Below are 57,671 nucleotides of genomic sequence, written 5' to 3'. Positions count from 1 at the left end.
CCTACGTCGGTATCAGCAAGCGCGCCATCGCCAAAAGCAAGAAAGACGCCAATCGTGAACACTCGTTCTGGCGCTTGCTGTCGAACTTTGCCAGCCCGAAAGTCGCACCGATCTCCATCGCCCTGGCCCTGGTCGCCTTTGGCGGCGGCCTCTGGTACAGCCAGAACCTGAAGATCGGCGACCTCGATCAGGGCGCACCGGAACTGCGCCCCGATTCGCGCTACAACAAAGACAACAACTTCATCATCAGCAACTATTCCACCAGCTCCGATGTGTTGGTGGTGATGGTCAAGACCGCTGCCGAAGGTTGCTCGCGCTATGAAGCGATGGCGCCCATCGACCAGTTGATGTGGAAGATGCAGAACACCGAGGGCGTGCAGTCGGCGATCTCGTTGGTCACCGTGTCCAAGCAGATGATCAAGGGCATGAACGAAGGCAACCTGAAATGGGAAACCCTGTCGCGCAACCCTGATGTATTGAACAGCTCGATCTCCCGTGCCGATGGCCTGTACAACAACAATTGTTCCCTGGCGCCGGTGCTGGTGTTCCTCAACGACCACAAGGCCGAAACCCTCGATCGCGCTGTGCATGCGGTGCAGGAATTTGCCAAGGAGAACAACAAGGACGGCCTGGAATTCATCCTCGCCGCCGGTAACGCCGGGATTGAAGCAGCGACCAACGAGGTGATCAAGGAGTCGGAACTGACCATTCTGATCCTGGTGTACCTGTGCGTGGCGACCATGTGCATGATCACCTTCCGCTCGTGGGCAGCGACCCTGTGCATCGTGTTGCCGCTGGTGCTGACGTCGGTATTGGGCAACGCGTTGATGGCGTTCATGGGCATCGGCGTCAAGGTCGCGACTTTGCCGGTGGTGGCCCTGGGTGTGGGGATTGGCGTGGATTACGGCATCTATATCTACAGCCGCCTGGAAAGCTTCCTGCGTGCCGGTTTGCCACTGCAAGAGGCGTATTACCAGACGCTCAAGTCCACCGGTAAAGCGGTGCTGTTCACCGGCTTGTGCCTGGCGATCGGCGTGTGTACCTGGATCTTCTCGGCGATCAAGTTCCAGGCCGACATGGGCCTGATGCTGACCTTCATGTTGCTGTGGAATATGTTCGGTGCGCTGTGGCTGTTGCCGGCACTGGCGCGGTTCCTGATCAAGCCCGAGAAGCTGGCGGGGCAGAAGGGCAACTCGTTGTTTGCCCACTGAGGCAAGAAAAGGCGGGTTGACTGAAACACAGCGGGGGAAGCCAAGGGGCTTCCCCCGCTGCGTTTCAGGTCACAGTTTCAGGAACAGTTTCTCGTCCAGTGGCGGCTTGATTTTGGCGCGCACGATGCTGTCGATGCGCTTGTCATCCTTTCCGGCCTGGGCCACCAGGTCCTTTTGCGTGAGGTAGCGTTGCTCGGGCAACTTGAGGTGCGCGACGCTGTAGTCTGCACGCGGGGTGTCCAGGGTCGGGTAATGGAAGTGCGCATACCAGAGAACGGTCGGGCTGTTTTTCTCCCGCACGGCGTATTCGGTGAGGAAGTCCTTGCCCTTGAGGGGCTTGCCCCGGGCAACCAGGCCGATATCGACACGCCCGTGCAGCCACAGGTAGTCGATGTTTTCCGGGCGGGGTGCCTGGCGCAGGTAACCGTCGCAGCGATGCATGATTGCGCGTTGGCGCATGTCGTTGGCGGCGCTACGCCATTGCGCGAGTAAGGGCGCCGTTTCACGGTTGTCGCCATGGCTGGCCTCGGCCTGCTGAGCGATGCGATCAAGGTTCCGGGCCTGGTTTTCCAGCATGTCGCTCCAGTCGCTGGGGTTGATGCTTTCACGGCGGGCGGGGTCATCCAGCTTCTTTTTCTGGTACTGGATGCTGCTTTCGATCTCGGCCTGCCCATCCATCAGCTTTTGCGCGTCGCTGGTGTAGGTTGCGAGCGGCTTGACCACCGCCGCGGGTGCTGGTGCCGGCCTGACCGGTTCATTGCGCACTATCTGCACCCATTCGCCCTCGGTGGCGTGCCAGCTGTAGCTGCTGACCGGCTGACCGGTCCGTGGGTTGAGCACGTCGATAATCTGCCCGTCCTGGCCAGGGGCGGTCGGTCGCAACGTGCCGACCAGGGTTTGTTTGTCGCGGGTCTTGAACACTTTTTTGTTTTGCGACCTGCGTGGGCGGTCATTACGCGTCATCACGGTCGGCGCGAGGTGTTGTTCTTCGCGGATCAGGTCGGCCAATTCTGCTTGTGCCTCGGATATCACCTGGCTGAGGGCTTCGGCGAATCGGTCCTTGTAAAACTCTCTGAGACGCTTGGAGCCCATATCCTGCAGCGCCTGGAAGTTGCTCAGTTCGGCCTTGTATTGGTCAATCAGGCTGCTGAGCACGGCAATGCGCTCGTCCGCCGTGTAGCCCTCATGCTCTTGCAACTCGATGTGGGAGGTCGCGATGCTGTTGAGGTCGGCACGGTTGAACCGCTCAACCAGGTAGTGTTCTTGCGGCGATTCGTTGAGGGTGCTGCGATCAATGCTGAGCTCGCGCAAGGTGCTCATGCGCTCCAAACGGGCATACAGCGCCTGGTGTTCCGGCGGTTGTTCGGTGCTCTTGATAAACGCTTCGGCCTGTTTCTTGCCGTAGGTCGAGTCGTTTTTCCACTCGTCCAGCAGTTTGGAGTAGGCCTCGGACACGCGTATGAGGTGATCGATGTTTTCGACGCGTTCACCCAGGTCTTGAATCATCTGCCCATAGGCGCCCGGTGCATTGATGCGGGTTCTTTCGATGAGATCACTCAGCGGTTCTCCAGTGCTGGCATGGGTGAGTTCCTCGCCGAGGTAGAGGTAGTCACTGGTGAGCGAACGCAGGGGTTCGGCGATTTCACGGTATTCCTCGGAGCGCTTTTCCTTGAAAACGTTGAAGTCCATGGCGGGTGTTTCGGGTGTCAGCGCCTTGATGGCGTTTTTGCGCTGGTGGTGAAGTTGCTCCAGTTGCTGCTCGTAAAAACTGAACCGTGTGCGTTGTAACGCACGCAGTTGCATGTTGCGGTTCAGCTCTGCCTGGTATCGGTCGTTGAATTCAGCGCCACGTTCGCTGTTGTTGGCCAAGCCCCACAGGGTCTGCAACTTTTTGTTGGACTGGTGCAAGGACCGTTCGGTCTCGACCAGATGATCATCGGCGGTTTGCGCGGCAACGGCGATGGGCTGTGCTGCGACCATTTCATCCGCATACTTGGCCAGCATGGCGTTGGTCACCTCGACATTCTTGTCTACGGTGGCTTTCACTCGGGCGCCGGAACGGGGCATGCCGCCTTTCAGTTTTGGGCGCGTATCAAATTGCCAATGACCTTGGCTATCGAGGGTCAACGGTGGCCCGGTACGGGCCTTGTCCTGCTCATCGATGACAAACAGGCCGTCGAGATCCCTAGCCACCCGGTACCAGTGGTTGTCGATGTGGGCGTGCAGTTTGTCTTCGAGAGAGTACAAGCCTTTCAACGGGCCGCTGGCGATGGGCGTCGTGTGCCCGGCGGGTGCGGGCACGCTGAAGCTTTGAATATGCGCACGCTGGGTCGGGCTGAGTGTGTTCGGGCTGGAAAAGGCAAAGTCGAAGGGCCCTGAAACGGCCGCAAGCGAGGAACTGGCAGTTTCCTGGCGCAGGGTTGCGGGACGACCGATGCCGGCCTCGTTGTCGCGACGCAGGGGCACGCTGACTTCCGGGCGCTCGGCAAAAGGGATAGCGCCGAGGTCGCGCGGCTTGACCCCGCTTGCCGTGGTATGGCTCAACAATGTCGCCACATTCACCAGCAGATCCACCATGGCAGCAGCGGGGTCGGGGTTGGCGGTATCACTGGCTTGCTGGATATCGTTTTCCACGCTGGCCAGTTGCACCAACCAGCCGGCCATGGCACCGGGGCCCTGCAATACCGGCAACAGCGTATTGAACAGCAGCCAGCCCAGCTCTTTATGGGACGCCCAACGGCTCTCGGCGTCGGAGGTGGATTGGTTCTTGGCGAGATTGACCAGGCTGTGGGCGTTGGCGTTGAACAGGTGCTTCATCAAGTCGCCACGGTTCAAGTCATGCGCCAGCGTGGTGGCCGCGCTGTAGCCGTCGGTGGCCAGTGTGGTCGGCTTTGGTGTCTCGGGGGCATCGAATTCGTTGAACACGCTGTAGTGGGCGATGTGCGGCGTATGAAAACCGCCGTTGCCATACACCGCGCGGGCCTTGGCGTCCGGCAGCCAGGCGAGGATGCTTTGTTGCAAGTCACCGGGCTGTTGGATCGCCGCCAGCAAGGCCGTGCGGTTGGCAAATTCCTGCAGAGGAGGCGCGAGCTGGGGCCGGTAGAGGATGTGCGGGCCTTTGCCGACGTCCTTCGGTTCGATCAGGAACATGTTTTCGACCACATCGGGTGTTGCCCCAGGTTTGCGCAGGAACGCCAGCGGGCGCACGGTTATGTCCACGCCGTCAACCTGTCGGCTGCCGGCGCCTGGGCGGGTCACGGTTTCGACAAACCGCACGCCTTGCGCGCTAAGGCCGGCCTGACCCTTGAGCTTGAGCTCTGTGGCCTGCATGGCAAGCTGGATGGGTACTTGCTCGATGAACAACGCCAGGCGTTCCCGGGATTGTGCGGTGTCGCCCAACAGGTGCTGTTGGAGCAAGGCGGGATAGTGCTTGCCGATATCGACGTCGCTGATCAGGTCCTTGAGCTGTTGGGCCAACTGCGGATCTTTGACCGGCTCGCCGCGCAGACGAATGTCCATGTCGCCCTTGGGCAGTCCGGCGAGGTTCTCCAGGGCCATCTGCACCAGGCTCATCTTGACCGGCTCGATATAGCCGCCGGCAAGGGTGCCGACCGCTACCTTGAAGGTTATTTCCAGGTCCTTCGCACGATAGCCCTTGGCTGCCAGCCCGGCGTCGAGTTGTTGCTCGGCATAGGTGCGGATATCCGGTATGTCCGTGAGGAATGTACGCCCGTGATTGCGCTGCACGCTGCTGGCCAGGGCCAGGGTACGGCGCTGATAGGCAAAGCGTTCGGCCTCGCTGGCGTGGGTGAGCCAGGCCGGCATGTTGCGGGCCATGGGCTCAAGCGTGGCGGCAGGGCTCAGGGCGCCGTTGAACGACGGGGCTGTGGCGCTGGCCTGGGCAAACAGCTGCTCCAGGGCCTCGACGCTGCTGCTGGCCGGCAGTTGGATGGCCTCCAGGTTTTGCAGTTGCCCATTGAGGAGTAGGGCAGCCTGGGTTTCAAACACCGAGTCCTTGAGTTCCACCCGCGTCCAATCCAGGCGGTCGAACGTAAACCGTTCGCCGAGCTGGCGCGACCATGCGCTGGCAAACGCTTCCAGGGAGTCATAGGGCGTGACCACGCCGGCTGCGGATGTGTGAAGGATGACCTGGCGGCCGTCGACTTCGCCGGTGATCAGCAGGTCCGGGCTGAGGACCTGGGCAGTGGTATCGCCTCGGTTCAAGGTGGAATTCAGCGCGTACACCTTCGCCGTTGAGGCACCGAGTGCGCTTGCGCGTTCAGTGGCATCGGGGTAACGCGTGACTTGATCCAGGGTCTGGCGTTGCGCAGCGTCCAGGCCGGGTTGCTGGAGCCCGGCGATGCGCAGGGTGTTGTGCAGGGTGTCGCCGAGCCAGGACCAATGACTGCTGCGTTCGCCGGCGTTGGCAGTTGGGGCAAAGGCATCCTGCCTCCAATAGGCGCTCAGCGCGTCGGCAAATGCGCCTTTCACGTTGGGGCGCAGGGCACGTATGGCGAGTTCCACCGCTTGCCTATCCAGCGGCAGTGTCGGCTGGTTGGCGGCATCCTTGACGCTGAGGAAGGTGTAGTGCGTGGTGTCGATCCACTTGCAGGGCGCGCCGAAGCGGTCGGAGAAATCCAGCTCGGCCCCCGTTGCCAGGTGTTCAAGGGCCAGGTCCAGCAAGGGCGTCAGTGCATATTGCGTTGCGCCGGCCTGGCTTGGGACGGCCAGGGATGTGTTGGCGATATCGATATTCAAGGTGGGGTGCTGGGTCTTGAGGGCTTCGGCGAGCATCGCGGCGACCACTGAGCGCAGGCTTGGGCGGCTGGCGAAATGCGTGGCAACCTGGCTTTCGAGCGTGGCGGCCGCCCCTGGCTGGGGCGACGGGCTCAACTGTCGCTGGAGGCTGGTGGGCGCCGTACTCATGCGGGGCACAGGCACGCGTCGGGTGCCGGGCGCTTTGTCCTCGGCGGCGGAGGGCGTCACGGCGGGCGGCGGTGAATCGACGGGCAGGGTGAGGGTGTAAGTGTTGGACGTGTTTCTTACCGATAGCATGCAAGCGCTTCCTTTGCTTGTGGGACAAAACGTATGCCGGGAAAAATACCTGTGCAGCCGCCCGCCGATATCGGCAATGCGTTATCAACTGTTTCGCGGCGTGCCGGTGATCACGCCGTACGCCGTGATTGGCGCGGGCTCGGCCTGTCTGTTTCGGCGTGTTTGTCGCTGCCCGCCCATCGAAAGCGGCGCTCCACCGCCGTTGCTGGGCTATCATTGGCGCTTTCCCGTAGATGATTGACTGCCATGACTGCCGACACCCTGACCACCGTCCTTGCCACCAGCGACATGCTTGAAATCGATGGGCTGCACGCGTTCGACTTCAGCCTTGATGCCCAGAAATTGCTGATCACCGCCATGGACGGCCGTGCTGAAAAACGCTGGAGTTTCAGCCTGGAACAGGTGCAGGCCGCGACGTTTGACGAGGCCCTGCAAAGCTGGACCCTCGTCGGCGATTCGGGCGAGCATCGCCTGATCTGCCTGAGCGCGTTCACCGGCAACAATGACGACGAGGACGACACCGATGATGTTGCGTAAATTCTGGCCCCTGCTGATGGCGGGCAGCGTGGGTGCGATGTCGGTGCAGGCCGCGCCGGCCGACACCTATGAACTGTTGGTGGGCAGCTACACCGCTGGCACCAGCGAAGGCATCTACCGCCTGCAGTTCGACAGCCGCACCGGCAAGTTCCAAGGCCCGCCGGTATTGGCCGCCAAGGCTGCCAACCCATCGTGGCTGACCGTTTCCAAGGATCAGAAACAGCTGTTTGTAGTGAATGAGAACGGCCCGGGGCAGAAAGATCCGGTCGGGCGCGTGAGCAGCTACAGCATTGCCCCCGGCGATCATCAACTGACCCTGATCAACCAGGTGCAAAGCCTTGGCAACGAGCCGACGCACTCCAGCCTGTCCGCCGATGGCCGTTATCTGTTGGTCGCCAACTATTCTGTCCTGGAAGATCCGGGCGGTAGCCTGGCGATCCTGCCGGTGGATGCCAGCGGCAAGCTGTCGCCTCCGGTGCAGTTGAGCGGGCACCCGGCCAGCCGCGTGAACCCGGAGCGCCAGGCGTCCAACCATGTGCATTCGGTGGTGTCGTCGCCGGATGGCAAGTACGTGTTTGTGCAGGACCTGGGTGCAGACAAAGTGTTTGTCTACCGCTACGCGCCCGAGGCCAACCACGAGCTGCCGCTGACCCCGGCAAACCCAGCGTCGGTGCAGTTGCCACCGGGCAGCGGCCCACGGCATTTGCTGTTCAGCGCCGATGGCAAGCACGCCTGGCTGACCACCGAGATGAGCGCCCAGGTTGCGGTGTTCGATTACCACGACGGCACGCTCAGCCAGACCCAACTGGTGGATTTCGCCGCTGGCCAGCCGGTGTCTGACAAGGCTGGCGCTGCGCTGCACGTGTCCAGCGATGGCAAGTTCCTGTATGTGAGCAACCGTGGCACGGCGAATCAGTTGCTGGTGTTCAGTATCGATCCGGCCACCGCGCACCTCAAGGAGCTGCAACGCCGCTCCGTGGAGGGCGACCACCCGCGGGAGTTCAGCCTGGACCCGAGCGGCAAGTTCTTGCTGATCGCCAACCAGAAAAGCAACGAAATCGTGGTGCTCGAACGAGACCCTAAGACCGGCCTGCTCGGCAAAACCGTGCAAAAAATGCCGATCGATGCGCCTAGTGATTTGAAATTCCTGGTGCGTCAATAAGCCACAGGCCCCGCACTGCGGGGCCTGAGCCTTTCTATTAATTGCAGTGATAACGGCTACTGTTTCAAAGCATTTCTAAGGTTCAACCCTCGGGCGTAAGTTTGGTTCCAAGGCCTTCCCGGCCACCCAACCAAACGAACACAAGGGTTACCGCCATGAATTTCAATCTCTTCTCGATCATCGCCGCTTCCGCCGTTTCCGCCACCGTGGCCCTGCCGGCTGCCGCCAGCGTGGAACTCACCGGCAAAAAATCCAGCACCAGCGCCTACACCCAGAAATACCTGCAACAGAGCGCGAACTTCTATGCCGCCCTGGATCACAAAGCCCAGCACTGATTCAGAAGCTTATGAGGTCAAATGTGGGAGCTGGCTTGCCTGCGATAGCATCAACTCGCTACCACTGATTCACCGAGGTGTCTGCATCGCAGGCAAGCCAGCTCCCACAGGACCATTCACACATTTGGATTGTGTTGCTTTCAAGCCTTTGCCATGACTGCAACAAAGAGCGGCGAATCCAGGAAACGCTGCAACCAACCCTGCAACCGTTTATACGATGTACCGGCAAACCACACTCGATCCACATGGGCAAACTGGCGCACAAACGGTGCCAGTGCAGCATCCGCCAGGGTCAGGTGGTTGGCCAGCAGGTAATCCCGCTCGGCCAACAACCCCTCCAACTTCTGCAAGAACACTTCGCCCTCGGCCCGATAATCTTCCATCGACTGTTCCGGGTAACGTTCGGCGTACTTGTATCGATTCAAGTGATGCTTGAAGCCCTGATCGTTCTCTGCAATCAACCCCAGGACTGCCGGATCACCCTGCAGCAACCAGTCGTCAGGATCGTTCTGGGCCAGTGCCCATTGCATGATCTCCAGGCTCTCTTCAATCACCCGCCCGTCAACGCTCAACACCGGCACCGTGCCCTTGGGCGATAGCGCCAGCATCTCGGCCGGCTTGGCCTTGAGGCTGACCTCGACGATACGCACCGGCACGCCGGCGTAACGCAATGCCAACCGCGCGCGCATCGCGTAGGGACAGCGGCGAAACGAATACAGCAGCGCTTCGCTCACTTGACCTCCAGGGTGCTCAAGCCGTTGCCCTGGCGCTTGACCTGGATCTGCACCGGGATGCGTTCGTGCATTTCCTGCACGTGGGAGATCACCGCCACCTTGCGGCCCTGGGCCTGCAAGCCGTCCAACGCGTCCATGGCCAGTTGCAGGGATTCGGGATCGAGGCTGCCGAAACCTTCGTCGATAAACAGCGACTCGATCTTCAACGTACTCGATGCCATCGACGCCAGGCCCAAGGCAAGTGCCAGCGACACGAGGAAGGTCTCGCCGCCAGACAGCGAGTGCACCGAGCGCAGTTCATCGCCCATTTCCGTGTCCAGCACCAGCAGGCCCAGCATGCTGCCACCGCGCTTGAGGCGGTAGCGGCGCACCAGTTGGCGCAGTTGCACGTTGGCGTGGTGCACCAGCAGGTCGAGGTTGTAGGCCTGGGCGATCTTGCGGAACTTGTCGCCGCTGGCCGAACCGATCAACGCTTCCAGACGCGCCCAACGCTGCCATTCTTCATAGGCTTTGGCGGTGGTGAGTGCCAGGGTGTGGTTGGCGTCCTGGCGGCGCTGGTCTTCGGACTGACGCGCGCGCAGTTCGGCAACAGCTTTCTCGCCATCGGCCAATTGCTGGTGCAACGCGGCCAGGGTGCTGGCCAATGCCTCGGCGTCGAGGTTGCCGTTATGCAAGGCCTGGTGCTGGGCCAGCAGGTGTTCGCGTTCTTGCAGCAGGACCTGGGCTTGTTCGACGGCTTTTTCGCTGTGCTGCAGCTGTTGGCGCAGCGCGCTGACCTGCGTCTCATCAAAGGCCAGCAGACGGTTGAGGCCGCTGTCGTCCAACTCGGGATGCAGGGCACGCCATTCGCTGATGCGGGTGTCGAGGTGCTGTTGCTCGGCGTGCAGCGCGGTTTGGCGTTCCTGTTGGACCTTGAGGTCGGCGGCCAGTTGCACCAACCCATTGCGGGTGTCCTGCAATTGCTGGCTGGCATCGGTCTCGCTTTGGCGCGACTGGGTCACGGCCTGGTCCAGGTGCTGCTGCCAGTGTTCGGCGCTGGCGTGTTCGCCCAGCAGGGCGCTGAGAGTTGCCTGGGCGGCCTGTTGCTGGGAGGCCAGTTCGCTGACCTGCACCCGCAAGCCATCGAGCTGCTGCTGGCGATGTTGCTGGTGGGTCTGTTGTTTCTCGATGGCCTGTTGGCGTTCCTGTTGCTCGGCCAGTTCATCGCGTTGATGGCCCAGTTGTTCAAGACGCTGGCTGACCTGTTGGTCCAGTTGCATGAAGGTGGCCGCAGGCTCCTTGCGCAAACCGTCGAGGGTGTCGGCGGGCAACAGGCTGGCGAACGCGTTGAGCTCTTCGTCCAGGCGCTCGCGGTCGCTGGACAACTCCCGTTGCTGGTCCACCAGCAATTGCCGGGCCTGGTGGCTGGCGTCCTGGGCGGCTTGCAGTTGTTGCTGCAAACGCCCGGCGTTTTGTTGCAGGTTGAGCAGGGCGCCTTGGCGTTGTTCGTCCTGGCTGATGCTTTGGCTCAATTGGCCGAGCTGCTGAGCCAGCCAGTCGCTGCGCTTGGTTGCATCCTGGTTGAACAGTGACGCGGCTAACGGATGGGCATCCAGGCTGGGGGCCAGGGCTTGCTGTTGCGTGGCCAGATGCTCCTGCTGTTGCAGGAATTCTTTCTGCTGGGCGATCAAGCCGCCAACTTCGCCGCGCAGCTCGTTGAGCTTTTCCTTGAGGGTGTCGACGGCTTTCTGCGCCGCCGCCTCTTCGTTGTCGTCATGGCGGCCGAGGCTTTGCAGCAGGGCTTCGGGCTGGTGATACGGATGTTCATGGCTGCCGCACACCGGGCAGGGCTGGTCATCCTGCAACTGTTCGCGTAACTCCTCGACACTGGCACTGCGGGCCAGGCGTTGGCGTTCCAGCAGTTGCTTGGTCACCGCCAGGGTTTGTTCGGCAACGGTCAGTTCGGCCTTGGTTTGCAGGCCTGTTTGGTTCAGTTGTTCGCGTTGCTGCTGCGCATCGGCCAGTTTTTGCGTGAGTGCGGTCGACTGTTGATCCAGCTGTCGTTGGTTGTCCCATAGGCGCGTAAGGTCTTCAAACGCCCGTTGTTGCTTGCGATTGTCTTGCAGCAGGCTGGCAAGCAACTGGATTTGCTCGGCCACGGCATGGGGTTCGGCGCCGGCTTCCTGGTACAGCAGGTCGAGGGCTTCGCGCTGCTGGGTGAAGCGTTCGGCGGCGGTGGTGGCGCGTTCTTCCAGCTGGGGCAGCTCGGCCTGGCCTTTGTTCAGGCGATTACCGATCAGCATCAGGTGTTGCAGGCGCTCGCGGTAAACGGTCCAGGCATCGCTCAACGGGGCGAGGGCGGCGCTGCGTTCAAGGCCGGTGGCCAGGCGTTGCAGGCGTTCGGCGACCTGGGTTTGTTTTTCCAACAAACCTGTAAGCAGGGCCTGGCCTTCGGTGCAGGCCGTTTCGTGTTGCTGCTTGTCGTCCACCCGCTTGGCCAGGTCCTTGGTCAAGTGGGCGAGGGTGCTTTGTGCTTCGAATGCCTGGCGCAGCAAGGGCACGGCGTCGCCCTGGTTTTTCAGGGCGTCGGCGAGGGCGGTGTGCGCTGTTGCCTGCTGTTGCTGGGCCTGTTCCTGGCGGGCATTGAGCGTGGCCTGCTGTTCGATATGGTGCTGGATCTGCGCGGCCAGCGGCGACAGCAGATTGCCCAGTTCAGCCTGGCGCGCGAAGTGATGACGTTGCGGCGCCAACTGGTCCAGACGGCTCAGGTCCTGGCGCTGTTGGCCTTGGCTGGCCCAATCGGCCTGGGCGCGCTGGAGTTGTTCGGTCGCGCTGAGTTGGCGCTCCTGCCATTCGCGCAACTCCTTGAGCCAGGCTTGTTGCGCCTCCAGTTGCTTGAGTTGGGCTTGCTGGGTCTTGAGCTGTTGTTGCGCGTCATCGAATTGCTGATCCAATTCAGCGCGCGCCTCGGCGGCCAGGGGCACAACGCCAGTGGCCTGGTCTTGCAACTGGCGGTGGGCGTCCTTGGCTTCCTTGGCCTTGTCGAACGCACGGCGCCCGAGCTGGGTGTACAGCGCTGTGTCGGTGAGTTTTTCCAGCAATTCGCTGCGTTCGTTGTCGTTGGCCTTGAGGAATGCACTGAATTCGCTCTGGGCCAGCAATACCGCGCGGGTGAACTGTTCGAAGTTGAGGCCCAGGGCCAGTTCCAACTGGGTCTTGTATTCGGTCTTCTGACTGGCCAGCAACTGGTCGCTGTCCAGGTCGATCAGGCTTTGGCGGCTGTTTTGCAACTTGCCGCTGGCCTTGTCGCGGGCACGGTTGGCTTCCCAGCGCGCGCGGTAGCGCCGGCCGTTGACGCCGACGAAATCCACTTCGGCATAACCGCCACCGGTGCCGCGTCGCAGCAGGGTGCGCGGGTCGCCGATGGAAATATCGCTGTCGGCGTCGGGCATTTTCGCCTGGCCGGTGTCGCCCAGGCGCGGCACGGCGCCAAACAACGCCAGGCACAGCGCATCGAGCAGGGTGCTTTTACCGGCGCCGGTCGGCCCGGTAATGGCGAACAAACCGGCACTGGCCAGCGGCTCGGCGGTAAAGTCGATTTCAAACGGGCCGGCCAGGGAGGCCAGGTTTTTCAGGCGGATGGCGAGGATTTTCATGCTTGTTCCTCCGCGTGTTGCACTTCGTGGAGCAGCACGGCGAAGTCCTTCAAGGTCTGTTCATCCACTTCACTGCCGTAACTGTCCTGCCAGGCGCGGCTGAACAGTTCCTGGGGGGTGAGTTGGTCGAGTTCGATCAGGCGCGCTTCGCCTTCTTCCTCACGCGCGCCGTTGCCGGCGTATTCGGCAGCGATGCGCACCAGGCGCACGGCCTTGCCTTGCAGGGCGGTTTCGATTTGCTGGCGCAGGTCCGGCTGGGGCTCGTCGAGGCGCACGCGCACTTCCAGCCAGGGGTGGCGCTGGGTTTCGGCGAGCAGGTCGATGTCGGGCAGCTCGGCCAATGTCTTGAGGATATCGGCCAGGGGCGCGGCCTCCAGGCGTTGCAGGTCGACCGAGCGGGGGATCAGCAGCGGTTCGACGCTCACCAGGGCTTGACCCTGGAAGGTCACGTCGAGGATCTGGTGCTTGTAGTTGATTTCGGAGAACGACAGCGGAATCGGCGAGCCGCTGTAGCGGATGCGTTCCTCACCGTTGACCTTTTGCGGCTTGTGCAAATGGCCGAGGGCAACGTAGCCGACACTTCTATCGAACAGGTTGGCCGGCAGCGCCTCGGCATTACCGATGATCAGGCTGCGCTCGGAGTCTTCCGACACCGAACCACCGGCCATGTGCGCATGGCTGATGGCGATCAGCGCTTGGCCTTTTTTGCGCTTGGCGTTGGCGGCCGCGATCAGCTGTTCATGTACTTGGCCAATGCCGCGCAGATAATCGTCACCCAGCTGTGCGCCGGTGACTTCCGCCGGGCGCAGAAACGGCAGCGCCAGGCACCAGGCGGCGATCTTGCCCTTGGCATCCGGCAGCGGGATCAGCAGGCGTTCGGCATCCAGTTGGCCGTCATCCAGCCACAGCACGCGACCGAGGGCATGGGTGCGCAGGCGCCGCATCAACGGCGCGGGCAATTCGATGCGCGAGCCGGAGTCGTGGTTGCCGGCGATCATCACGATGGTGAGGTTGGGGTTTTGTTCGTGGGCGCTGATGATGAAGTCATACAGGCGCTCCTGGGCCTTGAGCGGCGGGTTGACCGTGTCGAAGATATCACCGGCGATCAGCAGCGCATCCGGGTGCTGGGTTTTCAGTTGGCCGAGCAGCCAGTCGAGGAAACAGGCGTGTTCGTAATCGCGTTCCTGGCCATGCAGGTTTTGCCCAAGGTGCCAGTCGGAGGTGTGGAACAGACGCAAGGCGAACTCCCTGGAGAAGATGAAAAGGAGGGGAGTTTACCCGGAATGTGAACTTGTCGCCCCTGTGGTAGCTGGCTTGTGTGGGAGCTGGCTTGCCTGCGATGCAGGCGCCTCGGTTTGTCAGCGATACCGAAGTGATGCTATCGCAGGCAAGCCAGCTCCCACAGGGGATTGTGGTGTTTTTGGGGGGAGCGTGATTACTTGGGATACAGCGGCGGCAGGCTGGTGGTGTCGGTGGTTGGGTCGGCTTCGCGTTCGGCCATTGGGATGGCTTTTACGGCGCGCCACAGTTCTTCGCCCAGCCAATACTGGCCGCTTTCGCTGTAGAGCGCGCCGTTCAAACCATCCAACGCATCGGACAGCGGGATAAACCGCGCAGCCATCTCGGCCAGGGTTTCCGGTTGCTGCCGCGCCCAGGCGTCGAGGGCCTGGCGCGTCGCCTGGGGGTCGTTGGCCTGGGTGGCGCGCTTGAGGTCGTCGAGCAGGGTGCGTGGGCTCGGGCCGGTTTGTGCGGCGCGCAGCACGGCGGGTTGCCGGCGTGCACGCCACCATAGGCCGAAGCCCAACAGGGTAGTGCAGGCGAGGATCAGGGTGCTCAGTTGCCACAACCACAGGCGGCTGTCGTCCGGCGCGGTGATGACGGTGGGTGTGGCAGGCGTATCCACCACCAGGCTTGGGTTGTTGGCCACCTGCAAGGTGCGCGCCGGCAGGCTGGTGCGTTCCAAGTGGTCTTCGTGGGTGTTCCACCACACCACTTCCACCGCCGGCAGTTCCAGTGGGCCGACGCGGTTGGGCACCAGGGCTTCGCGGTCTTCGCGGCTGCCGATCAGGCCACGGTCATTGGTCTGGTTGGCGAGCACCGGTTGGTCCGGGTAGCGGCGCAGGCCGTTGATCTCGCTGCTGGGCAGGGCCGGCAGTTGCGCGCTGGACAGGCCCTCGGCCTTGACTGTGAGGCTGCGGGTCAGGGAGTCGCCGATCTGCACATGCTCCGGCTCGGGGTTCCAGCTTTCGTCGAGGGTCAGGCTGCGCGCGGGCAGCCACGGTGTGTCGGCGGGGTACAGCTCCGGCTTGGGCTTGACTGTCAGTGGCAGCGGCGCGGAGCTGACGTGGATCAACTTACCGGGCTTGGTGCCTTGCAGGGTGTTTTCCTGGGGCGGGCGTGATTCCACCAGTGTGGCGCTGAAGGTCTGCGCCGGAATGTCCAGCACGCCGCTGTGTTGCGGGTAGATCGCATAGCGGGTTTCGATCACGCCGTGGCGAATGCTGTTGATGACTTTTTCGTAGGTGCGCGACTCGCCCAATTGCTCGACGCGAGCGTCGGCAATGCGCAATGGCGTGAGGCTGCTGTCGTCATACAGCGACACCGAGTGGTACACGCGCACCGTCAGCAGGGCCTGGGCCTGCACATACACGCTGCTTTGGTCGAGGTTGGCTTCGACAAACACCGGCGCCAGTTCGGCATTGGTGTTCTGGCTGGCGGTCTCGACCACTTGCAGGCTGATGGGCTGGGTCGAATATTCGCCCACTTGCAGCGGCGGGATCACCACGGTGCCGTTTTCCTTGGGCAGCAGGGTGATGATCCAGCGCGTGGTGGCGTGGTTATCGCCGCCCAGAGTGGTGAGTTGGTTGAGCTGGCGGGTGCCGCTTACTTCGAACTGCGCCTCCAGGGGCGACAGGTCGGGTTTGCCGAACTGGGTGACGTCGCTGGATTCCACCGTCAGTTCCACCGTTTCCCCGGAGTTGAGGCGGCTGCGGTCAACGCTGGCAACCAGGTTCGCCGCCTGGGCGTGGCCTGCCGATAACGCGAGCAGAAGCAGTAGGGTGGGGCGGCGGCTCATCGAGTCTTGTCCTGATGTTGTTGCTGTTCGTACCAGAATTTGCGGCGAAGCAGCTCGCCAGGGTTGTCGGGGATCTCCCGCAACCATTGTTCCAGGGCCTGGCGGTGTTCACCGTCGAGGCTGGCGTCGTTGGGGCGCAGCGGCGGGGTGGTGGTTTGCTCATCCCCCAGTTCGCTGCCCGGCACTTCGTTGCCACCGGGGTGGGGCGTGGCGCCGGTCTGTGTATCGCCGGTGCCGGCTTCGCCCTGGCCTTGGGACGATTGCTCGCCTCCCGTAGCGTTTTGTCCGCTGGCGCCCGGTTGCGCAGTTTGGCCGGGTTGGGTGGTTTCGTCATCTTCGTTTTTGGCCGGTTTTTCGGGCTCCGGCTGCGTTTGCTCCTGCATCAGGGATTCCAGCAGGGCTTTGTTTTTCAGCGCCGGTTGCAGGTCGGGTTGGGCTTCCAGGGCCTGTTCGTAGGCGTCGATCGCCGCTTCCAGTTCACCGGATCTGGCCAGCGCATTGCCTCGATTGTAGTGGGAGTAGGCGTCATTGCCTTCGGCAAAGCGTTTGATGGCTTCGGCGTAGTTGCCGGCTTCGTACAGCGCCACGCCTTGCCATTGCGGGTCTTGAAAGTGTTCGGCGGCTTCGGCGGGGCGTTTTTGCTTGAGCAGGTACTGGCCTTGCTGGTCGGGGCGCAGCCACAGGTCTTGCCACTCAAAGGCATAGCTGGGTTGTGGCGCGACCAGAAGCAACAGCGGCAGGCAGAATAACCAGCCGCGCCGCCCGGCACAGGCGGCCAGCAGCAGCAATGGCAGCAGCAGCCAGTAACCCTGGTCGGCCCAGGTGTCGAGGTGCAGGCGTTGGCCGTCGTCGCGCAATGCTTGCGGCGGGTCGAGCACGCCAAGCTGGCGCAGGTCTTTATCATCCAGGCGCGCGGCACGGTAGCGGCCGCCCATTTCGTTGGCGAAGGCCTTGAGGGTCGGGCTGTCGAGGCGCGGTACGAGGATCGCGCCCTGTTCGTCCTTGAGGAATTCGCCGCTTTCCTGGGTCACGGGCGTGCCTTCGCGGCTGCCGATGCCGAGGATCGACAGGCTCGGCGCCTGCGCGCTTTGCAGCAGCAGGCGAATGCCCTGGCGCTCCTGTTTGGACAGCGACGAGCCGATCAGCAGCAAGCGCCCTTGGCCGAGACCGCCACGCTTGAGCAGGTCGAGGGCTTTTTCCACCGCGAGGTCGGCTCGATGGCCCGCCTCGGGCATGATCGACGGGCGCAAGGCTTCCAGCAGGTTGCGGCTGGTGGCCAGGTCGTCGGACAGCGGCACCAGCGTGTGGGCGCTGCCGGCATACACGACGATGGCGGTCTGCGCGTCGCTGCGTGCCTGCAACAAGTCGTAGAGCTTGCGTCGCGCCTGTTCGAGGCGGTTGGGCGGGCTGTCGGTGGCGAGCATTTCCGGGGTCAGTTCCAGCAACACCACCAACGGATCGGAGGGTTTCTGGCTGGACTGTTCAACCCGCTGCCAGCTCGGCCCCAGCAGTGCCAGCACGGCCAACAGCCAGGCGATACCGAGCACCACCCACGGCGATTTGCTTTCGCGGCCGTTGCCACCACTGAGCAAGACGGCATGGAAGGCCGGCGGCAGGATCATCTGCCAGCGCCCGGCGCGTTTCTGCCGATGCCACAGTTGCCACAGCAGCCAGCCGAGCAACGGCAGCAGCAACAGCCACCAGGGACGGAACCAATGCGGCCACAGGTCGATCATCGCCGCCTCCGCAAACGCAGGCGTTGCAGGCGCTTGCGCCATTCGGGGTGCTGTTGCAGGAAAATCCCCTTGCTCGAAAGTTTGTTGAACAGCCGTTGCAGGGCATTGTTCGGCCAGCGTTCCTGGACCACCAGCAACAGGCTCAGGATCAACGCCAGGGCCAGCGGCCCGCTATACAGCGCCTGCGCGGGACGGGCCTGGGTCGGTTGTTGTTCGACCGGTTCGAGCTGGTCGAGGGTGTCCTTGATGGTTTGCAACTCTTCACCGTCGCGGGCGCGGAAGTATTGCCCGCCGGTGGCTTGGGCGATGGCCTTGAGCGCCGGCTCGTCGAGGTCCAGGCTCGGGTTGACGCCGAGGATGCCCAGGGAACCGGTTTGCTCGGGGTCGGCGCCAATGCCGATGGGGTAGATCTTCACGCCTTCTTCGGCGGCCAGGCGCGCGGCGGTGAGCGGGTCGATCTGCCCGGCGTTGTTGGCGCCGTCGGTCACCAGGATCAGCACGCGGCTTTGTGCCGGGCGCTGGCGCAAGCGTTTGAGGGCCAGGCCGATGGCATCGCCGATGGCGGTGTTTTTGCCGGCGATGCCGATGCGCGCTTCATCCAGCCAGGTGCGCACGGTGCGGCGGTCGAAGGTCAGCGGCGCTTGCAGGTAGGCCTGGCTGCCGAACAGGATCAGGCCGACGCGGTCGCCTTCGCGTTCTTCAAGGAAGTCGCCAAGCAGGTGTTTGACCAGGCTCAGGCGGCTGATGTCGTCGTCTTGCCAGTGCATATCGGGGAAATCCATGGAGCCGGACACGTCCACCGCCACCAGCAGGTCGCGGCCACTGGCGGCAATCGGCAGCGGTTCGCCAAGCCATTCCGGGCGGGCGGCGGCGCTCAGCAACAACAGCCACAGGACCACGAACGGCGCTTGCTGGCGCCAGCCCGGCAGGTTGACGCGGGCGCGGCGGCGGGCGAGGCTTTCGAGGTCGCTGAGGTAACTGACTTTCAATGCAGGCTCGCCGCTGTCGGCCACTGGCAGCACCAGGCGCATCAGCCAGGGCAATGGCAGCAGGGCGAAGATCCACGGCCAGGCGAACTCAAACATGTTTGCGAATCCAGGTGTCGACGGCCTGGGTCAGGCCGGCAATGGCCTTGTCGTCCAGTTTGCATTCGGGTTTATAGGCGCCTTCCACCAGCACCATCCAACGCGTAAGACCGGCAGCGGGGCAGCGGTTGTCGAGAAACGCCAGCCATTTGCGGCCGTTGAGGGTGTGGCTCTGGCTGTAGGGGTAGTCGTTGCGGCACAGGCGCTTGAGCAGGCCGTTGAGTTGTTGCAGCCAGGCACCGGCCGGGGCGCCGTCGTAGGGTTTGGGCATCAGCGCCAGTTCCGCCAGGGCGGCAATGCGCAACGGGTCCAGCGGTTGTTCGGCGCGGGCCACGGGGCGCCGCGCCGGCAGGAATCGACGCAGCGACCACAGTCCCCAGCCAAGCAGCGGGATCAGCAGCAACAACAGCCACCAGCCCGGCGCAGGCGGCCAGAAACCGATGGCCGGCGGGGCAATCAGCGGTTGCAGTTGGTCGAGGCTGCTCATTGCTTTTTCACCGGACGTTGCGGGTTGAGGTATTCACGCAGTTGCTCGACCATTTCGCTCTGGGTGCTCAAGGGCATCAGCAGCACCCGCAGTTTTTGCGCGAGCAATTCCCAGCGGGCGATGCGCGCCTCGGCCTGGGCTTTGTAGGCCTGGCGCAAGTCGTAGTTCAGCGTATCCAGCTCCAACAGCGCGCCGCGTTGGGCAAAACGCAGCAGCCCGGCGGCGGGCAGCGCGTGGTCCAGTGGGTCGGAGATCGGCAACAGCAGCAGGTCGCAATGCCGCGACAACAGGCTCAGTTGCTGCTCGGCACCTTCGGTGAGGGCGCGCTCGTCGCAGATCACAATCACCAGGCTGCCGGGGCGCAAGACTTCACGGCCACGACGCAGGGCCATGCCCAGCGCATCAGCTTCGGGATGGCTTTCGGTGTTCAGGCTCTGGTTGACGCGCACCAGGCGGTTGAGCAGTTGCAACAGGCTTTGCTTGCTGCGCCGGGGTTTGATTTCGTAGTGCTCGTTGTCGCCGAAGACCAGCCCGCCGACGCGGTCGTTGTGCCCCAGCGCGGCCCAGCCAATCAGGCTCGCCGCCTGGGCGGCCAGTACCGACTTGAACATCTGCCCCGAGCCGAAAAACAGCCGGCAGCTTTGCTCGACCATGATGAAGATCGGCCGCTCGCGCTCTTCATGGAACAACTTGGTGTGCGGCTCCTGGGTGCGCGCCGTGACGCGCCAGTCGATGGTGCGCACATCGTCGCCGGCCTGGTACACGCGCACCTGGTCGAAGTCGACGCCGCGCCCGCGCAGTTTGGAGTGGTGCAGGCCGATCAGCGGGCTGCGCTGGCTGGGCGTGGAAAACAGCTGCACTTCGCGTACGCGATGGCGCATCTCGATCAATTCGCTGAGGGTGACGCGGATGCCATCGCTTGCGTTCATGGGGTTCAAGCGACGGCAACGACGTCGAGAATGCGTTGCACCACGCGGTCCTGGTCAATGCCCGCAGCTTCGGCTTCGAACGACAAGATGATGCGATGGCGCAACACGTCGAACAGCACCGCCTGGATATCTTCCGGGCTCACGAAGTCCCGCCCGGCCAGCCAGGCATGGGCGCGGGCGCAGCGGTCGAGGGCGATGGAACCGCGGGGGCTGGCGCCGTAGGCGATCCATTCGGCCATCTCCGGGTCGAACTTGGCCGGGGTGCGCGTGGCCATGACCAGTTGCACCAGGTATTCCTCCACCGCGTCGGCCATGTACAGGCCGAGGATTTCCTTGCGGGCGGCGAAGATGGCTTGCTGGCTGACCCGGCGCTCGGGCTTGGTTTCACCGTTGAGCGCTTCGCCGCGGGCCTGTTGCAGGATGCGCCGTTCGACGGCGGCGTCGGGGAAGCCGATTTTCACGTGCATCAGGAAGCGGTCGAGCTGGGCTTCGGGTAGCGGGTAGGTGCCTTCCTGCTCGATGGGGTTTTGCGTGGCCATCACCAAAAACAGCGGCGACAGCTCGTAGGTGCTGCGCCCGACGCTGACCTGGCGCTCGGCCATGGCTTCGAGCAAGGCCGATTGCACCTTGGCCGGGGCGCGGTTGATTTCGTCCGCCAGCACCAGGTTGTGGAAGATCGGCCCTTGCTGGAACACGAAACTGCCGGTTTCCGGGCGATAGATCTCGGTGCCGGTAATGTCGGCGGGCAGCAGGTCGGGAGTGAACTGGATGCGATGGAACTGCGCCTCGATACCTTCGGCCAACTCCTTGATGGCCTTGGTCTTGGCCAGGCCCGGTGCGCCTTCTACCAGCATATGGCCGTCGGCGAGGAGGGCGATCAGCAGGCGATCGATGAGTTTTTCCTGGCCGAGAATCTGCGTAGAAAGAAAGGTTCGCAGCGCGAGCAGCGCTTCACGATGTTCCATCGATGACGGTTCCTGGAGAGGTGCGCCCTGGGGTCGAGTCAAAACGCCGGGCTAGGGAGGCTTACTTTAATGCATCGCGGGGTGTGGCGACTAACGACGTAATGGGTATTTTTGGCAAAACTTGTAGGAAATTTGTGTGGCGTGCGCAAGATAATGTGGGAGCTGTCGAGCTTTAGCGAGGCTGCGATGCAGGCGCTGCGGTACGACAGATTCACCGCAGTGATGCCTTCGCAGCCTCTCTAAAGCTCGACAGCTCCCACATTGGCTCTCTTGCACAGCTTAAATCCGGGTGAAGGTGCCGGTGCCTTTGAGGATGTTTTGCAGGGTTTCTTCCACTTCGGCCATGTCTGACGCAGCAGTCGCGTGGGTGATCTGCAGTTGGTCCTTGCCGCCCAGCGCGTCGGCGTCGCCGGCAGCCAGTTCCACCAGCAGGGTCGTGTCGCTCAGGGTGACCTTCAGTCCGTCCAGGGTCGATGGCTCGTAGTCCCAGGTCAGTTCCACTTCGTCTTCATCCGGGTAGCGGGTGAGCATGAACATTTCGCCATTGGTGCCGTGGCAGCAGAGCATGGCCATGTTGTCTTCTTCGTCATCGCAGGGAGTGGCGATCAGGTGAGCGGTGGTCATTTGCATGGGAAATCCTGTCAGGAAAGGCGTTACTTGCCGAAGAAAGTCGCTAATTCTGCCATTGCCAGCGCCACTGTGTGGTTTTTAGTCGCAACTGCGGTGTTGGCCGTCCCTGGCTTACGGCTTCAGGGCTTCAGAATGAAACCTCTGATGATTCGCGAAACGGGGGAAAAAGCCCGGCCCATGCCATCGCTGAGTATCGGCTTGGCGGTATTGAGTAGGCCTTTCAGGATTCGATCATCCGCGCCAGGGCGGGCATTGAGCTTGTCGTCTATGCCAATGGCGGTTTGTGTGACACCGAGGGCCACACTGGCCAAGGTCAATGCTATTCCGGCGGGAGCAAATGCAATGCCCAGGGGGGTAAGCAACAGCAAGCCGTAGGAGGCTGCCCTCACGCCTGCCATGATCTGGTTTTTCGTTACATCACTATTGAGCACAAACTGTTGGTGGGTCGCACTTTTGGTGGCCTTTTCCGTACGGTATTGCAGTTCCTCAAAAGGATCGGTGTTGACGAATTTGCCGTCGAACAGCCCACCTTCCTTCCAAAAGCCAAGTTCTTCTTGTGACTCTTTTGAAACCAGACTCTCTTTCAGCCGTTTGGACGTGACATCCATTCGTGCATCCAGGCCCACCCATTTTCCGTAATTGGGACGGTCCTCCGGACGGAAGTTGAACTTTAAAGCCTCGGCTTTGGCCGGGTCTTCCAGTTGCTTGCCCAGCCATCGGTTCATTTCCTCCGGCGAATTGAACCCCTTTAACGGAGGTGTGTACCCGGGGATGTACAGAAGTGTGCGGTGTGTTGTCTTGTCACGCGTGTAAAACATCCTTGATTCGAACCCATTGAACGTGAGGAATTTTGTTTCCAGGTTCGGATCGCTGACATAGGGCTGTTTCAGGTCGTCAGGCGTTGCGCTGAGGTAGGTTTTGTCGGGTGGCAGGCCTGCGACGCGCATGGCGATTTTTCGATCATCTTCGGTCAGTGATCCGTCATGGTGCTGTTCATGGGCCGCCTTCATGTACGCCGTCTTGGCCGCGCCGGCAAATTGGGTGCGGGTTTGGGGGCTCCAATATGTGTCCAGGTAGTTGTCGTAGGGCTTTTTATAGGCGTTGTCCCATACCATCTGCTTGAAGGCTTCAGGGTCCATGTGCATTTGGTTACTGACGTCATAGGTGTTGGGGGAGCCTGGATAGGGCTCCGTGTAAATTCCCTGGAACCAGGTGGTGTGCATTGCGTCTGGCGCTGGGAATGTACCATCGGCGCTCGGGGTCTCGTTGTGCCGAGACTTTTGATCTATCTCAAACGGTGGCGCGCCATCGTAATAGTTTTTTAAAGGGCTGCGATGGCCTGTGGTGAATGGCAAGCCATAGTCCTGGATATTGCGTCGCGCTGCCTCGGTCAGGGATATTTTCTGGACGATGTAACCTTTGTAGGGGGGCGCGGTACGGTGGTCATAGACGATTGTCACTAGAAACGTCTTATCGGGATCGATAGTAAACCCGAACTTTTCTTCGATATGTGCCTGCACCTGTTCCGAAGTGATTTCGTTTGGCGATTTGGGTGGCACGAAGTCGGTTATGGACTTCTCCAGTTTTTTATTGTGCTGCAATGGCGCTTTAAAGTAGGCCGGTGAAGCCCCCTCTGGCGTGAGCACTGCTTTTGCATGCGAGGCTTCAACCAAGGTATTCGGCCGTTCAGGGCGCTTGTAGGAACGGTCTGTGTTTTTGTCTGGCGTTGAACTGTCGGCGAGTAAGGGAAGCGCCGTTGTTGAAGGGGCGGAAGGCAGTGTAGTGATACTCATATAGACCTCATGCAGCGTAAGTAGAGATCTTCCTTGATGCGGGATAACCGCCCCATGAGTGATTTTTTTAGGCGCGTTGGTTCCCACATTTTTTCTGCATCGTCGTTTCTCGGGTTGCGCTTAGTGCAACCTCGACCTGCCTCCAGTTGACCGAATATGTCGCAGTGCAGCAAGCACCCGTCTTCCCACACTCGTTAAGCTGCGCAACGGATGTGCATCAGCCAGGCGCCCGACCTGCCCGTTGTACCGTCACTCGGCAGGGTGTACATCTTGTGGACGTTGTATGTGACCTGATCGTCTTGTCCAGCTTCACCCACCTGTCGCTTTGATTCGCTATGGTTAACCTGCGAACAGAGCCGGCGGTCTCCCCGCAAGGGGATAACACGCGACGCTTTCATCAATAACAAGCCCAAGCGGAGTACCACAGATGGCGTTCTTCACCGCAGCCAGCAAGGCCGACTTCCAGCATCAACTGCAAGCGGCACTGGCGCAGCACATCAGTGAACAGGCACTGCCACAAGTGGCGCTGTTCGCTGAACAATTCTTCGGCATCATTTCTCTGGACGAACTGACCCAGCGTCGCCTTTCCGACCTGGCCGGTTGCACCCTCTCTGCGTGGCGCCTGCTTGAGCGCTTTGACCACACCCAACCGCAAGTGCGGGTGTACAACCCCGATTACGAGCGTCATGGCTGGCAATCGACCCACACAGCGGTCGAAGTGCTGCACCATGACCTGCCATTTCTGGTGGACTCGGTCCGCACCGAGTTGAACCGTCGCGGCTACAGCATTCACACCCTGCAAACCACCGTGCTCAGCGTGCGTCGTGGTAGCAAGGGCGAGTTGCTGGAAATCCTGCCAAAAGGCACCCAGGGCGAAGGCATCCAGCAAGAATCGCTGATGTACCTGGAAATCGACCGCTGCGCCAATGCCGCCGAACTCAACGTGCTGAGCAAAGAGCTTGAGCAGGTGTTGGGCGAAGTGCGCGTGGCCGTGGCTGATTTCGAACCGATGAAAGCCAAGGTCCAGGACCTGCTGGCCGGTATCGACGCCAGCCAGTTCAGCATCGACGGCGAAGAAAAGGCCGAGATCAAGAGCTTCCTGGAATGGCTGGTGGGCAACCACTTCACCTTCCTCGGCTATGAAGAGTTTGTGGTACGTGACGAGGCGGACGGGGGTCATATCGAATATGACACCGGCTCTTTCCTCGGTCTGACCAAGTTGCTGCGTGCCGGCCTCACCGCCGAAGACACGCGCATCGAAGACTACGCCGTGGCTTACCTGCGTGAGCCGAGCGTGCTGTCGTTCGCCAAGGCCGCGCACCCGAGTCGTGTACACCGTCCGGCGTATCCGGACTACGTGTCGATTCGCGAAATCAGCGCCGACGGCAAAGTCATCAAGGAACACCGCTTCATGGGCCTCTACACCTCTTCGGTGTACGGCGAAAGCGTGCGGGTGATCCCGTATATCCGTCGCAAGGTGGCCGAGATCGAACGCCGTTCGGGCTTCCAGGCCAAGGCGCACCTGGGCAAGGAACTGGCGCAAGTCGTTGAAGTGCTGCCCCGCGACGATCTGTTCCAGACCCCGGTGGACGAGTTGTTCAGCACCGTGATGTCCATCGTGCAGATCCAGGAGCGCAACAAGATCCGCGTGTTCCTGCGCAAAGACCCGTACGGTCGTTTCTGCTACTGCCTGGCCTACGTGCCGCGTGACATCTATTCCACCGAAGTGCGCCAGAAGATCCAGCAAGTGCTGATGGATCGCCTGAAAGCCTCGGACTGCGAATTCTGGACCTTCTTCTCCGAGTCCGTGCTGGCTCGTGTGCAGCTGATCCTGCGGGTTGACCCGAAGAACCGCCTCGACATCGACCCGCTGCAACTGGAAAAAGAAGTGGTGCAGGCCTGCCGCAGCTGGCAGGACGACTACGCCAGCCTGGTGGTGGAAAGCTTCGGCGAAGCCCAGGGCACCAACGTGCTGGCGGACTTCCCGAAAGGTTTTCCGGCCGGCTACCGCGAGCGTTTCGCCGCGCATTCGGCCGTGGTCGACATGCAGCACCTCAACAGCCTGACCGAAGCCAACCCGCTGGTGATGAGCTTCTATCAGCCGCTGGGCCAGGTCTCCGGCCAGCGTGAGCTGCATTGCAAGCTCTACCATGCCGACACCCCGCTGGCGCTGTCCGACGTGTTGCCGATCCTGGAAAACCTCGGCCTGCGCGTACTGGGCGAGTTCCCGTATCGCCTGCGCCACGCCAATGGCCGCGAGTTCTGGATCCATGACTTTGCGTTCATCGCCGCCGAAGGCGTGAACCTGGACATCCAGCAGCTCAACGACACCCTGCAAGACGCCTTCGTGCACATCGTGCACGGCGACGCCGAGAACGATGCGTTCAACCGCCTGGTACTCACCGCCGGCCTGCCATGGCGCGACGTGGCGCTGCTGCGTGCCTACGCCCGCTACCTCAAGCAGATCCGCCTGGGCTTCGACCTCGGTTACATCGCCAGCACCCTGAACAACCACACCGACATCGCCCGCGAGTTGACCCGGTTGTTCAAGACCCGCTTCTACCTGGCGCGCAAACTCACTGCCGAAGACCTGGAAGACAAGCAGCAACGCCTGGAACAAGCGATCCTCAGCGCCCTGGACGACGTCCAGGTGCTCAACGAAGACCGCATCCTGCGTCGCTACCTGGACCTGATCAAGGCCACCCTGCGCACCAACTTCTACCAGACCGACGCCAACGGCCAGAACAAGTCGTACTTCAGCTTCAAGTTCGACCCGCGTGCGATTCCCGAGCTGCCCAAGCCGGTGCCGAAGTTTGAAATCTTCGTCTACTCGCCGCGCGTTGAAGGCGTGCACCTGCGCTTCGGCAACGTCGCTCGCGGCGGCCTGCGCTGGTCCGACCGTGAAGAAGACTTCCGTACCGAAGTGCTTGGCCTGGTAAAAGCCCAGCAAGTGAAGAACTCGGTCATCGTGCCAGTGGGTGCGAAGGGCGGCTTCCTGCCGCGTCGCCTGCCATTGGGCGGCAGCCGTGACGAGATCGCGGCCGAGGGCATCGCCTGCTACCGCATCTTCATCTCCGGCCTGTTGGACATCACCGACAACCTGAAAGACGGCGCCTTGGTGCCACCGGCCAACGTCGTGCGTCATGACGACGATGACCCGTACCTGGTAGTCGCAGCGGACAAAGGTACGGCGACCTTCTCCGACATCGCCAACGGCATTGCCATCGACTACGGCTTCTGGCTGGGCGATGCGTTTGCTTCCGGTGGTTCGGCCGGTTACGACCACAAGAAAATGGGCATCACCGCCAAGGGCGCGTGGGTCGGTGTGCAGCGTCACTTCCGTGAGCGCGGCATCAACGTGCAGGAAGACAGCATCACCGTGGTGGGCGTCGGCGACATGGCTGGCGACGTGTTCGGTAACGGCTTGTTGATGTCCGACAAGCTGCAGCTGGTCGCGGCCTTCAACCACCTGCACATCTTCATCGATCCAAACCCGAATCCGGCCACCAGCTTTGTCGAGCGCCAGCGCATGTTCGAGCTGCCGCGTTCGGCCTGGACCGACTACGACACCAGCATCATGTCCGAAGGCGGCGGTATCTTCTCGCGCAGCGCGAAGAGCATTGCCATCTCGCCACAGATGAAAGAACGCTTCGATATCGCGGCCGACAAGCTGACCCCGACCGAGCTGCTGAACGCCTTGCTCAAGGCGCCGGTGGACCTGTTGTGGAATGGCGGTATCGGTACCTACGTCAAGGCCAGCACTGAAAGCCATGCCGACGTGGGCGACAAGGCCAACGACGCCCTGCGCGTCAACGGCAACGAGCTGCGCTGCAAGGTGGTGGGCGAGGGCGGTAACCTCGGCATGACCCAACTGGGTCGTGTGGAATTCGGCCTCAATGGCGGCGGTTCCAACACCGACTTCATCGACAATGCCGGTGGTGTGGACTGCTCCGACCACGAAGTGAACATCAAGATCCTGCTCAACGAAGTGGTGCAGGCCGGTGACATGACCGACAAGCAACGCAACCAGTTGCTGGCGAGCATGACCGACGAAGTCGGCAGCCTGGTGTTGGGCAACAACTACAAGCAGACCCAGGCCCTGTCCCTGGCTGCGCGCCGTGCCTACGAGCGTGCCGCCGAGTACAAGCGCCTGATGAGCGACCTGGAAGGCCGTGGCAAGCTGGACCGCGCCATCGAGTACCTGCCGACCGAGGAGCAGCTCGTCGAGCGCGCCGCGACCGGCAAGGGCTTGACCCGTCCGGAGCTGTCGGTGCTGATCTCGTACAGCAAGATCGACCTCAAGGAAGCGCTGCTCAAGTCCCTGGTACCGGATGACGACTACCTGACCCGTGACATGGAGACCGCGTTCCCACCGAGCCTGGTGGCCAAGTTCGGCGAAGCCATGCGTCGCCACCGCTTGAAGCGCGAGATCGTCAGCACCCAGATCGCCAACGACCTGGTCAACCACATGGGCATCACCTTCGTTCAGCGACTCAAAGAGTCGACCGGCATGAGCCCGGCGAACGTGGCGGGTGCGTATGTGATCGTGCGTGACATCTTCCACCTCCCGCACTGGTTCCGTCAGATCGAAGCCCTGGACCACCAGGTTTCTGCCGACGTGCAACTGGAGCTGATGGATGAGCTGATGCGCCTGGGCCGCCGTGCGACGCGCTGGTTCCTGCGCAGCCGTCGCAACGAGCAGGACGCTGGCCGTGACACCGCGCACTTCGGTCCACACCTGGCAGCACTGGGCCTCAAGCTCGACGAACTGCTGGAAGGCCCGACCCGCGAAGGCTGGCAGAACCGCTACGGCAAATACACCGAAGCCGGTGTGCCGGAGTTGTTGGCCCGCATGGTTGCAGGCACTACTCACCTGTACACCTTGCTGCCGATCATCGAAGCCGCTGACGTCACCGGGCATGACGCCGCCGAAGTGGCCAAGGCCTACTTCGCCGTTGGCAGCGCCCTGGACTTGCCGTGGTACCTGCAGCAGATCAGCGATCTGCCCGTGGCCAACAACTGGCAGGCCCAGGCCCGCGAAGCGTTCCGCGACGATGTGGACTGGCAGCAACGAGCGATCACCATTTCGGTCCTGCAAATGGCCGACGCGCCAGAAGACATGGAAGCCCGCGTGGCCCTGTGGCTTGAGCAGCACAAGGACATGGCTGATCGTTGGGTGGCGATGATGGTAGAAATTCGTGCTGCGGTCGGCACGGACTACGCCATGTACGCGGTGGCCAACCGTGAGTTGCTGGACCTGGCGTTGAGTGGTCAGTCGGTGTTGTAACCGGGTTGATCTGACGCTGCAAACAAAAGCCCCCGTATCGTGAGATACGGGGGCTTTTTTATTTGAATTGGAATGCAATCACTGTGGGAGCTGGCTTGCCTGCGATGGCGGTGTATCAGTTGATGAATTATTGGCTGACCCACCGCTATCGCAGGCAAGCCAGCTCCCACATTTGGATGTGCTTATCCCTTGGGATTAGTGGTGTTTGAGTAATTTGGATTCTAGGTGGTCCAGGTGCTGGGTCATCAGGCTCACGGCGGCGGTGGCGTCGCGTTGCTCCAGCGCATCCACAATCGCTACATGTTCCTGCCACGCGCAATAAGTGCAGGCTTTCGCCTCGTACTGGGCAATGACCAATGACGTCAGCGGCACCAGGCTGTTGAGGAACTGTGCCAGCGGCGCGTTGCGCGCCATGGCGGCCAATTGTAGGTGGAACTCCCCGGACAAACGAATCGCCGGCCCACGCTGGTCGCGCTCGATGCACTCGCGTTCGCGGGCAATCAGCTCGCGCAGCTGGCGCAGTTGCGTCGGCGTGGCGTGCACGCAGGCCAATTGCACTACGGTGATTTCGGTGAGGCGCCGCGCCTCGAGGATCTGCCGGGTTTGCTGGGCATCCGGCGCGGCGACCTGGGCGCGCTGGTTGGGGCGCAGGATGATCACTTGCTGGTGCGACAGCTTTGCCAGCACTCGGAGGATCACGCTGCGGCTGACGCCAAAGGTCTCGCCCAGGCTCTCTTCGGTGAAACGGCTGGCCGGCGCAATGCGTTGTTCGAGGATGGCGTCGAACAGGCGCGGGTAGATGTCGTCCACCGAAGGCTTTTTACCGGCGATCAAGCGCAGGGCAGGGAAGATAGGGTCGCGTTGCAACGCGTAAGCGGTCATGGCCAGTCTCCAATAAATCAGCTGCCCAGATGGTCATCCGGGATGTTCAAGCGAATGCCCATGCGCAGGCCTTCCTGCAGGATGTGCCGACGCATCTCGGCACTGGCCAGGGCGCTGTTCTTGTTGCGGATGGCGCGCACCACCGCTTCGTTTTCGCGCAGGCGTTCGGCCAGGTGCTCCGGCGAGTTGCGCAGCACCTGGGCGCTCTGCTTGAGGGCGTTGCTGGTTTGCTGCACCACGTTCTGGAAGATCGGGTTGGAGGTCAGGGCGAACAGTTCTTCGTGGAAGCCGATGTAGGCGTTCATGCCGGCTTCGGCGTCTTCGGCGTCGAGGGCTTCGCGCATGTCCATCAGGGTCAGGCGCAGTTGGCCGACTTCCTTGCTGCTGATGGATTGGGCGACGAGACCGACGATGAAGGGTTCGAGGGTGTAGCGCAGTTGCAGGATATCTTCCAGGCTCGCGTCGGCCACTGCGTCACTGGACTGGGGTTCGCTGACGCTGGTCTCCAGCACCACCACGCCTTTGCCGGGCATGGAGCGCACCAGGCCGAGGGTTTCCAGGACGATCACCGCTTCACGCAGGCTGGGGCGGCTGATACCCATCTGTTCGGCCAGCTCGCGTTGGCCGGGGAGCATTTCACCACGGCGCCACTGGCCACGCGCCAAGGCGGCGCGGAGTTTTTCTACCACTGAATTGACGACGGTTGAGGTGCTGATCACGTCTACCTCTCCTAAATGTTGCAAATACGCTAATGAATCCAGTGAAGGTCTATTGTGGGAGCTGGCTTGCCTGCGATAGCGGTGGGTCAGCCAAGACATCTGTTACTGATACACCGCCATCGCAGGCAAGCCAGCTCCCACATTTGAATTGTGTCGCCTGGTCAGAACTCCTGATGCGCCGGCAACACCGGTTTTTTGGCCTGGAAGGCATACCCTTGCTGCCCTTCAAGCACCTTGTTCGCTCGCTGCAGGTCGATGTCTTTCTCCCAACGGGCAATCGCCACGGTGGCGACGCAGTTGCCGATCAGGTTGGTCAGTGCGCGGCCGATGCCCATGAACCAATCCACCGCCAGCACCAGCACCAGGCCCACCACCGGAATCGCCGGGATCGCCGTGAGGGTCGCCGCCAGGATCACCAGCGCCGAGCCCGGAATGCCGTGGGCACCTTTGGAGGTGATCAGCGACACCAGCAGAATCGTCATCAGGTCGGTCATCGACAGCGGCGTGCCGGTGGCGTTGGCGATAAACACGATGGCCAGGGTCAGGTAGATCGAGAAACCGTCGAGGTTGAACGAATAGCCTGTTGGAATCACCAGGCCGACGGTGGAACTGCCGATGCCCAGGTGCTCCAGTTTACGCATGATCTGTGGCAGCACGGCGTCGGAGGAGGCGGTGCCCATCACGATCAGCAGTTCTTCGCGCAGGTACTTGAGCAGCGGCAGCATGCGCAGGCCCGACAGGCGCATCACCAGGCCGAGGATCAGGCCGACGAAGGCGAAGCAGGTCAGGTAGAACAGGCCCACCAGGCTGCCCAGGTGTTGCAGCGAGTCCAGGCCGTAGGTGCTGGTGGTGAAGGCAATCGCACCAAATACACCGATCGGCGCCAGGCGCACGATCATGCCCATGATGCGGAAGATCACATGGCTCAGCTCGTTGATCAGGCGCGAGATGCCCGACGCCGCTTCGCCTACCAGGTTCAGCGCGCTGCCGAACAGCACCGAGAACAGCAGCACTTGCAGCACGTTGTTCTCGGCGAAGGCACCGATCACCGAGTTGGGGATCAGGTCCATCAGGAACTGGCTGGTGCCGCGAATGTGCTGGCCCTTGTCGGCCAGTTCATTGAGGCCGGCGGACGACAATTGCTCCAGGTGGATATTGGCGCCTTGGCCAATACCGGTGCTGAAGGCCATCACCAGGCCGATCACCAGGGCGACGGTGGTGAGTATTTCAAAGTAGATCACCGACTTGAGGCCGATGCGCCCGACTTTCTTCAAGTCGCCGGCGCCAGAGATGCCGCTGACCACCACGCAGAATACGATCAGGCCGATCAGCATTTTGATCAGCTTGATAAAGCCGTCACCGAGGGGTTTGAGTTGTGTGGAGAATTCGGGAAGGGCCAGGCCGCAAACAACGCCTAGCATCAGGCCGATCACGACTTGCAGGAAAATCGAACGCGAGCACCATCTGAGCATGGGAGGGATCTCTATTCGGTGCCCTGGTGGTTCCAGGGCTTAATTGTTGTGGTCTTACCGGTAAGTCCAGTGCGCGGCCAGTCTACGCTCGGCTTTTTTGAAACCACAAGTAAAAATTCGGTGGTTGATCGGACCCGGTCTGACCAGTTGGTCGGCGAGGGCGGTGCTTGAGCGGTTGGTGGGCTGGAAAATTTTTCGCTTATCATCCGCCGCACGACACACGAGGTGATGGATGGATAGACCAGGACTGACCACCGACGCCACCGGGCAGACCTACTGCACCTGGCGTACGTCGGCACCGCAATACCCGCATTACCACGACCACGAGTGGGGCGTGCCGGTGGCGGATGACGTTCAGCTGTACGAGAAGATCTGCCTGGAAGGCTTCCAGGCGGGCATGGCGTGGATCACCATCCTGCGCAAGCGCGAGCAGTTTCGGGTGGCGTTCGAGGGCTTTGATTTTCGCCGGGTGGCGCAGTATGGCGAGGCCGATATTGAGCGGCTGATGCAGGACGTGGGCATCGTGCGCAATCGGGCGAAGATTGTGTCGGCGATCAACAATGCACGCAGGGCGTGTGAGCTGGTGGATGAGACGGGGTCGTTGGCGCGCTGGTTGTGGGCGTTTGAGCCGGCGGTTGATGAGCGTCCAAAGGTCGTGGACATGGCTTATTGGACGGAGAATCCCACGTCGCCGGCGTCAGTGCGGTTGTCGAAAGCGCTGAAGAAACGCGGCTGGACCTACGTAGGGCCGACCACGATGTATGCGCTGATGCAGGCGATGGGGATGGTCAATGATCATCTGGAAGGCTGTCTGTGCCGGCCTCGCATCGAAGAGCTACGGCGCCAGTTCAAGCGCCCCTGAACCTGCTGAAAAAACACAATTCAACCTGTGGGAGCTGGCTTGCCTGCGATAGCGGTGGGTCAACCAACACATCTGGTACTGATACACCGCTATCGCAGGCAAGCCAGCTCCCACAGGGTTTTGTGGTGTTGCGGGTTACTGCGGCAGGGGAGTCAGTACCTCGGCTTTATCATCCATGACCATCACCACCAGCAACTTGGCCGGCTTGGTCTGGCTGGCATTGCTCGATTCAAAATGCCGCGACCCCGCCGGCTCATAAAACGATTCACCGACCTTGTAGGTGACTGCCTTCTCATCATTCACCCGCGAGGTGATTTCGCCTTCCAGCACGTAGGCCACGGCGGTACCGGTGTGGCTATGGGGTACGGTGGCTTGCCCGGGCGCATAGTCCACGGTGAGCATGAGGGTTTTCTTGCCGGACACATTGGTCAGCGCGTGTTCTTGCAGGACCTTGATCGATTCCTGGTTGTACACCGGTTCGTGGGCAAATACGGCGAAGGAGGCGAGCATCAGGGAGGCAGCGAGCAGGCGTTTCATGGCGAAGTTTCCGAGTAGTTCGAGACCTGTTCACCCTACGCCGCGTGGCCGGGGTCACCAATAACCAATCCGCCGGTAAATCCCCTAGCCAATCTGTTGCAGGATGTCGCGCACCCGGTCCAGGGCCGGGTCGATGTCCAGCGTCTCGATGGCGCCAAAACCGATGATCAGCCCCGGGCGCAGCGGCGCGTCATGGAAAAACACGTCCAGTGGGTACAATCCGACTTCCACCTGGCGCGCCAGCTGAATCAGCAGCGGGATATCCACCGCGACCTTGCACAACGCCGCCATGTGGAACCCGGCCACAGTGGGCACCGCTTCGAACCAGGGTGATAAATCCCCCGCCAGACGTTGCAGGATGCGCTCACGGCGCCCGGCGTACACGGTGTGGCAGCGGCGGATGTGCTTGAGCAGGTAACCTTCGCTGATGAACTTGGCCAACGCCCATTGCGGCAAGGTGGAGCTGTGCTGGTCGGTCAATTGCTTGGCCTTGAGCACGGCGCCCTGGATCGCCGGTGGCAGCACCGCGTAGCCCAGGCGCAGCTCGGGCAGCAGGGTTTTGGAGAAGGTGCCGACGTAGGTCACCACGCCACGGTTGTCCATGCTTTGCAGGGAGTCGGTGGGGCGGCCTTCGTAGCGAAATTCGCTGTCGTAGTCGTCTTCGATGATGATCGCCCCCAGCGCGAAGGCCCGCGCCAGCAAGGCTTCGCGGCGAGGCAGGCTCATGGGCATGCCGAGGGGGAATTGGTGGGACGGCGTCACGTAGATCAGGCGCGTGCCGTCGGGGATGTTATCGACCTGAATACCCTGTTCGTCCACCGGCACACTGGCGACGCTGGCCCCCATTGCCACGAACAGCTGGCGCGCGGGGCTGTAGCCGGGGTCTTCCATGGCGACAATGCTGCCGGGTTCCAGGACCACGCGGGCGATCAGGTCGAGCGCCTGTTGCGCGCCGTTGGTGACCACGATGTCGCTGTCACGGCATTTGACGCCCCGCGAGAACGCGATATGCCCGGCGATGGCACTGCGCAGGGCGGGCAAGCCTTCGGGTTGGCTGTAGAAGCCGCTGTTCTGCGCAATGCGTCGCAACGCATCTTGGGTGCAGCGCCGCCATTCATCCTGGGGGAACTGGTTACGGCTGGTGGCGCCACCGATGAATTCATAGCGCAAGGTACTGTCGCGGGTAGGGTGGCGCATGGGTGAGGGCAGCGACGCCCACTTTGCCAGGTTGGCGGCGCAGGCCAGGTCGGTGGCCGATTGTTGGCGTTCCGCCTGCGGCGCATGGGCGTTGACGAAGGTGCCGCGGCCGGTCTTGCCCACCAGCAGGCCTTCGTAGGTCAGGGTGGCGTACGTGTCGGACACGGTCTTGCGCGACACGCCCAACTGCTCGGCCAGCAAGCGGCTGGGCGGCAATTGCGCACCGGCGGCCAGGCGCCCGGAGCTGATGGCCTCGCGCAGTTGCTGGTACAGCTGTTCGGCCAGATCCTTGCGGCCGTTGATCACGACGTGCAGTTCCATGTTGTATCCCAAGGCTTCAGTCTGCGCCAAGACTACGCGCTGGCGCGGTGGGCGCAAAATGGTCTGCGCATAAACCGGCCGATTGGCTATAGGGCATACGTCGCCGGGGTTCTAGGCTGGGGTGTCATTTCAGAGAAGCACCCCATGGAACCCCGCCTGGATTACTACACGGCTTCACCGCAAGCGCTCAAGGCCATGTTGATGCTGGAGGCGAACACCTTTGGCCTGTCGATCGAACAGCCGTTGCTGGAGTTGATCAAGATCCGCGTTTCGCAACTCAACCACTGTGGCTTCTGCACCGACATGCACTCGATGGCGGCACGCCAGCGCGGCGAGACCGAGCGGCGTTTGTTTGCGTTGTGTGTGTGGCGCGATTCACCGTTTTTCACGGCGCGGGAGAAGGCCGCATTGGCTTGGAGCGAGTCGGTGGCGACGCTGCCCACGTCACAGGTGTCGGATGAACTCTTTGCCGCCGTGCGGGTGGAATTCAGCGAAGAGGAACTGGTGGACCTGACCATGGCGGTGTCCAGCATCAGTGGCTGGAACCGCCTGGCGGTAAGCTTTCGCCAGCAACCGCCGAATGCTTGATTGGGTGGAATACAGTTTGATCGTTCCCACGCTCTGCGTGGGAATGCATCCCTGGACGCTCTGCGTCCGTTCTTGAAGGCAAGACGCAGAGCGTCACCGGCGGCGTTCCCACGCAGAGCGTGGGAACGATCTAATGCTTGATCAGGACAGGAACCCACCATCCACATTCAGCGAGACGCCGGTGGTGTAGCTCGACGCATCGCTGGCCAGATACAGCACCGCGCCCGCCATTTCGCTCGGGTCGGCCACGCGCTTGAGTGGGATCTGTGCCAGCGCGGTTTTCAGGATGGCGTCGTTTTTCACCAGTGCCGAGGCGAACTTGGTATCGGTCAAGCCCGGCAGCAGGGCGTTGCAGCGAATGCCGAACGCAGCGCATTCCTTGGCGAACACCTTGGTCATGTTGATCACGGCGGCCTTGGTCACCGAGTAGATGCCCTGGAACACGCCCGGGGAGATGCCGTTGATCGAGGCCACGTTGATGATGCTGCCACCGCCGTTCTCGCGCATCAGCTTGCCGGCTTCCACCGACATGAAGAAGTAGCCGCGAATGTTCACGTCCACGGTCTTCTGGAACGCGCCGAGGTCGGTGTCCAGTACGTTGCAGAACTGCGGGTTGGTCGCGGCGTTGTTGACCAGGATGTCCAGGCGGCCGAACTGTTCGCGAATCCCGGCGAACACCTGGGCAATCTGCTCCATTTCACCGATGTGGCAGGCAATGGCCGTGGCCTTGCCGCCGTCGGCGATGATTGCGTCAGCCACGTGCTGGCAACCGTCCAGTTTGCGGCTGGAGACAATCACGTGGGCGCCTTGCTGGGCCAGCAACTTGGCGATGGCTTCACCGATGCCACGGCTCGCGCCAGAAACAAAGGCAATCTTGCCGTCGAGGTCGAACAGGTTGGTCTTGGACATGGGGGTTCCTTAGAGGGCTGATTTAGCGATCACATTCAGGCTCATCTGCTCCAGCAGCTTGTTCATGTGGATGAACTGCGCAAAGCGTTTGTCCTGGGTCTGGCCATGGAAGAAGCGGTAGTAGATCTGCTGCACGATGCCGGCCAGGCGGAACAGGCCGTAGGTGTAGTAGAAATCGAAATTATCGATCTGGATGCCCGCGCGTTCGGCGTAGTAGTCGACGAACTGACGGCGGGTGAGCATGCCGGGGGCGTTGCTTGGCTGACGGCGCATCAGTTGCACCGGTGCCGGGTCGGCGGCTTCAATCCAGTAGGCGAGTGTGTTGCCCAGGTCCATCAGCGGGTCGCCGAGGGTGGTCAACTCCCAGTCCAGAACGCCGATGATCTGCATCGGGTTGTGCGGGTCGAGGATCACGTTATCGAAGCGGTAATCGTTGTGCACGATGCTCGATGTCGGGTGGTCGGCCGGCATCTTCTCGTTGAGCCAGGCGCGCACGGCTTCCCAGCGTGGGGCGTCGGGGGTCAGGGCTTTTTCGTAGCGATCGCTCCAGCCGCTGATCTGCCGTGCCACATAACCTTCGGGTTTGCCCAGGTCGGCCAGGCCGCACGCGGTGTAGTCCACCTGGTGCAGTTCGACGAACTTGTCGATAAAGCTCTTGCACAGGGCCTCGGTCTTGGTGGCGTCCAGGCCCAGTTCGGCCGGCAGGTCAGAGCGCAGGATGATGCCGTTGACACGCTCCATCACGTAGAACTCGGCGCCGATCACCGACTCGTCGGTGCAATGCACGTAAGCCTTCGGGCAGTACGGAAAACCGTCCTTGAGCTGGTTCAGAATGCGGAATTCGCGGCCCATGTCGTGGGCGGACTTGGCCTTGTGGCCAAAGGGCGGGCGGCGCAGGACGAATTCCTGGCCAGGGTATTCCAGCAGGTAGGTCAGGTTCGACGCACCGCCCGGGAACTGGCTGATGGTCGGCGTGCCGCTCAGGCCGGGGATATGGGCCTTGAGGTAGGGATCGATCAGGCTGGCATCAAGTTCTTCGCCTGCTCGGATCTGGGTCGATTGGTCGTTCAGCGCCATGCTTATCCCTTCTGCTTATTCTAAAGGCCTCGGACTATTTCCTAATCTAATGCGCACCACCGCCCAGCGACAAGGTCGGGGCGGCTTAATAGGTTAGCGTGTTGGATGATGATCAGCGTGCCTGATCGGTCATTTTACGGGCGGGGGCAACGCGACGGGCGTGAGTACCGGGCGACCGGCGAAGTACTCCAGCAAGTTGTCGGCCACGCGCTGCACGGTGTCGTGGGCGGCTTCCGGCGACAGGCCGGCGACATGGGAAGTGAGCACGGTGTTGCTCAGGCGCTTGAGGGCGTCGGGCACCTGGGGCTCGTCGTCGAATACGTCTAGGGCTGCGCCGCCGATGCGGCGCTGTTCAAGGGCTGTCACCAGGTCCGCGGTGACGACCACGCTGCCGCGTCCGATGTTGACCAGGAAGCCATTGGGCCCCAGGGCATCGAGGGCGTGGCGATCGATCAAGTGGCGGGTGCTTGCACCGCCGGGCGTGGCCAGGATCAGGAAGTCCGAGGTGCGCGCTAGCTCCACGGCTGTTGCGCAGTAGGTGTAGTCCACGTCATCGCGGGGCTGGCGGTTGTGGTAGCTGATCTCCATGCCGAAACCCAGCGCCGCACGTTTGGCGATCTCCAGGCCTACGGCACCCAGCCCGAGAATGCCCAACTGCTTGCCGCCCAGGGACGGGCGCATGACCTTGGGCCATTCGTTGCGCCGTACGGCGGCGTCGGTCTGGGGAATGCCGCGCACCAGCGACAGCAGCAGTGCCATGGCGTGGTCGGCGACCGAAGGTGCGTTGACACCGGCGCCGTTGGTGACGACGATCCCGCGATTGCTTGCGGCTTGCAGGTCCACATGTTCGTAGCCGGCGCCGATCACGCAGATGATCTCCAGCAGGGGCAGGGCGGCGATCTCTTCCGCGTACAAACCCAGGGGGCCACGGGTCAGCACCGCTTTGATCTGGCCGCCGTGGGTCTGGATCGCCTGGGCGCGCTCGGCGGGCGTTGGCGCCAGAATCACATGAAAGTCATTGCTCTCGATGATTTGCAGGTATTCATTGATGGTTTCAACCAGAACCAGAACAGTGATGGACATCGGGAGGCTCTTCCTGAAGGGTTTGAGGGGGGAGTATGCGGGATTTGTAAGACGGGTCGGCTTATCGGCTCAGAAAATTTTTCACTGCTGAAGCGAGTCGATTGTGGCGAGCAAGCTTGCTTGCGCTGGGGTGCGAAGCGCCCCCTGAAGAGCCGGGGACTGCTGTGCAGTCCAGCGGGAGCAAGCTCCCTCGCCACAATGGTTTCTGTTTTACAGGAGCTGCATTGTCAGAAGCTGATTTCAGCCGCGCTAACCCGCTTCACAAACGCCCCCGCCAACGTCGCATTGTGATGCTCGATGATCGCCTTTGCGTCGAGCGTTGGAGTGTCCATGCAAGTATGGCCATCTTCGGGCAGCACCACCGAAAACCCCAGCTCAACGGCCACGCGGCAAGTCGTGTCGATGCAGAACTGGGTTTTCATACCCACAATCACCAACTCATTGACCTGCGCCGCATTCAGTTGCTGAGCCAGGTCAGTCCCCAGAAAACAGCTCGGCCGGGTTTTATTGAACAGGTGGTCGCGGGCTTCATCCACGTCCAGGCCGTGCCACAGCTGCCAGAGCGGGCTGCCCTCAGCGATGGGCGAACCCTGCGGGCCGGTGTGGCGGGCGACGAAGATCGGCGCGTTGGCGTTGCGGGCGCGTTGAATCAGTTGGTTGATGGTGGCGAGTACGCGTTCGCGCTCAAAAGGCTTCTCCGGGCCATCGTAGAGGCCGGTTTGCATGTCGATGATCAGCAGGGCGTCAGCCATGGTGTTGCTCCTTGTGATTGCCAGCTGGGCGGAGCAATAAAAAGGCCCCGTCCATTGCTGGCGGGGCCTTGGGTTGAATCTGTGAGGTGTTTAGCTTGACCACCCACAGCCACCGCGCGACCCGCCGATAGCGGTCGTGGTGGTGGTACGGGTGAGGTGCAGCTGAATAAGGTTCATGGCCCGATCATGCTGAGATCGACGTCAGGTTGTCAACAAATGTGTCCGCCATAGGTGCGGCGTGTCGATGTACCACGCCACCGTTCCTCAGCTAAGTCTTTGCTTATTCACAAGAATCCCGGACAATCGCGCCCCTTCTATGGTCGGGGCGCTGCCTGTCAGGTTTTTCTGACTCGTCCCGGCCGTGTAAATGCGGAGATCCGACCGGATGAATGATCAGGCCAATAGCGTTGACGAACGCTATGCATCGACACCTGCAACCCTCACAAGCTGGAGCCGCCAGGACACCACCTGGATGCTTGGCCTGTTCGGCACGGCCATTGGCGCCGGCACCTTGTTCCTGCCCATCAACGCTGGCTTGGGCGGTTTCTGGCCGCTGTTGATCCTGGCGCTGCTGGCATTCCCGATGACGTTCTTCGCGCACCGTGGCCTGACCCGCTTCGTCCTGTCCGGTCGTGAAGGCTCCGACATCACCGACGTGGTCGAAGAGCATTTCGGCATCACCGCTGGCGCAATGATCACCTTGTTGTACTTCCTGGCGATCTTCCCGATCCTGCTGATCTACAGCGTCGCCCTGACCAACACCGTCGGCAGCTTCATGGAACACCAACTGCACATCATGCCGCCGCCACGGGCGATCCTGGCCTTTGTGCTGATTCTCGGCCTGCTGGCCGTCGTGCGTTGCGGTGAGCAAGTGATCGTCAAGGCCATGAGCCTGATGGTGTATCCGTTTATCGTCGCCTTGCTGTTCCTTGCGGTGTACCTGATCCCGCATTGGACCGGTGGCATCCTCAGCACCGCCAGCGTGGTGCCGGAGCCTTCGGCGCTGCTCAGCACCCTTTGGCTGGCGATTCCGGTGATGGTGTTCTCGTTCAACCACTCGCCGATCATCTCGGCCTTCGCGGTGGACCAGAAGCGCCAGTACGGCGTGCATGCCGATGAGCGCAGCTCGCAGATCCTGTCCCGCGCGCACCTGTTGATGGTGGTGATGGTGCTGTTCTTCGTGTTCAGCTGCGTGCTGACCCTGTCGCCGGCGCAACTGGCCGAGGCGAAAGCGCAGAACCTGTCGATCCTGTCGTACCTGGCCAACCACTTCGACAACCCGACCATCGCCTTTGCCGCGCCGTTGATCGCGTTCGTGGCGATTGCCAAGTCGTTCCTGGGCCACTACATCGGCGCCAGCGAAGGCCTTAAGGGCCTGGTGGCCAAGACCGGTCGCCGCCCGGCACCGAAGACCCTGGACCGCATGACCGCCGCGTTCATGCTGGTGGTGTGCTGGATTGTCGCCACGCTTAACCCAAGCATCCTTGGCATGATCGAATCCTTGGGCGGCCCGGTGATTGCGTCCATCCTGTTCCTGATGCCGATGTACGCGATCCGCAAGGTGCCGGCCATGGCCAAGTACCGTGGGCAGGCGTCCAATGTGTTTGTTACGGCGGTCGGCCTGGTAGCGATTACGGCGGTGGTGTATTCGCTGATTCCTTGAGCCTGAGTACCGTCGCTAAGACGGTACAGTTCTAAACTGTGGGAGCTGGCTTGCCTGCGATAGCGGTAGTTCAGTCACTGTATGGGTGACTGATACACCGCCATCGCAGGCAAGCCAGCTCCCACAGTTGTTTTGTGGCGCTGCAAGTTTTGTGGACAGGGATCAACCCGTGACCCGGCAATGAGGGCTAAGCTTGTCGGCTTATGGGTTTCTGCCCTGGAAACCCCGAAGGTTGGCCCGATTGAATACTCAAAACCCTCCCGCCATTGTCGCGTCGTCTACCCGCATCCACGACCTGCTCGCCGGGCTCTCCATCGCCGGTCTGTTGCTGCCTGAAGCGGTGGCCTATTCCAGCATTGCCGCGCTGCCACCCCAGGCCGGGGTGATTGCCTTGTTTGCCGGGTTGTTGTGCTACGGCCTGTTGGGCACCAGCCGCTTTGCGATTGTTTCGGCCACGTCGTCGTCGGCGGCGGTGTTGGCCGCTGCGACCGCCAGCCTGGCTGGTGATGACCCGGCGTTGCGCCTGTCTCTGGCGTTCGGGCTGGTGCTGGTAACCGGGGTGTTCTTCCTGCTGGCCGGGCTGTTCAAGCTCGGTGGCGTCACGTCGTTTATTGCCAAGCCGGTGTTGCGCGGCTTTGCCTTCGGCCTGGCGCTGACCATTATCCTCAAGCAGTTGGCCGCCGTGGTGGGCGTACACCTGAGCGACAACAACCTGATCCGCTTCCTCCCGCAATTGCTGGAGCAGTGGCCGAGCTGGAATTGGCCGGCGGCGCTGGTGGCGGCGGTGGCCTTGGGCGTGCTGTGGCTGTGCGCGCGCATCCCCCGCCTGCCGGGTGGGTTGCTGGTGGTGGTGCTGGGGATTCTTGCTGGGCAGTACCTGAACCTTGAGGCCCATGGCGTCGGATTGATCGGCATGATCGATTTGCGCCTTGAACTGGGGCATTTGCCGGTGCTGCCGTTCGCCGACTGGCTGCGCCTGGGTGAATTGGCGTTTGCCTTGGTGATGATCCTGTATGCGGAGTCCTATGGCTCCATCAGCTCATTCGCGCTTAAACACGGCGACCGTGTGTCCTCCAATCGCGACTTGCTGGCGCTGGGGGCGGCCAATCTGGTGTCCGGCTTGTTTCATGGTATGCCAGCGGGTGCTGGATATTCAGCGACCTCGGCCAATGAAGCCGCCGGCGCCGGTTCGCGGCTGGCCGGTATCGTCGCGGCGTTGGTGGTGTTGCTGATTGTGCTGACGGTGCTGCCCTATGTGGCGCTGACGCCCGAGCCGGTGCTCGCGGCTATTGTCATCTACGCGTTGGGTCGCGGCTTGAGCCTGCAACCCTTGGGGCGCTACTTTATTTGGCGGCGTGACCGCCTGCTGGTGATCTGCGCCGTCGCGGCGGTGCTGGTGCTTGGCGTGCTGGATGGCTTGTTGCTGGCGGTGGCGATCAGTGTGGTGTTGATGCTGCGCCAGATGTCATCGGCTGATATCCAGGTGCTGGGGCGCCTGGGCGACAGCCATGACTTTGTCGACCAGCAGCACCATGCCGATGCGTCGCCTGTGCCGGGCGTGTTGATTGTGCGGCCCAGCGAAGCGCTGTTTTTTGCGAATGCCGAGCGCATCCTCGGCGCGGCGTTGCGCCTGATGCGGCAATCGTCGGTGGAGGTGGTGGTGCTGAGCCTGGAAGAGTCGCCCGACCTCGACGGCACCAGTATCGAAGCACTGGCGGCGTTTTTTGTGCAGGTGCGCGTGGAGGGCAAGCGCCTGGTGCTGGCCCGTGTCCGGCATGCTGCCCGTGAAGTGTTGCAGGGTTTGCCGGAGGCGTTGCCACCGCAGGTGCTGCTCAGCGGCTTGAGTGTGGATGGCGCGGTGCAACTGGCCAAATCCCAGGCATAAAAAAACGCCGCGTATCGTGGGATACGCGGCGTTTTTATTACATCAACATCTTAGGCTTGAATCACCGGGATGTTGGCGCTTGCTGCGATTTTACGGAACTCGGCGATCTGGTCGAAGTTCAGGTAGCGGTAAACGTCGCTGGCCATGGTGTCCAGTTTCGCTGCGTAACCCATGTACTCTTCGACGGTCGGCAGGCGACCCAGGGTGGAAGCGACTGCCGCCAGCTCAGCCGAAGCCAGGTAGACGTTCGCGCCGTCACCCAGACGGTTCGGGAAGTTACGGGTCGACGTCGACACAACGGTCGAATTCGGCTCAACACGTGCCTGGTTACCCATGCACAGCGAGCAGCCCGGCATTTCCATGCGCGCGCCAGCCTTGCCGTAGATGCCGTAGTAGCCTTCTTCGGTCAGTTGGTGAGCGTCCATCTTGGTCGGCGGCGACAGCCACAGACGGGTTGGCAGCTGACCCTTGACCTGTTCCAGCAGTTTACCGGCAGCGCGGAAGTGACCGATGTTGGTCATGCACGAACCGATGAACACTTCGTCGATCTTCTCGCCGGCAACGCTCGACAGCAGACGGGCATCGTCCGGGTCGTTTGGCGCGCAGAGGATAGGCTCGTTGATTTCCGACAGGTCGATCTCGATGATTTCGGCGTATTCCGCGTCGGCATCGGCTTCCATCAGCTCAGGGTTGGCAACCCAGGCTTCCATCGCTTGGGCGCGACGTTCCAGGGTACGCGGGTCACCGTAGCCTTCACCGATCATCCAGCGCAGCAGGGTGATGTTGGAGTTCAGGTACTCGGTAACGGATTCTTTCGACAGTTTGATGGTGCAACCGGCAGCCGAACGTTCAGCCGAGGCGTCGGACAGCTCGAAAGCTTGTTCCAGCGTCAGGTCGTTCAGGCCTTCGATTTCCAGGATGCGGCCGGAGAAGGCGTTCTTCTTGCCTTTCTTCTCTACAGTCAGCAGACCCGATTGGATCGCGTAGTAAGGAATGGCATGAACCAGGTCACGCAGGGTGATGCCAGGTTTCATTTTGCCTTTGAAGCGCACCAGGATCGATTCCGGCATGTCCAGTGGCATTACGCCAGTGGCTGCGGCGAACGCGACCAGGCCAGAACCGGCCGGGAACGAGATGCCCATCGGGAAACGGGTGTGGGAGTCACCACCGGTACCGACGGTGTCCGGCAGCAGCATGCGGTTCAGCCAGCTGTGGATGATGCCGTCGCCTGGACGCAGCGATACACCGCCACGGGTCATGATGAAGTCAGGCAGGGTGTGGTGGGTGGTCACGTCGATCGGCTTTGGATAGGCCGCGGTGTGGCAGAAGGACTGCATCACCAGATCGGTCGAGAAGCCCAGGCACGCCAGGTCTTTCAGTTCATCACGGGTCATTGGACCGGTGGTGTCCTGGGAACCCACGGTGGTCATCTTCGGCTCGCAGTAGGTGCCAGGACGAACGCCTTTGCCTTCTGGCAGGCCGCACGCCTTGCCGACCATTTTCTGTGCCAGGGTGAAGCCTTTGCCGGTGTCGACAGGCGCTTCAGGCAGCTTGAACAGGTCGGTAGGGCCCAGGCCCAGCTCGGCACGTGCCTTGTCGGTCAGGCCGCGACCGATGATCAGCGGGATACGACCGCCAGCGCGAACTTCGTCCAACAGCACCGGGGTCTTCATTTCGAAGGTGGTGATGACTTCGTCGGTGCCGTGCTTGCAGACCTTGCCAGCATGCGGGTACAGGTCGATCACGTCGCCCATGTGCATGTCGGAAACGTCGAATTCGATTGGCAGTGCGCCGGCATCTTCCATGGTGTTGTAGAAGATTGGAGCGATCTTGGTGCCGAAGCAGAAGCCGCCAGCGCGCTTGTTCGGTACGTAAGGGACGTCGTCGCCGAAGAACCACAGTACGGAGTTGGTCGCCGATTTACGCGACGAACCGGTACCGACCACGTCACCGACGTAGGCGATCGGGAAGCCTTGGCCGCGCATCTCTTCGATCTGCTTCATCGGGCCGGTCTTGCCTTGCTCGTCCGGCACGATGCCGTCGCGAGCCATTTTCAGCATGGCCAGGGCGTGCAGCGGGATGTCAGGACGGGACCAGGCATCTGGAGCAGGGGACAGGTCGTCGGTGTTGGTTTCGCCGGTAACCTTGAATACGCGCAGGCTGATCTTGTCGGCCAGGGTAGGGCGGTTGCTGAACCACTCGCCGTCAGCCCAGGACTGAATCACGGCTTTGGCGTGTTCGTTGCCGTTCTTGGCTTTCTCGGCCACGTCGTGGAACGCATCGAACATCAGCAGGGTGTGCTTGAGTTGGGCGGCGGCGACAGGTGCCAGCTCGGCATCGTCCAGCAGCTCGACCAGGGTCACGATGTTGTAGCCGCCTTGCATGGTGCCAAGCAGTTCAACAGCGCGTTTCTTGCTGATCAGGGGGGAAGTGGCTTCGCCCTTGGCCAGGGCAGACAGGAAACCGGCCTTGACGTAGGCAGCTTCGTCAACACCAGGTGGAATGCGGTTGGTGATCAGGTCAACGAGGAATTCTTCTTCGCCAGCCGGAGGATTTTTCAGCAGCTCGACCAGGCCTGCGGTTTGTTCGGCGTTAAGCGGCTGGGGAACAATACCCAGGGCTGCACGCTCTTCGATATGTTTGCGGTAGGCTTCAAGCACAGTTATTACCCTCATCAGTGGTCCCACGGGACGCTCATCCAGAAATGAACGGCACGCATGCGCTCGGGGGCTTTTTGGGCCGCAAAGCCAGCGCTGCCGGCATTCCTCACAGAAGCTGCTTTCAAAGTTTTACGCCTGCAGAACGGGGCTGATGAGGGTTGGCGAGGGCATTGACCTACCGAGTCATTGACCATCGCCAACACCGTTCTGAAGGAACGACTGTGCTCGTGACGCTTTGAAAACAGCTTCCAGCGGATTATTGGCGCCTTACAAGGCCGGATGATTCTACGGCAAAAAATTTCTAAAGGTAAGTTGCCTAACCAAGTTTGCAGGGTGATCAAGGTTAGACAAAGGGCTAACATGGCGCATTGTTTCGCTGATTTGCGTGTTGTTGCCCATGTCCAACCAAACCATCAAGACCCCCTGCGTAGGCCTGTGCTCCACGGTCTACGGCGATCTCGTGTGCCGTGGCTGCAAGCGTTTCCACCACGAAGTGATCCAGTGGAACGGCTATAACGAAGAAGAAAAACGTGCGGTCTGGCTGCGCCTGGAGCAACTGCTGGTGCAGGTGATGGCCGGTAAAGTGGAGGTTTTCGACCCCAAGACCCTGCGCGGGCAGCTGGAGCAGCGCAAGATTCGCTTCGTGCCGCACCAGTCGGAGTATTGCTGGGCGTACCAGTTGATTGCGCGGGGCGCGCGGGTGATCTCCAATCTGGAGGCCTATGGCATGGTGCTGTTACCGGAATTTCGCGACTGGGCCTTGCCTGATTTGCGCGATGCAATTGATCGGGAGTTTTTTATCCTGTCCGAGGCGCACTACCAGCGCTATATCGCCCCGGGGTTCCTCAGGGATGTGTTTTCCAACTGACGCCACAGTTCCCCTGTGGGAGCGGGCTTGCCCGCGATTACGGTGTCTCAGTCGAACATTTGCCAACTGATCCACCGCTATCGCGGGCAAGCCCGCTCCCACATTTTGATCCTCGTCGCCCTTAGGACTTGGCCGCCAGCTCTTCCAGGTGATCCATAAGGCTCGCTGGCTTGAGCACCAACACATCACTTTCCAACTGGTCCAGCACAACTTCCGCCGTATTGCCGATCAACGCGCCGGAAATGCCGGTACGCGCCACCGTGCCGATGATGGTGACGGCGGCATGATGCTTATGCGCCGCAAAGGGAATCAGCACGTCGGCGGGTCCTTCCTCGATGTGCAGCCTTGTGTTGTCGATATCAAACTCGGCCTGGAAGGCCCGGCACTGTTCCCGATAGCGCGCTTCGATGGTTTCTTTGAGCTGGAATGTCGGGTCCGCCGCCGACAGCATGGGCGAGGGGTGGGCGCTGATCACGTGCAGCTGGGCCTTGGCCAGGCTGGCGATGTCGAAGCCATGGCCGACGATTTCCGCGTGCAGCTCACGGTGCTCAGCGTCGGTATTGCCCACATCGATGGCCGCCAGGATCACCCCGCCAGCCCACGGCGTAGAAGTCTTGACCAGCAGCACGGCCGTCGGGCAATAGCGCAGCAACTTCCAATCCGCCGGCGTCAACAGCGCTTTTTTCAGCGGGCTGTCGGGAAAGTGTTGCTTGATCACCAGCCCACAGCCTTCGGCCTGCTGCACATCGATGATGGTTTCATGCAGGCTGGCATTCCACGCCTGTTCGGTGGTGACGCTGTAGCCGTCCTCCTGCAAGCCGGCCTTGAGCAGGCTCAACAGCGCCGAATGCTCATGCTTCTTGTCGCACACCAGCAAATGCAGATGCGCGCCAGTGACCCCGGCAATCAGCTTGGCGCGCTTAAGGGCCAGGCTTTCCGAATGTTCGGGCTCGATGACCACCAGGATGCTGCGGATGGCTTGCATGTTCGGGTTCTCCATGAAAAGGGGGGGCATGGAACAACTATAGTTGCTGCCCGGCGCACGTCATGTTGATGCACATCAAGGCCAGTGGCTGGTGGTCTGCGGCGTGGTCGGTATAATCGGAGCCCTTTTGTGATCCTTTGCCCGTGAGCCCGATGAACCTGCCCGAAATCCACGAATTCCTCGGTTGCCGCACCCCCGACGCCTGGGTCCAGGCTGCCTTGGCCGATCAGGAAACCCTGCTGATCGACCACAAGAATTGCGAATTCAAAGCCGCCAGCACCGCCCTGAGCCTGATCGCCAAGTACTACAGCCATGTCGACCTGATCAATATGATGTCGCGCCTGGCCCGAGAAGAACTGGTGCACCACGAACAAGTCATGCGCCTGATGAAAAAGCGCAAGGTCGAACTGCGCCAACTGAATGCCGGGCGCTACGCCTCGGGTTTGCGCAAAGTCGTGCGCACCCATGAGCCGGTCAAACTGGTGGACACGCTGGTGGTCGGCGCCTTTATCGAAGCGCGCAGTTGCGAGCGTTTCGAAGCGCTGGTGCCACATTTGGACGAAGAACTCGGCAAGTTCTACTTCGGCCTGCTGAAAAGCGAGGCGCGCCACTTCCAGGGCTACCTCAAGTTGGCCTACCAGTATGGCGACGCAAAAGACGTGCCCCTGGTGATCGAGCGGGTGCGGGCGGCCGAGCAGGAGTTGATCGAGTCACCCGACGTCGAGTTCCGCTTTCACAGTGGCGTGCCAGCCTGAGGCGACGGCCACGCCGATCAATGCGGTGATGCCTGCCAGCAGCAGGATCACCGCTTGTACGCCCAAAGGGGCGGCCAACACGGCAATCATCAGGCCCGCCAGCGGTTGCGGCAGGTTGTTGAGCAAGGTAATCACGCCCACGGTCTTGCCGAAGTCCTGCACCGGAATCACCTTTTGCCGCACGCTGCGCATGTACACGCTGTACATCTTGTCGAAGCCGATCACCAGCAAAAAGCCCAGGGAATAAAGCCATAGATTGGGGCTGATCGCCGTGATCAGTGCGCCCAGGGCAATCATTGCGTAGGAAAGCCCACCGAGGAGCCTCAAGGGCAGGGTGGCGCGCGCCAGGTAGAACAGAATGACGATGGTCACCAGTGCACCGGCTGCTTGCAGCAAGGCGTAGGCGTCTTTGCCTGCCCCGTAGAGGCCGGTGACCATGGCGGCGGACGTGGCCAGCGTGACGCCGATGATCAGGTTCACCCCCATCGTCAACGCAATCAGGCGTTTCAGCCCACTCAGGGTTTGGATATGCCCAAACGCTATCCGCAGCGGCTGCAGCCAGATATCCCGATGCTGCTCGAAAACGGCCGGGACTACCGTGCTGGAACGCTGCCACACGCGCATCGCCCCGTCCGCCAACACAAACAGCCCGGCAATCCCCAGCACCACCCAATGCCACGCCCAGACTTCCAGCATCAGCGCCGCCACCAGCGGCCCGAGCACCAGGCCGCTTTGGTCGGCGATCTGTGAATAGGACAGGGTCTTGGCATAGCTGTACTGCTGGAAGATGTGCGGCATCAGCACTTCCCGGGCCATGATGCCTTGGGTGGTCAACACCCCGCACACGGCCGACAGCAGCACGATCCAGTAGATGCCGTCGAACAGGCCGAATAGCGCCACTGCCAACACGCAGGCCAGTGCCCGATAGACCTGGCTGATATGCAGGATGCGTACGGGCGGGTACTTGTCACACAGCGCCCCGCACAGCGGAAACGCGAGAAATCGCGGCAACGATTCGACGAAAAACGCCAGCCCGGCCCAGGAAGCACTCCCGGTGGCCTGGAAGACAATCAACGGCACGATAAACAGCAGGACCTGATCCGCCAGCCGCGACAAGAACAGCGAGACAAAAAACGCCAGGTAATCCTTGCGCATACAACTCCCTGTGAATGGCGTTAAAGATTGCGGGCTATTTGTTAAAAAGTCTTAAAAGCATGAAGCTTGGTCGGACGGTGCTGGCCAGTTGCTTAAGTTGCCCAGCTTGCCACCTATAATGCCCGCACTTCAATCCGCGTCGCACACTGAGAACTTATGGAAAACCTGGGTCTGGGCAAGGTATTGCTCGTTGAAGACGACGAGAAACTGGCAGGGCTGATCGCACACTTTCTGTCGCAGCATGGCTTTGACGTGCGGGTGGTGCACCGGGGCGATGAAGCCTTGGCAGCGTTCCTGGATTTCAAACCGAAGATTGTCGTACTCGACCTGATGTTGCCGGGCCAGAGTGGCCTGCATGTGTGCCGGGGAATCCGCAACGTCTCTGACACACCCATTGTGATCCTTACCGCTAAAGAGGACGACCTGGATCATATCCTGGGCCTGGAGTCCGGCGCCGACGACTATGTGATCAAACCGATCAAACCGCCGGTATTGCTCGCGCGGTTGCGCGCCTTGCAGCGGCGCCAGGTGCCTGAGCCAACGGTGCGTGGCTCCCTTGAGTTCGGGCGATTGGCCATCGATCGCACTTGCCGGGTGGTCAGCCTGGGTGGGGAGAAGATCGATCTCACCACCATGGAGTTCGAATTATTGTGGTTGTTGGCCAGTCACTCGGGCACGATCCTGTCCCGCGATGACATCCTCAACCGCATGCGCGGCATTGCCTTTGACGGCCTCAATCGCAGCGTCGATGTGTACATCAGCAAGTTGCGCGGCAAGCTTAACGACAACCCCCGTGAGCCGGTGTGCATCAAGACCATCTGGGGCAAGGGTTACCTGTTCAATCCGTTTGCGTGGGAGGTCTAGATGCTGCGGCTGTTTTTGCGCTTGTATGTGATCCTGGCGCTGGGTCTGGCGGGAGCCATCTGGCTGGTCAACTACACCTTTGACGAGTTGCTGCCCGAAGCCAACGAAACCTATAACCGCGAAGCCATGCGCGGCCCGGCGTATGGCTTGGTGGAGCAATTGCGCCCAGTGCCGGAGGCGGGTCGGGCGGCGCGCCTGGCCGAGTTGCAAAGCCACTACGGCCTGCATCTTAAATTAGTGGCGCGTGATGAGCTGAAGCTGAGCTCGCGGGAACAGCAATTGCTCGCGGCCGGGCAATTGGTGGTGCGTGGCGACTTTATGGAGTTCATCGCCAACATCGACGGCGGCTCGCAACTGCTGGAAATCAAACTGCCGGAAGAACCCAAGTGGTTGTACCTGTGGGCCTATGGGTTCCTCGGCCTGTGCCTGGCCATCGTCCTGTATTTCTGGGTGCGCCCGCACTGGCGCGACCTGGAGCATATCCGCCTGGCCGCACAGCGTTTTGGCGACAACGATCTGGGCTCGCGCATCCTGCTGCCACGTCGCTCCACCGTGCGTGAGCTGGCTGGGCACTTCAACCAGATGGCCGAACGCATCGAGAGCCTGATCGCCAACCAGCGCGAACTGACCAACGCGGTCTCCCATGAGTTGCGCACGCCGATTGCGCGCCTGTCGTTCGAGCTCGACCAGCTCAAGCAACAGGCCGACCCGCGCTTGCGGGGCGAACTGATCACCGACATGTATGCCGACCTGGGCGAGTTGGAAGAAATGGTTTCCGAGCTGCTCACCTACGCCAGCCTGGAGCGCGGCGCGACCCAGGTCACCCGGGAAAGCATCGAGGCCCACAGCTGGCTCGACAGCGTGATCGGCAGCGTCGCGCTGGAGGCCGAGGCGGCGGGTGTGCAGTTGTCGTTGCGGACCTGCGAAGTGGACTTTATCCAGATCGAACCACGCTTTATGGCGCGGGCGGTGATCAACCTGCTGCGCAACGCCATCCGTTACGCCGAACGGCGTGTGGAAGTGTCGCTGGTCAAGTTCGGCCAGGGTTATGAAGTGCGCGTGTGCGATGACGGCCCGGGCGTGCCCGAGGAGGGGCGGGCGAAGATCTTCCAACCGTTCATGCGCCTGGACGCCAGCCGTGATCGCCGTACCGGCGGTTTCGGCCTTGGTTTGGCGCTGGTGCAGCGGGTTTCGCAGTGGCATGGCGGGCAGGTGGAAGTGTTGGATTCGGAGTGGGGCGGGGCGTCGTTTCGGATGACGTGGGCGTATGCCGAGTAACACCCTCTAGTAGTGTGAAGATCCACTGTGGGAGCGGGCTTGCTGTGGCGAGCAAGCTTGCTTGCGCTGGGGTGCGAAGCGCCCCTAAAAAGCGGGCTCCAGCTTCGCTGTCGAGCGGGAGCAAGCTCCCTCGCCACAGCAAGCCCGCTCCCACATTGTTTTTTCCAGCATGGCTCTCGTTAGAACGTGTATTCCAACACGCCCATCACCGACGTCTGCAAGCGTCGCTCCACAATCGGGCTCTTGCCCGCTTCATCCGCCAGGTACTGCACATCGAGCAAGGTAGAAAACTGAGTGTGCTCGCTGATCGGCACACTCCACACCAGGTTCATGCCATTGCTGATATTGCCTGCCCCAGCCTTGTATTCCTTGAACCGGCTCTTTGCCGCCTGGCCGGTGGTCACGCCGTACCAGGTCTGCAAATATTCGCGGTCGCCAAAGTGGCTGCTGAGGCTGGCGTCAACGGAACCGTAGCGACCTTCGTACAGATTGGTGCCCAGGCTCAATTCCAGGTGGTTGTAGGCCTTGCCGGTCTCTTTGTGGTCATCGTCCTTGAGCGCATGCTCCAGCGTCGCGCCGATGATCACTCCGCCGAGGTTGTAGCTGGCGTTCACGCCCACTTGCGCGCGTGACTTGATTTCGCCCATGCCTTTGAGGCGCTTGGAGCCGGCGTGCATGGATTCGTTTTTATCTTTGCGTGAGCCACTGGCGCCGACATATGTGCTGAAGCTGAAGGCATTGCCTTCGTAGCCCCAGCCCAGGCCTTTGTCGGAGTCGAGGAAAATCCCCCAGGGACTGACGATTTTGCCGCCCAGCAGTGGCCCGGTCATCCGCTCTTCGCTGCCGCTGTAGCGGGGTGCGTTGGCGACGCCAGCCTTGAGGCTGTATTGCCAGTCTTCGGCAGTGGCGGGCTGGGCTGCGGCAAGCAGGCACAGCGAGGACAGGGACAGGCATAGGTTTCTTGAGCGCATCAGGGTGTTCATCCGTATTAAAGGTTCAGGGGTGGGTGAGGCGAATGGGTGCGTTTGAAGGCGTAGCCCGAGGCGCTGAGGCCATTGATCTGGCGGCTTACGGTGTCGCCCAGGCCATAGCCGTTACCGGCCAGCACGGCGTGGGCGTTGTCGACGGGTAGCAGGATGTAGTCGGTGAGCGGCTCGTCGTGCAGTTGGCCGCGAATCACCAGGAAACCTTGCTCCAGGCGCACGCTGATACCGGTCAGCGGTGCGTCGGGTTCATGGGTGTTGAGGACTTGATAGGTGCCGATGGTGTCGGCCCATGCCTGGGGCAAGGGCGGCGGATCGATACGCTCGCCAATTGCGATACGTTGGCCGTGGCTGCGGGCGGTGAGCATTTGGCGGCCTTGCACGGTGACCATATCCAATTGCACGCGGCCCAGCTCGCCGAGGTCCTTGAACCACAGGCCGAGCACGCGTTTTTGCGCGCGCAACCAGCCTTGTTCGTCACGCAACAGCTCGAAGTCGAACCCTGCCAGTTCGCCGGACAAGCGATCCCGGTCATCGCGGATGCGCAGCACGCCCCAGGCTGTGGCATAGAAACCGGCCAGGCGCTTGCGATCGATGGCGGCCGGTACATGGCGCAGCTTCAGCCCGTGGCTGGGGGCTTCGCAGCCGTCGCCACACACTGTTTCTCCGGTTTGCGCCTGGAGCATCAGGCGCAGGGCGTCGATGGCCAGGCGGGCGACCAGGTCTTCGGCGTTGCTGTCGTTGGCCATGATGATCACCGCCAGTTGCTGGTCGGGCAGCAAGGTCAGTTGTGCAGCAAAATCATCACCGCCGCCGCTGTGCTGGTAAGTGCGCACGCCGGCGCCGACCGGTTCGTCGCCGCAAGGGGCGAGGAACCAGCCCAGGCCCATCTGGCAATCGAAGTCGAGGGCGTTGCCGGTGTTTTGTTGGGTGAACATGGCGTCGATGGAGCGCGCGCTCAGCAGTCGTTTGCCTTTGTACTGGCCCTGGGCAAAGAGCATGTTCACGTAGTGACTGAGGTCCTTCGGGCTGGCCCACAACCCCCCGGCGGCCAGGTCGCGCACCTGGGCATCGCTGCTGGCGCTGCCATCCTGATAGCCCATGGCGCGGTAGCCCGTTACCGCGCCGGTGCCGATAAAGCTCGACTGGTTCATCTCCAGGGGCTTGAGCACGCTGTATTGCAATTGGGCTTCAAAGCTTTTGCCGGTACTGCGCTCAATGGCGGCACCTACCAGCGCATAGCCGAGGTTGGAGTACGCCACTTGCGAGCCCGGCGGGCTGCTGAGCCATACGCCAGACATGCGCATTGGCATCAAGCCCATGGCGAAGGTGCTGTGGAGGTCGCGCAGGTGCTCGCTGGGCAGGCCGGACTGATGGCTCAGCAGGCGGCGCAAGGTGATATCGCGGTCTGCCGCGTCCTGGTCTGGATGAAACCGCGAGCGCACATGGAATTCGCTCAGGGTCTGCTGGATTGGCACATCCAGCCCCAGGCGCTGCTGCTCGACCAATTGCAGCGCCGCCGTGGCTGTGAGCAGTTTGGCGATGCCGCCAGCACGAAATGCGGTGTTGGGCGTTACCGGCACACCGTGGGCCTTGTCGGCCAGGCCAAAGCCACGGGCCCAGATCAGCTCCTGGCCGTTGACCAGGGCAATCGACAGCCCGGCGACATTCTGCCGGGCCATGTCCTGGGGGATGCGTGATTGCAGGTACCGCAGAATCGCGCCGTAGTCACCCTTTTGGATGCGCGGCGCGGCCGGCGGCTGCCCCTGGCAACCGACGCTGCCGAGCAGGCAACCCAGCAGCGCGATACTGCGCAGTGTGCGAAACATGAAGAGCACCCGGATGATGAATTGGATGCTCGAATGCTAGGGCTGCGGCGGTTGCCAGTCTTTGAGGGCTTTGTCGGGAAACTGTCAAAGACTGTGAATGGGCGGTATCAGTGCATGGCCTCCAGGATGGCGTGCGCGATCTTCACCCGCTCCCTGTTCGGGTAGTTCTTGTTCGCCAGAATCACCACGCCCATCCCCTTGCTTGGCACGTACGCTACGTACGCGCCAAACCCGCTGGTAGAACCGGTTTTGTTGACCAGCGTGTCGGCGTGGAGTGGTTGTGCGGGCGTGAGCCATTTGACTGGATGCGGTTCCATGGTCATTTGCGTCGAGTTGCCGTTGACCAGCGCATCGAGCGGGAGGGGGTAGGGGTACATTTCCCAGCCCAGGCCTTGGGTCATGCCGTTGACGGTGTAGTAGCCGGTATGGGTGGTGGTGATGGCTTGTTGCAACGGTTTTTCCAGGCGTGTCGGGTCCAGGTTGGCCTGTACGTATTGCAGCAGGTCCGAGGCGCTGCTCTTGATGCCGTAGGCTTCGCTGTCCATGGCGCCGGGGCTGACGCGCACGGGTTTGCCATCCTTGCCGTAGCCTTGGGCGTACAGGTTCATCTGGCTTTTGGGCACGGTGACAAAGGTGTGCTTGAGGCCCAGTTTCGGCAGCAGGGTCTTTTCCATTGCCTGGTCAAACGGTTGCTTCAAGCTTTGTGCCGCCAGGTAGCCGAACAGGCCCAGGCTCGGGTTGGAATACAAGCGGTGGGTACCGGGGGTGAAGGCCGGTGTCCAGTGCTGGAAGTAACTGATCATGCGCTGGGTATTGTCGGCCTCGCGCGGGAATTGCAAGGGCAAGCCCCCGGCGCTGTAGGTGCCGAGGTTGAGCACACTGATGTGCTCGAACGCGCTGTCGCGCAGCGCCGGCAGGTACTGGCTGGCCGGTGCCGAGAGCGTGAGTTGGCCCGTCGCGACGGCGTAGCCGGCGAGGGTGGCGGTTAAGGTTTTGCTCACCGAGCCGATCTCGAAGAGGGTGTTTTCGCTGACGGGCTGCCGGCCGTCCTGGTTGGCGACGCCGTAGTTAAAGTATTGCATCTTGCCATCCTGCAGGACGCCGACGACAAGGCCCGGAATAGACTGTTGTTGCATCAGCGGTTTGACGCTGGCGTCCACCACGGCGCGCAGGTCGGTGGCGGCAAGGCATTGGCCCGCGCCGAGAAGCAGGGCAATGGCACTGAAATTAAGCATTCCAAACCGGGCGTGTTGGGGCATGATGTCGCTTCCATGAGAGTGATCGATTGAGTGGCGCCTGCGCGGGCGCCGCCAATGTAGGCAGTTCGCAGGCGTTGGACAAACGATCATATTTCGCAGCAGCCATTAGAAAAATTTGGGCTACAGCATGCTTCGTTCCCATCTGCCCCTCAACGCCCTGCGTGCCTTCGAGGCCTCGGCCCGGCATTTGAACTTTACCCGTGCCGCCATCGAATTGTGCGTCACCCAGGCGGCGGTCAGCCACCAAGTGAAGAGCCTGGAGGCGCAGCTCAATGTCACCTTGTTCAAGCGCCTGCCACGGGGCTTGATGCTGACCAGCGAAGGCGAAACCCTGCTGCCAGTGGTGCGTGAATCCTTTGATCGCATCGCCCAGACCCTCAGCCAGTTCGAAGGCGGGCATTACCGCGAAGTGCTCACGGTGGGCGCGGTTGGCACCTTCGCCGTGGGCTGGTTGCTGCCGCGCCTGCCCGACTTTCACGCGCGTTACCCGTTTATCGACTTGCGCCTGTCCACCCATAACAACCGTGTGGACGTGGCCGCCGAAGGCCTGGATTACGCGGTCCGTTTCGGTGCCGGCGCCTGGCACGGCACCGACGCCTGCCAACTGCTGGAAGCGCCGCTGACTGTGCTGTGTGTGCCGCACCTCGCCGAGCAACTGCGCACGCCGGCCGATCTGCTCAAGCACACCTTGCTGCGCTCCTACCGGGCCGATGAGTGGAGCCTGTGGTTCCAGGCTGCCGGCTTACCCGCTGACACGTTGGTGCCGCGCAGCATTGTGTTCGACTCGTCCCTGGCGATGATGGAATCGGCCCTGCAAGGCATCGGTGTAGCCCTGGCGCCGGCGCTGATGTTTTCGCGCCAGCTGCAAAGCGATGCCATCCGCCAACCCTTCGACATCGGCATCAGCACCGGCAGTTACTGGCTGACCCGTTTGCAATCGCGGGCCGAAACCCCGGCGATGCTGGCGTTCAAGGGCTGGTTGAAGGCGGTCGCGGGGCCGCACTGATTTTTTATTCCAGAAACAAAATGAAACATTCATCGCGGGCTACCCTCTGCCGTACCCCGTACCGAGTGCATTCATGAAAAGTCCGCGCCCCTCCAACCGCATACCCCACCTCACGCAACTGCGTAACTTGAAAATGGCCCGTTCTGCCCACGCCTACGTGCGTGGCAGCACTGTGCAGTTTTATGAATGGCTGCACAGCCTGCCCGGTCGGCGCTTACCCCACGGGCCGGCGATCTGGATCTGCGGCGATTGCCACGCCGGCAACCTGGGCCCGACCGGTGACAACAAGGGCCGCATCGATATGCATATCCGCGACCTTGACCAGGCTGTGATCGGCAACCCGGCCCATGACCTCGTGCGCCTGGCCTTGTCCCTGGCCACCGCCGCCCGAGGTTCGGACTTACCCGGCGTGACCACTGCGCGCATGCTCGAAGAAATGATGGTGGGCTACGCCCAGGCGTTCAAGGACAAACCCGACGCCACGCCGCCACGCCCGTCCCAGGTCAAGGCCGGCATGCGCAGCGCGGTGGAACGTACGTGGAAAAGCCTGGCGCGTGAACGCATCGACAGCGCGCGGCCGACCATTCCGCTGGGCAAGCACTTCTGGTCGTTGTCGCGGGCGGAAAAGAGCGCGCTGGAAACCGTCTGTGCCTCGGATGAAATCCACCAACTGGTCACGTCCCTCAAGGGCCGGCCCAAGGATGCCAAGGTGCAGTTGCTGGACTCGGCGTACTGGGTCAAGGGTTGCAGTTCCCTGGGCTTGCTGCGATATGCCGTGTTGCTGGGGGTAGGCGACAAGGAGGACGAAGAATATTGCCTGATCGATATAAAGGAGGCCGTCGGCGCTGCCGCGCCGCGTGCCGCCCGCGCAAAAATGCCCCGCGACAACGGCCGGCGCGTGGTGGAGGGCGCCCGCCAGCTCTCACCCGGCCTGGGTGAGCGCATGGTGGCGACACGGTTTTTGGACCACGGTTTTTTCATCCGCGAACTGTTGCCCCAGGACATGAAGCTGGAGCTGGATGAGCTGAGCGAGATTGACGCGATGCACGCTGCCGGTTACCTGGCTCGCGTAGTGGGGATCGCCCACGCCCGGCAGATGGATCGGGACGCACGCAAGGACTGGATGGCCGTGCTACAGGAGAATCGCTCCAAGCAGTTGGACGCGCCGTCCTGGCTGTGGACCAGCGTGGTGCAACTGGTGGGCAGCCATGAGCAGGGCTATCTCAACCATTGCCGGCGGTATGCGCTGGAACACTAACCCGGAAAACACTGAGGATTAACGATAGAACTTGGCTTGTGTGGGAGCTGGCTTGCCTGCGAAAGCGGTGGCACAGGCGACATCTCCACCCGCAGTGACGCCGCCTTCGTAGCCTCGCTAAAGCTCGACAACTCCCACATTTTGCTTTGTGAACCCGCTCCAATGTG

43 protein-coding genes (1 of these 43 cut by a window edge) are annotated in these 57,671 nt (G+C 61.7%); 16 read left to right on the top strand and 27 right to left on the bottom strand.

Annotation, left to right across the window (positions count from 1 at the left end):
- A protein-coding gene (locus tag ACU688_RS15300) for an efflux RND transporter permease subunit (protein ID WP_017739140.1) crosses the window boundary here: on the top strand, window positions 1-1,211 show its 3' portion. It extends 1,165 nt beyond the left edge of the window; 1,211 of the gene's 2,376 nt are visible here — the last part of the coding sequence; the start codon falls outside the window, past its left edge; its stop codon occupies window positions 1,209-1,211.
- Window positions 1,212-1,280: 69 nt separating this feature from the next.
- On the opposite strand, the gene ACU688_RS15295 is transcribed toward ACU688_RS15300, so the two are convergent.
- Window positions 1,281-6,266, bottom strand: a complete 4,986-nt coding sequence (locus tag ACU688_RS15295) for a dermonecrotic toxin domain-containing protein (protein ID WP_448185421.1) — start codon at window positions 6,264-6,266, stop codon at window positions 1,281-1,283.
- A 76-nt stretch (window positions 6,267-6,342) separates the two neighbouring features.
- Between ACU688_RS15295 and ACU688_RS15290 the strand changes: the two genes are divergently transcribed.
- From ACU688_RS15290 to ACU688_RS15275, 4 genes are all read left to right on the top strand, one after another.
- Window positions 6,343-6,507: a hypothetical protein gene (locus tag ACU688_RS15290; protein WP_448185420.1), complete on the top strand. Its 165-nt coding sequence runs from the start codon at window positions 6,343-6,345 to the stop codon at window positions 6,505-6,507.
- Between the two features lie 5 nt (window positions 6,508-6,512).
- Window positions 6,513-6,803 carry a DUF5629 family protein gene (locus ACU688_RS15285; protein ID WP_448185419.1) on the top strand — a complete coding sequence of 97 codons (291 nt, stop codon included), beginning with the start codon at window positions 6,513-6,515 and terminating at the stop codon, window positions 6,801-6,803.
- Window positions 6,790-7,965 (top strand): lactonase family protein, encoded by a 1,176-nt coding sequence (locus ACU688_RS15280; RefSeq protein WP_448185418.1) that lies wholly within the window; start codon window positions 6,790-6,792, stop codon window positions 7,963-7,965. Before ACU688_RS15285 ends, ACU688_RS15280 begins: the two co-directional genes overlap by 14 nt.
- 155 nt (window positions 7,966-8,120) lie before the next feature.
- Complete coding sequence (locus ACU688_RS15275; protein WP_017739136.1) at window positions 8,121-8,300, top strand: hypothetical protein; 180 nt, start codon at window positions 8,121-8,123, stop codon at window positions 8,298-8,300.
- A 140-nt stretch (window positions 8,301-8,440) separates the two neighbouring features.
- Here the strand turns inward: ACU688_RS15275 and ACU688_RS15270 are convergent, their stop codons facing one another.
- The 11 genes from ACU688_RS15270 to ACU688_RS15220 form a co-directional block, all read right to left on the bottom strand.
- Window positions 8,441-9,034: a glutathione S-transferase gene (locus tag ACU688_RS15270; RefSeq protein WP_448185417.1), complete on the bottom strand. Its 594-nt coding sequence runs from the start codon at window positions 9,032-9,034 to the stop codon at window positions 8,441-8,443.
- On the bottom strand, window positions 9,031-12,669 hold the full coding sequence (locus tag ACU688_RS15265; protein WP_448185416.1) for an AAA family ATPase: 3,639 nt from the start codon (window positions 12,667-12,669) through the stop codon (window positions 9,031-9,033). Before ACU688_RS15265 ends, ACU688_RS15270 begins: the two co-directional genes overlap by 4 nt.
- Entirely contained in the window at window positions 12,666-13,907 is a 1,242-nt protein-coding gene (locus tag ACU688_RS15260; protein WP_448185415.1) for an exonuclease SbcCD subunit D C-terminal domain-containing protein, read from the bottom strand. Before ACU688_RS15260 ends, ACU688_RS15265 begins: the two co-directional genes overlap by 4 nt.
- A gap of 197 nt (window positions 13,908-14,104) precedes the next feature.
- Window positions 14,105-15,745: a BatD family protein gene (locus ACU688_RS15255; RefSeq protein WP_448185414.1), complete on the bottom strand. Its 1,641-nt coding sequence runs from the start codon at window positions 15,743-15,745 to the stop codon at window positions 14,105-14,107.
- Entirely contained in the window at window positions 15,742-17,481 is a 1,740-nt protein-coding gene (locus ACU688_RS15250; protein ID WP_448185413.1) for a tetratricopeptide repeat protein, read from the bottom strand. Before ACU688_RS15250 ends, ACU688_RS15255 begins: the two co-directional genes overlap by 4 nt.
- Window positions 17,478-18,566 (bottom strand): vWA domain-containing protein, encoded by a 1,089-nt coding sequence (locus ACU688_RS15245; RefSeq protein ID WP_448185412.1) that lies wholly within the window; start codon window positions 18,564-18,566, stop codon window positions 17,478-17,480. Before ACU688_RS15245 ends, ACU688_RS15250 begins: the two co-directional genes overlap by 4 nt.
- Window positions 18,559-19,053, bottom strand: a complete 495-nt coding sequence (locus ACU688_RS15240) for a DUF4381 domain-containing protein (protein ID WP_448185411.1) — start codon at window positions 19,051-19,053, stop codon at window positions 18,559-18,561. Before ACU688_RS15240 ends, ACU688_RS15245 begins: the two co-directional genes overlap by 8 nt.
- Window positions 19,050-19,982, bottom strand: a complete 933-nt coding sequence (locus ACU688_RS15235; RefSeq protein WP_017739128.1) for a DUF58 domain-containing protein — start codon at window positions 19,980-19,982, stop codon at window positions 19,050-19,052. The genes ACU688_RS15240 and ACU688_RS15235 overlap by 4 nt, the downstream gene beginning before the upstream one ends.
- 5 nt (window positions 19,983-19,987) lie before the next feature.
- Window positions 19,988-20,947 carry an AAA family ATPase gene (locus tag ACU688_RS15230; protein WP_017739127.1) on the bottom strand — a complete coding sequence of 320 codons (960 nt, stop codon included), beginning with the start codon at window positions 20,945-20,947 and terminating at the stop codon, window positions 19,988-19,990.
- Window positions 20,948-21,226: 279 nt separating this feature from the next.
- A complete protein-coding gene (locus tag ACU688_RS15225) occupies window positions 21,227-21,577 on the bottom strand; it encodes a hypothetical protein (RefSeq protein WP_448185410.1) in 351 nt (116 codons plus the stop codon).
- Window positions 21,578-21,696: 119 nt separating this feature from the next.
- A complete protein-coding gene (locus ACU688_RS15220; RefSeq protein ID WP_448185409.1) occupies window positions 21,697-23,370 on the bottom strand; it encodes a dermonecrotic toxin domain-containing protein in 1,674 nt (557 codons plus the stop codon).
- A 427-nt stretch (window positions 23,371-23,797) separates the two neighbouring features.
- On the opposite strand from ACU688_RS15220, the gene ACU688_RS15215 reads away from it, so the two are divergent.
- On the top strand, window positions 23,798-28,657 hold the full coding sequence (locus tag ACU688_RS15215; protein WP_448185408.1) for an NAD-glutamate dehydrogenase: 4,860 nt from the start codon (window positions 23,798-23,800) through the stop codon (window positions 28,655-28,657).
- A 195-nt stretch (window positions 28,658-28,852) separates the two neighbouring features.
- Here ACU688_RS15215 and ACU688_RS15210 read toward each other — a convergent pair whose 3' ends face one another.
- The 3 genes from ACU688_RS15210 to ACU688_RS15200 form a co-directional block, all read right to left on the bottom strand.
- Window positions 28,853-29,539: a GntR family transcriptional regulator gene (locus ACU688_RS15210; RefSeq protein ID WP_448185407.1), complete on the bottom strand. Its 687-nt coding sequence runs from the start codon at window positions 29,537-29,539 to the stop codon at window positions 28,853-28,855.
- A 17-nt stretch (window positions 29,540-29,556) separates the two neighbouring features.
- Window positions 29,557-30,258, bottom strand: a complete 702-nt coding sequence (locus ACU688_RS15205; protein ID WP_105521795.1) for a FadR/GntR family transcriptional regulator — start codon at window positions 30,256-30,258, stop codon at window positions 29,557-29,559.
- Between the two features lie 161 nt (window positions 30,259-30,419).
- On the bottom strand, window positions 30,420-31,745 hold the full coding sequence (locus ACU688_RS15200) for a C4-dicarboxylate transporter DctA (protein WP_207044364.1): 1,326 nt from the start codon (window positions 31,743-31,745) through the stop codon (window positions 30,420-30,422).
- 217 nt (window positions 31,746-31,962) lie between these two features.
- Between ACU688_RS15200 and ACU688_RS15195 the strand changes: the two genes are divergently transcribed.
- Window positions 31,963-32,592 carry a DNA-3-methyladenine glycosylase I gene (locus ACU688_RS15195; RefSeq protein ID WP_448185406.1) on the top strand — a complete coding sequence of 210 codons (630 nt, stop codon included), beginning with the start codon at window positions 31,963-31,965 and terminating at the stop codon, window positions 32,590-32,592.
- A gap of 135 nt (window positions 32,593-32,727) precedes the next feature.
- Here the strand turns inward: ACU688_RS15195 and ACU688_RS15190 are convergent, their stop codons facing one another.
- The gene (locus ACU688_RS15190; RefSeq protein WP_448185405.1) at window positions 32,728-33,129 is read right to left on the bottom strand and encodes a cupin domain-containing protein; all 402 of its coding nucleotides are present in this window, start codon (window positions 33,127-33,129) and stop codon (window positions 32,728-32,730) included.
- An 84-nt stretch (window positions 33,130-33,213) separates the two neighbouring features.
- Window positions 33,214-34,647: a MocR-like pyridoxine biosynthesis transcription factor PdxR gene (gene pdxR / locus ACU688_RS15185; RefSeq protein ID WP_448185404.1), complete on the bottom strand. Its 1,434-nt coding sequence runs from the start codon at window positions 34,645-34,647 to the stop codon at window positions 33,214-33,216.
- Window positions 34,648-34,791: 144 nt separating this feature from the next.
- On the opposite strand from pdxR, the gene ACU688_RS15180 reads away from it, so the two are divergent.
- A complete protein-coding gene (locus tag ACU688_RS15180; RefSeq protein WP_448185403.1) occupies window positions 34,792-35,235 on the top strand; it encodes a carboxymuconolactone decarboxylase family protein in 444 nt (147 codons plus the stop codon).
- Between the two features lie 141 nt (window positions 35,236-35,376).
- Here ACU688_RS15180 and ACU688_RS15175 read toward each other — a convergent pair whose 3' ends face one another.
- The 4 genes from ACU688_RS15175 to ACU688_RS15160 all read right to left on the bottom strand — a co-directional run bounded on the left by ACU688_RS15175 (window position 35,377) and on the right by ACU688_RS15160 (window position 39,056).
- Window positions 35,377-36,144 (bottom strand): SDR family oxidoreductase, encoded by a 768-nt coding sequence (locus tag ACU688_RS15175; protein ID WP_448185402.1) that lies wholly within the window; start codon window positions 36,142-36,144, stop codon window positions 35,377-35,379.
- A 9-nt stretch (window positions 36,145-36,153) separates the two neighbouring features.
- Entirely contained in the window at window positions 36,154-37,221 is a 1,068-nt protein-coding gene (locus ACU688_RS15170; RefSeq protein WP_448185401.1) for a phosphotransferase family protein, read from the bottom strand.
- A gap of 129 nt (window positions 37,222-37,350) precedes the next feature.
- Window positions 37,351-38,304 (bottom strand): 2-hydroxyacid dehydrogenase, encoded by a 954-nt coding sequence (locus tag ACU688_RS15165; RefSeq protein ID WP_448185400.1) that lies wholly within the window; start codon window positions 38,302-38,304, stop codon window positions 37,351-37,353.
- Between the two features lie 227 nt (window positions 38,305-38,531).
- The gene (locus ACU688_RS15160; protein ID WP_448185399.1) at window positions 38,532-39,056 is read right to left on the bottom strand and encodes a cysteine hydrolase family protein; all 525 of its coding nucleotides are present in this window, start codon (window positions 39,054-39,056) and stop codon (window positions 38,532-38,534) included.
- Between the two features lie 385 nt (window positions 39,057-39,441).
- Here ACU688_RS15160 and ACU688_RS15155 point away from each other — a divergent pair, with 385 nt between their 5' ends.
- Both ACU688_RS15155 and ACU688_RS15150 read left to right on the top strand, forming a co-directional pair.
- Window positions 39,442-40,719: a serine/threonine transporter gene (locus ACU688_RS15155; RefSeq protein WP_448185398.1), complete on the top strand. Its 1,278-nt coding sequence runs from the start codon at window positions 39,442-39,444 to the stop codon at window positions 40,717-40,719.
- Between the two features lie 241 nt (window positions 40,720-40,960).
- Window positions 40,961-42,604, top strand: a complete 1,644-nt coding sequence (locus ACU688_RS15150; RefSeq protein ID WP_448185397.1) for a SulP family inorganic anion transporter — start codon at window positions 40,961-40,963, stop codon at window positions 42,602-42,604.
- A gap of 50 nt (window positions 42,605-42,654) precedes the next feature.
- On the opposite strand, the gene acnB is transcribed toward ACU688_RS15150, so the two are convergent.
- The gene (gene acnB, locus ACU688_RS15145) at window positions 42,655-45,264 is read right to left on the bottom strand and encodes a bifunctional aconitate hydratase 2/2-methylisocitrate dehydratase (RefSeq protein WP_448185592.1); all 2,610 of its coding nucleotides are present in this window, start codon (window positions 45,262-45,264) and stop codon (window positions 42,655-42,657) included.
- 397 nt (window positions 45,265-45,661) lie between these two features.
- On the opposite strand from acnB, the gene ACU688_RS15140 reads away from it, so the two are divergent.
- Window positions 45,662-46,132 (top strand): DUF1289 domain-containing protein, encoded by a 471-nt coding sequence (locus tag ACU688_RS15140; RefSeq protein ID WP_448185396.1) that lies wholly within the window; start codon window positions 45,662-45,664, stop codon window positions 46,130-46,132.
- Window positions 46,133-46,253: 121 nt separating this feature from the next.
- Here ACU688_RS15140 and ACU688_RS15135 read toward each other — a convergent pair whose 3' ends face one another.
- The gene (locus tag ACU688_RS15135) at window positions 46,254-47,117 is read right to left on the bottom strand and encodes a universal stress protein (RefSeq protein WP_448185395.1); all 864 of its coding nucleotides are present in this window, start codon (window positions 47,115-47,117) and stop codon (window positions 46,254-46,256) included.
- 152 nt (window positions 47,118-47,269) lie between these two features.
- On the opposite strand from ACU688_RS15135, the gene ACU688_RS15130 reads away from it, so the two are divergent.
- The gene (locus tag ACU688_RS15130; RefSeq protein ID WP_257783770.1) at window positions 47,270-47,872 is read left to right on the top strand and encodes a MiaE family protein; all 603 of its coding nucleotides are present in this window, start codon (window positions 47,270-47,272) and stop codon (window positions 47,870-47,872) included.
- Here ACU688_RS15130 and ACU688_RS15125 read toward each other — a convergent pair.
- A complete protein-coding gene (locus tag ACU688_RS15125) occupies window positions 47,828-49,027 on the bottom strand; it encodes an MFS transporter (RefSeq protein ID WP_448185394.1) in 1,200 nt (399 codons plus the stop codon). The genes ACU688_RS15130 and ACU688_RS15125 overlap by 45 nt on opposite strands.
- Window positions 49,028-49,183: 156 nt before the next feature.
- Between ACU688_RS15125 and ACU688_RS15120 the strand changes: the two genes are divergently transcribed.
- Both ACU688_RS15120 and ACU688_RS15115 read left to right on the top strand, forming a co-directional pair.
- Window positions 49,184-49,891, top strand: coding sequence for a winged helix-turn-helix domain-containing protein (locus ACU688_RS15120; RefSeq protein WP_448185393.1), 708 nt, complete (start codon window positions 49,184-49,186; stop codon window positions 49,889-49,891).
- A complete protein-coding gene (locus tag ACU688_RS15115; RefSeq protein ID WP_448185392.1) occupies window positions 49,892-51,169 on the top strand; it encodes an ATP-binding protein in 1,278 nt (425 codons plus the stop codon).
- A gap of 179 nt (window positions 51,170-51,348) precedes the next feature.
- On the opposite strand, the gene ACU688_RS15110 is transcribed toward ACU688_RS15115, so the two are convergent.
- The 3 genes from ACU688_RS15110 to ampC all read right to left on the bottom strand — a co-directional run bounded on the left by ACU688_RS15110 (window position 51,349) and on the right by ampC (window position 55,240).
- The gene (locus ACU688_RS15110; RefSeq protein ID WP_448185391.1) at window positions 51,349-52,140 is read right to left on the bottom strand and encodes a MipA/OmpV family protein; all 792 of its coding nucleotides are present in this window, start codon (window positions 52,138-52,140) and stop codon (window positions 51,349-51,351) included.
- 17 nt (window positions 52,141-52,157) lie between these two features.
- Window positions 52,158-53,981, bottom strand: coding sequence for a serine hydrolase domain-containing protein (locus tag ACU688_RS15105; protein ID WP_448185390.1), 1,824 nt, complete (start codon window positions 53,979-53,981; stop codon window positions 52,158-52,160).
- A gap of 107 nt (window positions 53,982-54,088) precedes the next feature.
- Entirely contained in the window at window positions 54,089-55,240 is a 1,152-nt protein-coding gene (gene ampC / locus ACU688_RS15100; protein ID WP_448185389.1) for a class C beta-lactamase, read from the bottom strand.
- 127 nt (window positions 55,241-55,367) lie between these two features.
- Between ampC and ACU688_RS15095 the strand changes: the two genes are divergently transcribed.
- Complete coding sequence (locus tag ACU688_RS15095; protein ID WP_448185388.1) at window positions 55,368-56,246, top strand: LysR family transcriptional regulator; 879 nt, start codon at window positions 55,368-55,370, stop codon at window positions 56,244-56,246.
- A 73-nt stretch (window positions 56,247-56,319) separates the two neighbouring features.
- Window positions 56,320-57,504, top strand: coding sequence for a DUF2252 family protein (locus tag ACU688_RS15090; RefSeq protein ID WP_448185387.1), 1,185 nt, complete (start codon window positions 56,320-56,322; stop codon window positions 57,502-57,504).
- Window positions 57,505-57,671: the final 167 nt, after the last annotated feature.

It is taken from the genome of Pseudomonas acericola (SeqCode), from assembly GCF_053456465.1.
The sequence above is the reverse complement of the archived record's forward strand: the minus strand, read 5'-3'. Positions and strand labels throughout refer to the sequence as shown.

Coding starts and splice junctions, on each gene's coding strand:
- ACU688_RS15295 (WP_448185421.1), bottom strand. CDS start 6,266: ATGCTATCGGTAAGAAACACGTCCAACACTTACACCCTCACCCTGCCC.
- ACU688_RS15290 (WP_448185420.1), top strand. CDS start 6,343: ATGCGTTATCAACTGTTTCGCGGCGTGCCGGTGATCACGCCGTACGCC.
- ACU688_RS15285 (WP_448185419.1), top strand. CDS start 6,513: ATGACTGCCGACACCCTGACCACCGTCCTTGCCACCAGCGACATGCTT.
- ACU688_RS15280 (WP_448185418.1), top strand. CDS start 6,790: ATGATGTTGCGTAAATTCTGGCCCCTGCTGATGGCGGGCAGCGTGGGT.
- ACU688_RS15275 (WP_017739136.1), top strand. CDS start 8,121: ATGAATTTCAATCTCTTCTCGATCATCGCCGCTTCCGCCGTTTCCGCC.
- ACU688_RS15265 (WP_448185416.1), bottom strand. CDS start 12,669: ATGAAAATCCTCGCCATCCGCCTGAAAAACCTGGCCTCCCTGGCCGGC.
- ACU688_RS15255 (WP_448185414.1), bottom strand. CDS start 15,745: ATGAGCCGCCGCCCCACCCTACTGCTTCTGCTCGCGTTATCGGCAGGC.
- ACU688_RS15250 (WP_448185413.1), bottom strand. CDS start 17,481: ATGATCGACCTGTGGCCGCATTGGTTCCGTCCCTGGTGGCTGTTGCTG.
- ACU688_RS15245 (WP_448185412.1), bottom strand. CDS start 18,566: ATGTTTGAGTTCGCCTGGCCGTGGATCTTCGCCCTGCTGCCATTGCCC.
- ACU688_RS15240 (WP_448185411.1), bottom strand. CDS start 19,053: ATGAGCAGCCTCGACCAACTGCAACCGCTGATTGCCCCGCCGGCCATC.
- ACU688_RS15235 (WP_017739128.1), bottom strand. CDS start 19,982: ATGAACGCAAGCGATGGCATCCGCGTCACCCTCAGCGAATTGATCGAG.
- ACU688_RS15230 (WP_017739127.1), bottom strand. CDS start 20,947: ATGGAACATCGTGAAGCGCTGCTCGCGCTGCGAACCTTTCTTTCTACG.
- ACU688_RS15225 (WP_448185410.1), bottom strand. CDS start 21,577: ATGCAAATGACCACCGCTCACCTGATCGCCACTCCCTGCGATGACGAA.
- ACU688_RS15220 (WP_448185409.1), bottom strand. CDS start 23,370: ATGAGTATCACTACACTGCCTTCCGCCCCTTCAACAACGGCGCTTCCC.
- ACU688_RS15215 (WP_448185408.1), top strand. CDS start 23,798: ATGGCGTTCTTCACCGCAGCCAGCAAGGCCGACTTCCAGCATCAACTG.
- ACU688_RS15210 (WP_448185407.1), bottom strand. CDS start 29,539: ATGACCGCTTACGCGTTGCAACGCGACCCTATCTTCCCTGCCCTGCGC.
- ACU688_RS15195 (WP_448185406.1), top strand. CDS start 31,963: ATGGATAGACCAGGACTGACCACCGACGCCACCGGGCAGACCTACTGC.
- ACU688_RS15190 (WP_448185405.1), bottom strand. CDS start 33,129: ATGAAACGCCTGCTCGCTGCCTCCCTGATGCTCGCCTCCTTCGCCGTA.
- pdxR (WP_448185404.1), bottom strand. CDS start 34,647: ATGGAACTGCACGTCGTGATCAACGGCCGCAAGGATCTGGCCGAACAG.
- ACU688_RS15180 (WP_448185403.1), top strand. CDS start 34,792: ATGGAACCCCGCCTGGATTACTACACGGCTTCACCGCAAGCGCTCAAG.
- ACU688_RS15175 (WP_448185402.1), bottom strand. CDS start 36,144: ATGTCCAAGACCAACCTGTTCGACCTCGACGGCAAGATTGCCTTTGTT.
- ACU688_RS15170 (WP_448185401.1), bottom strand. CDS start 37,221: ATGGCGCTGAACGACCAATCGACCCAGATCCGAGCAGGCGAAGAACTT.
- ACU688_RS15165 (WP_448185400.1), bottom strand. CDS start 38,304: ATGTCCATCACTGTTCTGGTTCTGGTTGAAACCATCAATGAATACCTG.
- ACU688_RS15160 (WP_448185399.1), bottom strand. CDS start 39,056: ATGGCTGACGCCCTGCTGATCATCGACATGCAAACCGGCCTCTACGAT.
- ACU688_RS15155 (WP_448185398.1), top strand. CDS start 39,442: ATGAATGATCAGGCCAATAGCGTTGACGAACGCTATGCATCGACACCT.
- ACU688_RS15140 (WP_448185396.1), top strand. CDS start 45,662: ATGTCCAACCAAACCATCAAGACCCCCTGCGTAGGCCTGTGCTCCACG.
- ACU688_RS15135 (WP_448185395.1), bottom strand. CDS start 47,117: ATGCAAGCCATCCGCAGCATCCTGGTGGTCATCGAGCCCGAACATTCG.
- ACU688_RS15130 (WP_257783770.1), top strand. CDS start 47,270: ATGAACCTGCCCGAAATCCACGAATTCCTCGGTTGCCGCACCCCCGAC.
- ACU688_RS15125 (WP_448185394.1), bottom strand. CDS start 49,027: ATGCGCAAGGATTACCTGGCGTTTTTTGTCTCGCTGTTCTTGTCGCGG.
- ACU688_RS15120 (WP_448185393.1), top strand. CDS start 49,184: ATGGAAAACCTGGGTCTGGGCAAGGTATTGCTCGTTGAAGACGACGAG.
- ACU688_RS15115 (WP_448185392.1), top strand. CDS start 49,892: ATGCTGCGGCTGTTTTTGCGCTTGTATGTGATCCTGGCGCTGGGTCTG.
- ACU688_RS15110 (WP_448185391.1), bottom strand. CDS start 52,140: ATGCGCTCAAGAAACCTATGCCTGTCCCTGTCCTCGCTGTGCCTGCTT.
- ACU688_RS15105 (WP_448185390.1), bottom strand. CDS start 53,981: ATGTTTCGCACACTGCGCAGTATCGCGCTGCTGGGTTGCCTGCTCGGC.
- ampC (WP_448185389.1), bottom strand. CDS start 55,240: ATGCCCCAACACGCCCGGTTTGGAATGCTTAATTTCAGTGCCATTGCC.
- ACU688_RS15095 (WP_448185388.1), top strand. CDS start 55,368: ATGCTTCGTTCCCATCTGCCCCTCAACGCCCTGCGTGCCTTCGAGGCC.
- ACU688_RS15090 (WP_448185387.1), top strand. CDS start 56,320: ATGAAAAGTCCGCGCCCCTCCAACCGCATACCCCACCTCACGCAACTG.